At 46.9% G+C, this 57,671-nt stretch carries 55 protein-coding genes (1 of these 55 running past the window's edge); 36 read left to right on the plus strand and 19 right to left on the minus strand.

Annotation, left to right across the window (positions count from 1 at the left end; all coding sequences use genetic code 11):
- Nucleotides 1–164 precede the first annotated feature (164 nt).
- Nucleotides 165–1,646: an acetyl-CoA carboxylase biotin carboxylase subunit gene (gene accC / locus J3P40_RS16335; RefSeq protein ID WP_256007335.1), complete on the plus strand. Its 1,482-nt coding sequence runs from the start codon at nt 165–167 to the stop codon at nt 1,644–1,646.
- Between the two features lie 5 nt (nt 1,647–1,651).
- Nucleotides 1,652–2,239 carry a riboflavin synthase gene (locus tag J3P40_RS16340; RefSeq protein ID WP_256007336.1) on the plus strand — a complete coding sequence of 196 codons (588 nt, stop codon included), beginning with the start codon at nt 1,652–1,654 and terminating at the stop codon, nt 2,237–2,239.
- On the opposite strand, the gene J3P40_RS16345 is transcribed toward J3P40_RS16340, so the two are convergent.
- Together J3P40_RS16345 and J3P40_RS16350 are read right to left on the minus strand one after the other, a co-directional pair.
- Nucleotides 2,240–3,232: a tetratricopeptide repeat protein gene (locus J3P40_RS16345; RefSeq protein ID WP_256007337.1), complete on the minus strand. Its 993-nt coding sequence runs from the start codon at nt 3,230–3,232 to the stop codon at nt 2,240–2,242.
- 23 nt (nt 3,233–3,255) lie between these two features.
- Entirely contained in the window at nt 3,256–5,037 is a 1,782-nt protein-coding gene (locus J3P40_RS16350; RefSeq protein WP_256007338.1) for a sensor histidine kinase, read from the minus strand.
- A gap of 145 nt (nt 5,038–5,182) precedes the next feature.
- Here J3P40_RS16350 and J3P40_RS16355 point away from each other — a divergent pair, with 145 nt between their 5' ends.
- Both J3P40_RS16355 and J3P40_RS16360 read left to right on the plus strand, forming a co-directional pair.
- Nucleotides 5,183–5,770, plus strand: a complete 588-nt coding sequence (locus J3P40_RS16355) for a porin family protein (RefSeq protein ID WP_256007339.1) — start codon at nt 5,183–5,185, stop codon at nt 5,768–5,770.
- A 107-nt stretch (nt 5,771–5,877) separates the two neighbouring features.
- Entirely contained in the window at nt 5,878–6,165 is a 288-nt protein-coding gene (locus J3P40_RS16360) for a hypothetical protein (RefSeq protein WP_256007340.1), read from the plus strand.
- Here the strand turns inward: J3P40_RS16360 and J3P40_RS16365 are convergent.
- The 3 genes from J3P40_RS16365 to J3P40_RS16375 are packed head-to-tail and all read right to left on the minus strand — an operon-like array spanning nt 6,162 to nt 9,499.
- The gene (locus J3P40_RS16365) at nt 6,162–7,127 is read right to left on the minus strand and encodes a YihY/virulence factor BrkB family protein (RefSeq protein WP_256007341.1); all 966 of its coding nucleotides are present in this window, start codon (nt 7,125–7,127) and stop codon (nt 6,162–6,164) included. The genes J3P40_RS16360 and J3P40_RS16365 overlap by 4 nt on opposite strands.
- Before the next feature lie 43 nt (nt 7,128–7,170).
- Nucleotides 7,171–8,301, minus strand: a complete 1,131-nt coding sequence (gene hppD, locus J3P40_RS16370; RefSeq protein WP_256007342.1) for a 4-hydroxyphenylpyruvate dioxygenase — start codon at nt 8,299–8,301, stop codon at nt 7,171–7,173.
- A gap of 31 nt (nt 8,302–8,332) precedes the next feature.
- On the minus strand, nt 8,333–9,499 hold the full coding sequence (locus J3P40_RS16375) for a homogentisate 1,2-dioxygenase (RefSeq protein WP_256007343.1): 1,167 nt from the start codon (nt 9,497–9,499) through the stop codon (nt 8,333–8,335).
- A 374-nt stretch (nt 9,500–9,873) separates the two neighbouring features.
- On the opposite strand from J3P40_RS16375, the gene J3P40_RS16380 reads away from it, so the two are divergent.
- Nucleotides 9,874–10,869, plus strand: coding sequence for a fumarylacetoacetate hydrolase family protein (locus tag J3P40_RS16380; RefSeq protein ID WP_256007344.1), 996 nt, complete (start codon nt 9,874–9,876; stop codon nt 10,867–10,869).
- A gap of 18 nt (nt 10,870–10,887) precedes the next feature.
- Nucleotides 10,888–11,775 carry a flavin reductase family protein gene (locus J3P40_RS16385; RefSeq protein ID WP_256007345.1) on the plus strand — a complete coding sequence of 296 codons (888 nt, stop codon included), beginning with the start codon at nt 10,888–10,890 and terminating at the stop codon, nt 11,773–11,775.
- Between the two features lie 8 nt (nt 11,776–11,783).
- Here the strand turns inward: J3P40_RS16385 and J3P40_RS16390 are convergent, their stop codons facing one another.
- The 5 genes from J3P40_RS16390 to J3P40_RS16410 all read right to left on the minus strand — a co-directional run bounded on the left by J3P40_RS16390 (nt 11,784) and on the right by J3P40_RS16410 (nt 16,238).
- Nucleotides 11,784–12,326, minus strand: coding sequence for a C40 family peptidase (locus J3P40_RS16390; protein WP_256007346.1), 543 nt, complete (start codon nt 12,324–12,326; stop codon nt 11,784–11,786).
- 65 nt (nt 12,327–12,391) lie between these two features.
- The gene (locus tag J3P40_RS16395; protein WP_256007347.1) at nt 12,392–13,093 is read right to left on the minus strand and encodes an SDR family NAD(P)-dependent oxidoreductase; all 702 of its coding nucleotides are present in this window, start codon (nt 13,091–13,093) and stop codon (nt 12,392–12,394) included.
- A gap of 15 nt (nt 13,094–13,108) precedes the next feature.
- Nucleotides 13,109–14,896 carry an aromatic amino acid hydroxylase gene (locus tag J3P40_RS16400; RefSeq protein WP_256007348.1) on the minus strand — a complete coding sequence of 596 codons (1,788 nt, stop codon included), beginning with the start codon at nt 14,894–14,896 and terminating at the stop codon, nt 13,109–13,111.
- A gap of 89 nt (nt 14,897–14,985) precedes the next feature.
- Nucleotides 14,986–15,474, minus strand: coding sequence for a GtrA family protein (locus tag J3P40_RS16405; RefSeq protein WP_256007349.1), 489 nt, complete (start codon nt 15,472–15,474; stop codon nt 14,986–14,988).
- A 62-nt stretch (nt 15,475–15,536) separates the two neighbouring features.
- Complete coding sequence (locus J3P40_RS16410) at nt 15,537–16,238, minus strand: CAP domain-containing protein (RefSeq protein WP_256007350.1); 702 nt, start codon at nt 16,236–16,238, stop codon at nt 15,537–15,539.
- A gap of 312 nt (nt 16,239–16,550) precedes the next feature.
- Between J3P40_RS16410 and J3P40_RS16415 the strand changes: the two genes are divergently transcribed.
- From J3P40_RS16415 to ccsB, 6 genes are all read left to right on the plus strand, one after another.
- A complete protein-coding gene (locus tag J3P40_RS16415) occupies nt 16,551–17,159 on the plus strand; it encodes an RNA polymerase sigma factor (protein WP_256007351.1) in 609 nt (202 codons plus the stop codon).
- A 99-nt stretch (nt 17,160–17,258) separates the two neighbouring features.
- Entirely contained in the window at nt 17,259–18,488 is a 1,230-nt protein-coding gene (locus tag J3P40_RS16420; protein ID WP_256007352.1) for a FecR family protein, read from the plus strand.
- Between the two features lie 125 nt (nt 18,489–18,613).
- Complete coding sequence (locus tag J3P40_RS16425; protein ID WP_256007354.1) at nt 18,614–22,204, plus strand: SusC/RagA family TonB-linked outer membrane protein; 3,591 nt, start codon at nt 18,614–18,616, stop codon at nt 22,202–22,204.
- Nucleotides 22,205–22,219: 15 nt separating this feature from the next.
- On the plus strand, nt 22,220–23,545 hold the full coding sequence (locus J3P40_RS16430; protein WP_256007355.1) for a RagB/SusD family nutrient uptake outer membrane protein: 1,326 nt from the start codon (nt 22,220–22,222) through the stop codon (nt 23,543–23,545).
- Nucleotide 23,546: 1 nt separating this feature from the next.
- Nucleotides 23,547–24,800 (plus strand): TlpA family protein disulfide reductase, encoded by a 1,254-nt coding sequence (locus J3P40_RS16435; RefSeq protein WP_256007356.1) that lies wholly within the window; start codon nt 23,547–23,549, stop codon nt 24,798–24,800.
- A 126-nt stretch (nt 24,801–24,926) separates the two neighbouring features.
- The gene (ccsB, locus tag J3P40_RS16440) at nt 24,927–28,205 is read left to right on the plus strand and encodes a c-type cytochrome biogenesis protein CcsB (protein WP_256007357.1); all 3,279 of its coding nucleotides are present in this window, start codon (nt 24,927–24,929) and stop codon (nt 28,203–28,205) included.
- A 34-nt stretch (nt 28,206–28,239) separates the two neighbouring features.
- On the opposite strand, the gene J3P40_RS16445 is transcribed toward ccsB, so the two are convergent.
- Nucleotides 28,240–29,721: a glycine--tRNA ligase gene (locus tag J3P40_RS16445; protein ID WP_256007358.1), complete on the minus strand. Its 1,482-nt coding sequence runs from the start codon at nt 29,719–29,721 to the stop codon at nt 28,240–28,242.
- Between the two features lie 55 nt (nt 29,722–29,776).
- Here J3P40_RS16445 and J3P40_RS16450 point away from each other — a divergent pair, with 55 nt between their 5' ends.
- The 8 genes from J3P40_RS16450 (at nt 29,777) to J3P40_RS16485 (ending at nt 37,382) form a co-directional block, all read left to right on the plus strand.
- Nucleotides 29,777–30,487, plus strand: a complete 711-nt coding sequence (locus J3P40_RS16450) for an ATP-binding cassette domain-containing protein (RefSeq protein WP_256007517.1) — start codon at nt 29,777–29,779, stop codon at nt 30,485–30,487.
- 150 nt (nt 30,488–30,637) lie between these two features.
- Complete coding sequence (locus J3P40_RS16455) at nt 30,638–31,171, plus strand: hypothetical protein (protein ID WP_256007359.1); 534 nt, start codon at nt 30,638–30,640, stop codon at nt 31,169–31,171.
- 129 nt (nt 31,172–31,300) lie between these two features.
- The gene (locus J3P40_RS16460; RefSeq protein WP_256007360.1) at nt 31,301–32,275 is read left to right on the plus strand and encodes a c-type cytochrome; all 975 of its coding nucleotides are present in this window, start codon (nt 31,301–31,303) and stop codon (nt 32,273–32,275) included.
- 38 nt (nt 32,276–32,313) lie between these two features.
- The gene (gene gldF / locus J3P40_RS16465) at nt 32,314–33,042 is read left to right on the plus strand and encodes a gliding motility-associated ABC transporter permease subunit GldF (RefSeq protein WP_256007361.1); all 729 of its coding nucleotides are present in this window, start codon (nt 32,314–32,316) and stop codon (nt 33,040–33,042) included.
- Nucleotides 33,039–34,718 carry a gliding motility-associated ABC transporter substrate-binding protein GldG gene (gene gldG / locus J3P40_RS16470; protein ID WP_256007362.1) on the plus strand — a complete coding sequence of 560 codons (1,680 nt, stop codon included), beginning with the start codon at nt 33,039–33,041 and terminating at the stop codon, nt 34,716–34,718. Before gldF ends, gldG begins: the two co-directional genes overlap by 4 nt.
- Before the next feature lie 32 nt (nt 34,719–34,750).
- On the plus strand, nt 34,751–35,875 hold the full coding sequence (gene dnaN / locus J3P40_RS16475) for a DNA polymerase III subunit beta (RefSeq protein WP_256007363.1): 1,125 nt from the start codon (nt 34,751–34,753) through the stop codon (nt 35,873–35,875).
- 82 nt (nt 35,876–35,957) lie between these two features.
- Entirely contained in the window at nt 35,958–36,629 is a 672-nt protein-coding gene (locus J3P40_RS16480; protein WP_256007364.1) for a DUF4397 domain-containing protein, read from the plus strand.
- 75 nt (nt 36,630–36,704) lie between these two features.
- Nucleotides 36,705–37,382: a DedA family protein gene (locus J3P40_RS16485; protein ID WP_256007365.1), complete on the plus strand. Its 678-nt coding sequence runs from the start codon at nt 36,705–36,707 to the stop codon at nt 37,380–37,382.
- On the opposite strand, the gene J3P40_RS16490 is transcribed toward J3P40_RS16485, so the two are convergent.
- The 4 genes from J3P40_RS16490 to J3P40_RS16505 all read right to left on the minus strand — a co-directional run bounded on the left by J3P40_RS16490 (nt 37,379) and on the right by J3P40_RS16505 (nt 42,506).
- Nucleotides 37,379–38,170: a zinc dependent phospholipase C family protein gene (locus J3P40_RS16490; RefSeq protein WP_256007366.1), complete on the minus strand. Its 792-nt coding sequence runs from the start codon at nt 38,168–38,170 to the stop codon at nt 37,379–37,381. The two genes, J3P40_RS16485 and J3P40_RS16490, sit on opposite strands and share 4 nt — an antisense overlap.
- 68 nt (nt 38,171–38,238) lie before the next feature.
- Complete coding sequence (hscA, locus tag J3P40_RS16495; protein ID WP_256007367.1) at nt 38,239–40,095, minus strand: Fe-S protein assembly chaperone HscA; 1,857 nt, start codon at nt 40,093–40,095, stop codon at nt 38,239–38,241.
- A gap of 9 nt (nt 40,096–40,104) precedes the next feature.
- On the minus strand, nt 40,105–41,172 hold the full coding sequence (locus tag J3P40_RS16500; protein WP_256007368.1) for a DUF3810 domain-containing protein: 1,068 nt from the start codon (nt 41,170–41,172) through the stop codon (nt 40,105–40,107).
- Complete coding sequence (locus tag J3P40_RS16505; protein WP_256007518.1) at nt 41,172–42,506, minus strand: dihydroorotase; 1,335 nt, start codon at nt 42,504–42,506, stop codon at nt 41,172–41,174. Before J3P40_RS16505 ends, J3P40_RS16500 begins: the two co-directional genes overlap by 1 nt.
- 77 nt (nt 42,507–42,583) lie before the next feature.
- Here J3P40_RS16505 and J3P40_RS16510 point away from each other — a divergent pair, with 77 nt between their 5' ends.
- The 16 genes from J3P40_RS16510 to J3P40_RS16585 all read left to right on the plus strand — a co-directional run bounded on the left by J3P40_RS16510 (nt 42,584) and on the right by J3P40_RS16585 (nt 54,120).
- Nucleotides 42,584–43,906, plus strand: a complete 1,323-nt coding sequence (locus tag J3P40_RS16510) for a DEAD/DEAH box helicase (RefSeq protein WP_256007369.1) — start codon at nt 42,584–42,586, stop codon at nt 43,904–43,906.
- Between the two features lie 5 nt (nt 43,907–43,911).
- Nucleotides 43,912–44,187: a hypothetical protein gene (locus tag J3P40_RS16515; RefSeq protein ID WP_256007370.1), complete on the plus strand. Its 276-nt coding sequence runs from the start codon at nt 43,912–43,914 to the stop codon at nt 44,185–44,187.
- Nucleotides 44,187–44,522, plus strand: a complete 336-nt coding sequence (gene gldC, locus J3P40_RS16520) for a gliding motility protein GldC (RefSeq protein WP_256007371.1) — start codon at nt 44,187–44,189, stop codon at nt 44,520–44,522. Before J3P40_RS16515 ends, gldC begins: the two co-directional genes overlap by 1 nt.
- Nucleotides 44,523–44,527: 5 nt before the next feature.
- Entirely contained in the window at nt 44,528–44,938 is a 411-nt protein-coding gene (locus tag J3P40_RS16525; protein WP_256007372.1) for a hypothetical protein, read from the plus strand.
- The gene (locus tag J3P40_RS16530; RefSeq protein ID WP_256007373.1) at nt 44,931–45,584 is read left to right on the plus strand and encodes a heme exporter protein CcmB; all 654 of its coding nucleotides are present in this window, start codon (nt 44,931–44,933) and stop codon (nt 45,582–45,584) included. Before J3P40_RS16525 ends, J3P40_RS16530 begins: the two co-directional genes overlap by 8 nt.
- Before the next feature lie 20 nt (nt 45,585–45,604).
- A complete protein-coding gene (gene ccsA, locus J3P40_RS16535) occupies nt 45,605–46,273 on the plus strand; it encodes a cytochrome c biogenesis protein (RefSeq protein ID WP_256007374.1) in 669 nt (222 codons plus the stop codon).
- A complete protein-coding gene (locus tag J3P40_RS16540) occupies nt 46,263–46,430 on the plus strand; it encodes a CcmD family protein (RefSeq protein ID WP_256007375.1) in 168 nt (55 codons plus the stop codon). The genes ccsA (J3P40_RS16535) and J3P40_RS16540 overlap by 11 nt, the downstream gene beginning before the upstream one ends.
- 149 nt (nt 46,431–46,579) lie before the next feature.
- Nucleotides 46,580–48,001, plus strand: a complete 1,422-nt coding sequence (locus J3P40_RS16545; protein ID WP_256007376.1) for a Glu/Leu/Phe/Val family dehydrogenase — start codon at nt 46,580–46,582, stop codon at nt 47,999–48,001.
- A gap of 196 nt (nt 48,002–48,197) precedes the next feature.
- Nucleotides 48,198–48,608 carry a cytochrome c maturation protein CcmE domain-containing protein gene (locus J3P40_RS16550; RefSeq protein WP_256007377.1) on the plus strand — a complete coding sequence of 137 codons (411 nt, stop codon included), beginning with the start codon at nt 48,198–48,200 and terminating at the stop codon, nt 48,606–48,608.
- Nucleotides 48,608–51,079: a cytochrome c biogenesis protein CcsA gene (ccsA, locus tag J3P40_RS16555; protein WP_256007378.1), complete on the plus strand. Its 2,472-nt coding sequence runs from the start codon at nt 48,608–48,610 to the stop codon at nt 51,077–51,079. The genes J3P40_RS16550 and ccsA (J3P40_RS16555) overlap by 1 nt, the downstream gene beginning before the upstream one ends.
- On the plus strand, nt 51,076–51,837 hold the full coding sequence (locus tag J3P40_RS16560) for a Rossmann-like and DUF2520 domain-containing protein (protein WP_256007379.1): 762 nt from the start codon (nt 51,076–51,078) through the stop codon (nt 51,835–51,837). The genes ccsA (J3P40_RS16555) and J3P40_RS16560 overlap by 4 nt, the downstream gene beginning before the upstream one ends.
- A gap of 41 nt (nt 51,838–51,878) precedes the next feature.
- Nucleotides 51,879–52,211, plus strand: coding sequence for a 2Fe-2S iron-sulfur cluster-binding protein (locus J3P40_RS16565; RefSeq protein ID WP_256007380.1), 333 nt, complete (start codon nt 51,879–51,881; stop codon nt 52,209–52,211).
- Between the two features lie 17 nt (nt 52,212–52,228).
- The gene (iscX, locus tag J3P40_RS16570) at nt 52,229–52,471 is read left to right on the plus strand and encodes a Fe-S cluster assembly protein IscX (RefSeq protein WP_256007381.1); all 243 of its coding nucleotides are present in this window, start codon (nt 52,229–52,231) and stop codon (nt 52,469–52,471) included.
- Nucleotides 52,450–52,998: a KdsC family phosphatase gene (locus tag J3P40_RS16575; RefSeq protein WP_256007382.1), complete on the plus strand. Its 549-nt coding sequence runs from the start codon at nt 52,450–52,452 to the stop codon at nt 52,996–52,998. The genes iscX and J3P40_RS16575 overlap by 22 nt, the downstream gene beginning before the upstream one ends.
- Nucleotides 52,999–53,082: 84 nt before the next feature.
- Complete coding sequence (locus tag J3P40_RS16580; RefSeq protein ID WP_256007383.1) at nt 53,083–53,475, plus strand: DUF4890 domain-containing protein; 393 nt, start codon at nt 53,083–53,085, stop codon at nt 53,473–53,475.
- Nucleotides 53,476–53,550: 75 nt separating this feature from the next.
- Nucleotides 53,551–54,120, plus strand: a complete 570-nt coding sequence (locus tag J3P40_RS16585; protein WP_256007384.1) for a Maf family protein — start codon at nt 53,551–53,553, stop codon at nt 54,118–54,120.
- Here the strand turns inward: J3P40_RS16585 and J3P40_RS16590 are convergent, their stop codons facing one another.
- From J3P40_RS16590 to J3P40_RS16605, 4 genes are all read right to left on the minus strand, one after another.
- Nucleotides 54,121–55,029 carry a Ppx/GppA phosphatase family protein gene (locus tag J3P40_RS16590; protein ID WP_256007385.1) on the minus strand — a complete coding sequence of 303 codons (909 nt, stop codon included), beginning with the start codon at nt 55,027–55,029 and terminating at the stop codon, nt 54,121–54,123.
- A 51-nt stretch (nt 55,030–55,080) separates the two neighbouring features.
- Nucleotides 55,081–56,172 carry an AI-2E family transporter gene (locus tag J3P40_RS16595; RefSeq protein ID WP_256007386.1) on the minus strand — a complete coding sequence of 364 codons (1,092 nt, stop codon included), beginning with the start codon at nt 56,170–56,172 and terminating at the stop codon, nt 55,081–55,083.
- Between the two features lie 76 nt (nt 56,173–56,248).
- A complete protein-coding gene (gene dnaJ / locus J3P40_RS16600; RefSeq protein ID WP_256007387.1) occupies nt 56,249–57,409 on the minus strand; it encodes a molecular chaperone DnaJ in 1,161 nt (386 codons plus the stop codon).
- Nucleotides 57,410–57,412: 3 nt separating this feature from the next.
- Nucleotides 57,413–57,671, minus strand: the final stretch of a protein-coding gene (locus tag J3P40_RS16605) for a nucleotide exchange factor GrpE (RefSeq protein WP_256007388.1). The gene runs 359 nt beyond the window's last position; only the last 259 of its 618 coding nucleotides appear in the window; its start codon lies off the right edge, out of view; it ends in the stop codon at nt 57,413–57,415.

Below are 57,671 nucleotides of genomic sequence, written 5' to 3' on the forward strand. Positions count from 1 at the left end.
AACCCGACCATATTGTTAAATAAACACTAAGCTAAAATACACTTTTATTTTATAATCCCAATTTTAATATAATATCTGAAAGCGCATCAGGGCGCAGAGGCGGGTTACAGGGATTTAAAAAGTTATAATACATTTGTACCTGCCAGCTAAAAAGCAGTTTATACATGAAGAAATTACTTGTGGCCAACCGCGGCGAGATAGCCTTAAGGATCATGCGCTCTGCCCGCGAAATGGGAATTAAAACAGTGGCCGTTTATTCGGAGGCCGACCGAAAAGCATTGCACGTGCGTTATGCGGATGAAGCAGTTTGCATAGGACCGGCACCCTCCAACCAGTCGTATTTGCTGAGCGAGCTTATTATTGACGCATGCAGGCAGACCGGTGCGGAGGCTATTCATCCCGGATACGGTTTTCTTTCGGAGAATGCCTCTTTCGCCCGTATGGTGCGGGAAGCCGGATTGACCCTGATTGGCCCCACGCCGGAAGCCATGGAAATTATGGGCAACAAGCTTTCTGCGAAGGCTGCCGCGCTGCAGTACAATATTCCAATGGTGCCGGGCACAGCCGAGGCAATAACAGATATTGCCGAGGCAAAGCAACGTGCGCTGGAGGTTGGCTTCCCGATCCTCATCAAGGCTGCTGCGGGCGGTGGAGGAAAAGGAATGCGGATTGTAGAGCAGGTAAACGATTTCGAAAGCCAGATGCAGCTAGCAGTAAGCGAGGCGACATCTGCTTTTGGCGATGGTTCTGTTTTTATAGAACGTTATGTTTCATCGCCGCGGCACATTGAAATACAGGTCCTGGGCGATACACATGGCAATATTGTTCATCTTTTTGAACGGGAATGTTCAGTCCAGCGCAGGCACCAAAAAGTTGTGGAAGAAGCACCGTCCAGCATACTTACGGAGGAGGTCAGGGCAGAAATGGGACGCTGTGCGGTCGATGTCGCACGTTCGGTGAGCTACGTTGGTGCCGGAACCGTAGAGTTTATCCTGGATGAAAACCTTAACTTTTTCTTTTTGGAAATGAACACACGCCTGCAGGTAGAGCATCCGGTTACAGAACTGATCACGGGGCTCGACCTGGTAAAGGAGCAGATCCGGATAGCGAGGGGAGAGGTGTTGTCGTATAAACAGGAGGACCTTCATATCAATGGCCATGCCATTGAATTAAGGGTTTATGCAGAAGATCCGGACAACAATTTCCTGCCCGATATTGGTGTGCTCCAAACCTACCGTACGCCAAAGGGAAATGGTGTGCGGGTGGACGACGGATTTGAGCAGGGTATGGAAGTGCCTATTTATTATGATCCGATGATCGCTAAGCTGATTACCTGGGGGCACGACCGGAGCGAGGCTATGGATAGAATGATCAGGGCTATCGATGAATATGAGATTACCGGTATTAAAACTACGCTGGGATTTGGTAAGTTTGTGATGCGGCATGAAGCATTCCGGACCGGCGCTTTCGATACACATTTCGTGAGCAAATACTTTGAACCAGGCAGCCACTATGAGGATAAAGATGAGGCTATGATCGCGGCAGTCGCTGCCGTGCTTTTTTCAAACAAGCGGATCGCCCGCGTGGCCGCACAGGCTTCAGCGCCTCAGACCAATTGGAAAAGGAACCGCACACGTTATAACTGATTTACATGTTTACAGGAATTATAGAAACAACCGGTTCCATTACCGAGATACGAGAGGAAGGCACAAATATTCATTTTACCGTAAGTTCACCCATAAGCAGTGAGCTGAAGATTGATCAGAGTGTGGCTCATAACGGTGTATGCCTCACTGTAGTTGCAGTGGCGGCAGAAACGCATACGGTGACGGCTATTCACGAGACCTTACAAAAAACAAATTTGGGTAGCCTGCGTGTAGGCGGGGCGGTAAATCTGGAGCGCTGCATGCAGATGAACGGCCGGCTGGACGGGCATATCGTGCAGGGGCATGTGGATCAAACAGCCGTCTGCATAAAAAAAGCTGAACTGGAAGGAAGCTGGGAATACCGCTTTAAGTATGACTCGGCGCAGGGAAACGTAACCGTCGAGAAAGGATCCGTGTGCGTTAACGGCATCAGCTTAACGGTGGTCAATTCGGCGTCCGACGAGTTTTCTGTGTTTATTATTCCCTATACATACGCATATACCAATCTGCACGAAGTGGAAGAGGGCGACACGGTTAACATTGAGTTCGACATTATCGGGAAATATGTTGCCAGACTGATCAATAAAAGCTGATCAGCGTTTCAGCTCAGCGATCTTATTCTTGATGAAGTTGGCCTGCTTGGCCTTTTTCTTTTCATCTATGGTTTTAAGATAGCGCTCGTAATAGTCTATCGCATTCTTCTTGTCGCCCAGCTTCATTTCATACAGCAGAGCGATGTTGTACAGCAGGCTCCCGTCATTCTCGAAATCGAGCCCCCGTTTATAAGCTTTTGTAGCGGGCTCATTTTGCTGTATCTGCTCGTAAGAGTCGCCCAGCAACCCGTAATAACTTGCTGCGCGCGGAGAAACGCCGAGGTTGATCGCCTTTTCCAGGTAAGCGATGGCGCTCTTATAGTCTCTTATGCCCCGGTAGCTTCTGGCGAGATCGTAATAGAGCGCTTCCTTATCGCTGCTCATCGTTTCAGGAATCATTAGAAAATGTTTCACTGCATTCCTGTAGTCGAGTGTCAGATAATAAGCTTTGCCCAAGTGATCCAAAACCATAACGGTGCTGTCGCCTTCGCTCAGCAACACTTGCCCCGTTTTAATCACCTCTCGGTATTTCCGGTTCTCCAGGTCTACCGGCATCATCAATCTCCTCAGCCGCAGGTTTTCAGCGTCTGCGTTGAGCGCAGGCGCCAAGACTGCTGCCGCACGTTTAAAATCTTTGTTTTCCAGGTACAGCGCCGCCAGTTCGCTGGCAATATCCGCATCTACCGGATCCATTTTATGAGCCAGTTCAAGATAAGTTAGTCGGCGGCCAGTGGGCGAGCCCTTTTCGAGTTCTGAAAGCCGCTTATAAGGTAGGATACTGGTGCTGTCCGCTTTTGCTGCTGCCAGATAATAAGATCTGGCTTTGTTCATATAGCCCCTACTGGCGTGGTCTTCCGCAAGTTTTGTCAGCTCCGGGAAACCAGCGGAGTCAGACTTTACAACGGACTGAACGCTGTCTACAGCAAGCGTATCCTGACCCAGGACGAACTGTGCTGACATCAGCGTCATCAGAAATAATGCAATCTTTTTCATGTGTCGTACAAGTACCCCAAACTTCATTCCAGTTCTATAGCGCGGTCGTCTACGGGCAGATAGATATTAAAGGTAGAGCCCACACCCTGTTCGCTCTCTACCGTAAGCATGCCGTTATTCCGTTCCACAAAATCCTTACACACCACCAGGCCTAATCCGGTGCCCTTCTCGTTGGCAGTGCCGCGCGTTGATTGGTTCTCGCCCGTAAACAGTTTTTCAAGCACTTCTTTAGGCATACCCAGACCGTTGTCCGCTATGCTAAGCCGGATGAACGCTTCTTTAGTATAAACTGCCGTAATTTGAATCCGGCAACCGGATTGACAAAACTTAATGGCATTGTTCAGGATGTTTCTCACAACGATCTCCATCATGATAATGTCTGCATACACCGTTGCGCCCGGAAACACATCCTGTATGATTTCGATATTTTTTGATTTTGCAGAGGGCAAATGATAATTGACCTCGTTTACAACCAGGCTTTTCAGGTCAAAAAATTCATGGTTGATGCCATAACCTTTAAGCTGGCTTCTCGACCAATGTAAAATGTTCTCGAGGAGGTCGGTGGTATAAAGAATGTCTTTAGACAGGGCTGGCACGAGCGTTTTAAACTCCTCCATGCTGATCAGGTTGTTGGAGATCATTTTGAGTACTTCCGACAGGTTCACCAGCGGACCTCTCAGGTCGTGCGCAATGATCGAAAATATCCTGTCCTTCAACTGGTTCAGTCTTTGAAGTTCCTCCGCCTGCAGTCTCGAGCGGAGCGACTCTTCCCGTAATGAGGTAAGATCCTGCAACTTGATGATTGTTGCCTCGCTGCTCAACTGATTTTCGTTAAGATACCTGATGTCTGCCTCGATGGCATATAATCCGTTTGGTGTCTGAACGTTAAGCTCGATTTTCCCGGATTCCTTGCGGTTAAGATAGTCGAACAGTAAGGTCTGATCCGGCATCAGTGCCGATATCGGCGTACCGATGATCTTGCTGTTGTGATAGTCAGTGAGGTAAGTTTTAAAGCTTCGGTTATAATCGATTACACGGTTTCTATGGTCAAGCACCACAAAGCCATCCTGCATGAGGTCCAGCACCTTTTCACGGGCTACAGGCAGAATATCGAAGAGTTTAAACCTGTAGATGGCGAGCGAGATCATAAACACCGTTGCAATAAAGGCAAAGGGCGTAAGGTCCAGGTTTGGGACGGGGCGCAGACCGGTGAGATACGAAATATTGGCCGCCCAGGGTATCATGGCAGAGATGATGATCATATAGTTCTGCCGTCTGTAAATCGGGTCGGCCTGCCTGAACTTGATGATCAGCAGGTAACTGCCAATGGCCAGCAAAGCATAAAAATAGACTGTAAATAAGCGGTAAGCAATTGCAGGCTCTATCGCAACCATTGGAAAATCGCCGCTCGTATCCATGTACAGCCGCTCGTAGTGCAAATGGTGGTAATCGTTCGTCCATACAAGCAGGGTAGTTATCACCGACACACTGATCAGGAAGATCAGGTTTCGCTTCCGTTTATACCATGCCTCTTTGCCAGATAGATGCAGGCAGAACAAGAACCAGTTGAGCGGCAGGGCCGTAATACCAAGGTATTGTATGTTGATGTAAATGGTCGCCTGTTCAAGCGTGGGACTGGCGAGTTCGAAGCCGTAACCCAACGCCCAGATGGCATTTGCCAGCATCATAATGCCAAAGAACCTTACCGCGCCCCCTTCTTTTTTATAAACGTAATAAGAAAAAAATAACGTAACCGACCCGCATATGATCAGAATCGTGGAGTAAACGTTAAAACTAAATTCCATCTATTGCGCGCACACTAAGTACAAAAAAACTCGATTAATAAAACAATAACGCGGGTTTGAACATTATATGCCTAAATCTACATAATTTAGTTTTAAACTGAAAATGTTGTTAGTTTTACATTGTTTAAATAACTCTTAGTCATTTATGAAAAAAATACTACTTGTGGCACTGTTGACGGGTTTCAATCTTGCCGCATTCAGTCAGTTAATGCCTAGTTTTCAACTGGGCTTGAAAGCAGGTGCAAATTTATCAAAACTGAGTACCGAAAATACTTTCAGCAGCGATAACCGTGCGGGTTACTTCGCGGGTCTGTGGGCACGCGTCGGCGCGGCGGGAATCCATCTGCAGCCAGAGCTGTATCTAAGCGGTAAGAACACCACGCTTACTAATTCAGCAGGACAGGAAAACAAAGTGAAGTTTACCAGTATGGATGTGCCTATCCTTGTAGGTACCAAACTTGGCGCTGCCGGTGTCGGGCTGCGTTTTAACACCGGTCCCGTAATCTCCTTTATTCTGGACGACGAGCAGTCTTTCGGCGATGCGGCCTCGAGTGCTTTCTCGGGCGATTTTAAAGGTCAGAACATTGCATGGCAATTGGGGGCGGGACTGGACATTGGCAGCCTTGGTGTCGACCTGAGGTATGAAGCCGGTTTGTCTAAGCTGGGTGAAGATCAGTATGAGGGACAGAAATTGCGCTTGTTCACGTTCGGATTAGCTTATAAACTCTTTTAGTCCGGCATTTCTGTAAAATGTATAAAAAAGGGGCAGGCTGAAAAGTCTGCCCCTTTTTTTGGCGCCAAAATTGAGTATGTTACCTAGTCAACCTAATCAAAACTGTTATGAACATCAAAGAACTATTGCTAAAGCATCAGAACTTCGCTGAGCTCCTGAAACAATTCGCAATCAAGGCAGAGGACTTCAGGATCCGGGACGAAGATGTCCTGCTAAATGATCAGAATTTAGAACACCGGGAGATATTAAAAGAAGACATCTGTATTGAGGGAAAGAACGAGCAGGGAATCATTAGCTTCTTTGGGACACTTCACTGCAACCTTCTCAACAAATTGGCAGTTTTCGAAATGCAAGGCTTCGAACAGAAGTCGGGCCAGCAGATGTGTGCCAGTTAACGGTCCTTCAAAATCTCTTTAATTTCGTAGTTGAAAGCTCCTTTAATCGGGCGTATAGGCGTTTCTCTGTCGTCGCTCAGGATTTTTACATAACAGGCGCCAAAATAAAAGATGAACGACGAGTAGAATACAAACAGCATGATCAGAACAATCGACCCTGATGTTCCGTAAATATTCTCTATGCCGCTCAGAGGCAGCAGTATACGAAGCAGGTATTTTCCCAAACTGAACAAAACCGCGGTAAGCAGCCCTCCGCGCATGGCTGCGATCCAGGTTGGACGCCCGCTGGTCAGATAGCGGAACAGCACAGTAAACCAAATCATGACAATGCCGATGAAGGCCAGCTGATTGATTATCCATAATAAGACCCTGCCGAAGCTTGGCGCGGCGGTATTGATGTACTCGCCTATAAAAGTCTGAATGCTGTCGGTTACAAAGCCCAGCATAAACAGGATACCTGCCAGCAAGATGATCACCATAGATCTTCCTCTAAGCTTGATATTAAACCAGAAGCCGGACTTTGGTTTATTGCCTATAGACCAGATCTGATCCAGGGAATTCTTGATTACGGTAAATAGGGTGGTAGCCACGAACAGAAAAAACACGAAACTGATCAGGGTAGCATACCATTGATGGTCTATGCCACGTATGTTGCGCAGGGTTTCCCTGATTTGTACCGTACTGCTGTCGTCCAGCACGTTGGCTAAACGTTCAAATATCCGTGAAGCCAGTATCCTTCGGTCTATAAAGAATCCAAACAGCCGGATCAGGATTAAAAGAATAGGGGGGAGCGCAAAATTGGTAAAGAACGCCGTAGCACCTGCCAGTCGCAGCGGGTCGTTTTTGCTGAACAGCTTGAACGCCGCCTTCAGGCGATAATAGAGCAGTATAGCCCTCTTAACCGGATCAAATCTCATGGCTCGTACCTCACTATGGCCGAAAGTAATAAAAAAAGAGGACATCCGTGTCACGGATGCCCTCTCCAGTTTTCAAATAAATAAGAGGCTATAAGTTGCCCCTCAGCTCTTGTTCGCGTTCCAAGGCTTCAAAAAGCGCCTTGAAATTGCCTGCACCAAAAGACTGTGCCCCTTTTCGCTGAATAATCTCGAAAAATAAGGTCGGCCGGTCTTCTACGGGCTTTGTAAAGATCTGTAATAGATAACCTTCTTCGTCACGGTCTACCAGAATACCGAGTTCCTGTAACCGCGCGATTTCTTCGTCAATCACGCCAACGCGTTCCGGCATCATATTGTAATAGGCTTCTGGGGGTGCACTTAAAAACTCAACCCCCCGAGCTTTTAAGTCACGCACTGTAGCAAGGATATCCTTTGTAGCTACAGCAACATGTTGCACCCCTTCGCCTTCGTAAAATTCAAGATATTCTTCAATCTGGGATTTCTTTTTGCCTTCAGCAGGCTCGTTGATGGGGAATTTGGAATAGCCATTGCCATTGCTCATCACCTTGCTCATCAAAGCGGAGTATTCGGTGTTGATCTGTTTGTCGTCAAATGAAAGAATATTCACGAAGCCCATCACCTCCTCGTACCACCTGACTGTTTCGTTCATCCTGTTCCAGCCTACATTGCCTACGCAATGATCAATGTATAATAAGCCGGTTTCTGCCGGTGCGTAATCACTTTTCCAGGCTGTAAAACCAGGCATGAAAGGCCCGGTATAGTTTTTCCGTTCAATGAACATATGCACGGTTTCCCCGTAGGTATATATGCCCGACATGCGCAGCTCTCCGTGCTCATCCCTTTGGGTTACGGGCTCCAGATAGGGCTGCGCTCCTCTTTTCGTCGTCTCCTGAAAGGCACTGTAGGCGTCATCCACCCAAAGCGCAAGCACTTTAACCCCGTCGCCATGTTTCCTGACGTGTTCAGAAACAGGGTGGTCAGACTTGAGCGCGGTGGTCAGCACCAGCCTGATCTTGCCTTGCTGCAGCACATATGAGGCGCGGTCGCGCACGCCGGTTTCCGGTCCCGCGTAGGCGAGCGACTGAAACCCGAATGCTGTCTTATAGTAATGGGCCGCCTGTTTGGCGTTTCCAACATAAAATTCAATATAGTCTGTTCCATTGATCGGTAAAAAATCCTGCGCCTGTGCGATCTTTTCCGCAAATGTTTGTGTTGACATGGTTCGTTTTTTTATGATAATCAGTTCTGTTCTATTCTATATTTTCCTGCCAGCTCTTATGATAACCCTCATCCTCTATGGCCACTGCATGGTCGGTCAGCATCAGCGGCCTGAAGGGATCAATCATTACGGCGAGCTCTTCCGTGCTTTCTTTACCGATGGATTTCTCTACGGTTCCCGGATGCGGACCATGCGGTATTCCACCAGGGTGCAGGGTAATTTGCCCTTTTACCACACTTTTCCGGCTCATAAAATCACCGTCTACATAATACAGCACCTCATCACTGTCCACATTGCTGTGGTTGTAAGGTGCCGGAATGGAAAGTGGATGATAATCGTATTTCCGAGGTACAAACGAGCATATCACAAAGTTGTGTCCCTCGAAGGTTTGATGTACCGGGGGCGGCTGGTGCAGGCGCCCGGTAATCGGCTCAAAATCATGAATGGACAAGGCGTATGGATAATGATAGCCGTCCCAGCCCACAAAGTCGAAAGGATGCGTCCCGTATATGTATGGGTATATCAGTCCCTGTTTCTTGATAAGTACCTTAAAATCACCAAATTCGTCGAAGGTCTCCAGTTCCGAAGGCCTCCTGATGTCGCGCTCGCAAAACGGCGCGTGTTCCATCAATTGCCCATGCGCATTGCGATAGCGTTTCGGCGTGCGTATAGGACTGAAACTCTCCACGATGAACAACCTGTTCTGTTCCGTTTCAAATTCCATCTGGTAAATCGTGCCACGCGGGATAATCAGATAATCCCCATAACCAAAGCGCAGTTTGCCGAATCCCGTTTTCAGCACACCGCTGCCCTCATGGATGAATACCACCTCGTCGGCCTGACTGTTCTTATAAAAATAGTCGGTCATAGACTTTCGCGGCGCGGCCAGTGATATATGCAGATCGCTGTTGACCAGTACTGGTTTCCTGCTGTCCAGGTAATCATCTTCCGGTTTTATGTTAAAGCCGATCAGACTGGTATGGCGTAAGTGCTTCTCGCGGGCAATCTTCGGTTCCACCGAATAAGGTTCGCCCAGCGACTTCACAATCGTGGGTGGATGGCAATGGTAAACCAGGGAATAGAGGCTTGAAAAGCCCTCTGTAGATACCAGTTCCTCTGCATACAGGTTGCCGTCTGGTTTGCGAAAAACCGTATGGCGTTTCGCAGGTATATTTCCTAATGTATGATAAACAGGCATAGCTTTAGGTTAGAAAAATTAAACAGAATAATATAATAACGGTTAAAACGTATTTTCGTTTCAAAGGCCCGCGCGACCGCGCAGCAGCATAAAAGGGGAACTACAGAGAATACTGCGCAAAGATGATCTTAGAGAGCATCGCATAGCGGAAAGCCGCCAGCGTTTCGCGGGCTAACTGGTTTTGTGCTATGCTGTTAGTTCTCATCATATCGTTTTCGTCTGCTAAAGTAAGTAATTCCGTAAACAAACAACAAGTACAGCACCGATTTTCTCCCTGAAATATTTTTACAACCACCTTTGTGCTATTTTTAACTAGCTTTGGAGCAACTAATTTTTTGAAGCAATCAGGCTTCTTCAATAAACGGACTGAAGATATGAAACTGGTATCCTACAAAACGGAAGACAGGGAACACCTCGGTGTTTTTGTAAACGGGCACATCTATAACCTCAATTCATGCGATAAACAAATACCCGACAACATGAACGCCTTTCTTGAAGGAGGCGAGGTGCTGATGGAACGGGCCAAAAAGGTCGATCAACAGATTAAAGGCGGCGGCATTGAGCCCAAAGAGGAAGCTTTTTATGAATTGCTGGCCCCAGTGCCCCATCCGGCATCGTGCCGCGACGGATATGCATTCCGGCAGCATGTGGCTGCCGCCCGGCGCAACCGTAAGGTTGAGATGATTGCCGAATTTGATCAGTACCCGATATTTTACTTCACCAATCACAATGCCATTCAGGGCCCGGGCGAAATTGCTTGTATGCCCGACCACTTCCAGAAACTCGACTTCGAACTTGAGGTGGCGGTAGTCATCGGAAAAAAGGGGCGCAATATTACCGCTGCTGAAGCCGACAGCTATATAGCGGGTTATATGATTATGAACGACATGAGCGCCCGTACCCTGCAGATGGAAGAGATGCTGCTCAATCTAGGTCCGGCCAAGGGCAAGGACTTTTCAACAGTGATAGGGCCATGGCTGGTCACGCCCGATGAGCTTGAGCCCTACAAGGTGGCCGCAAAAGCCGGACATACCGGGAATAATTACGACCTTAAAATGACCTGTACGGTAAATGGTATCCAGGTCTCGGCCGGCAACATGGCCGATATGGACTGGACCTTTGCCGAGATCATTGAACGCTGTGCCTATGGCGTGGATATCCTGCCCGGAGATGTGATCGGGTCGGGCACCGTTGGCACAGGCTGTTTCCTGGAACTTAATGGCACCGGACTGCTCAACGATCCGCAATATCCTGTACAATGGCTGCAGGACGGCGATATTGTCGAAATTGAGATTACCGGACTGGGACGTCTGAGCAACACCATAAAGGCCGTTGACACCGACTTTTCTATCCTTGCATTAAAGAAATAAACCATCCTTAATTCGTCCATGCTAACCATCGACACGACCACGCTCGCTCCGGCTCAGCTGCAGAATTATTTGCAATACGCCATTGCACCAAGGCCTATCTGCTTTGTTTCTACCGTCGACAGCTCGGGGGCGATCAACCTGAGCCCCTTCAGCTTTTTTAATATGTTCAGCAGCAATCCGCCGCTTTGTATTTTCTCTCCGGCACGCCGGGTGCGCGACAATACGACCAAGCATTCGCTGGAGAACGTTCTTGAGGTCGGAGAATGTGTTATCAATATCGTTAACTATAGCATGGTGCAGCAAATGAGCCTGGCCAGCACAGAGTATGCGAAAGGCGTAAACGAGTTCGAAAAGTCGGGTTTTACCATGCTGTCTTCCCAGCTCGTAAAGCCGCCCCGCGTGGCAGAGGCGCCCGTACAAATGGAGTGCGTCATCCGTGAGGTAATAGGGCTGGGCGAAAACCCTGGCGCAGGCAATCTCGTCCTGGCTGAAGTGAAGCTGATCCATATTAATGAGGGCATAATCGATGCAGAGGGTAAGATAGATCAGGAAAAAATAGATCTTGTTGCGCGTTTGGGGGGCGACTGGTATTGCCGTGTCACTGCCGATAATCTTTTTAAAGTGGCCAAACCCCTCACCACGCTGGGTATTGGTGTAGATGCACTTCCCAGATCGGCGCGCTTTTCGTCGGTGCTGACCGGCAATGATCTGGGTATGCTGGGTAACCTGGAGCAGTTGCCTGCCGATGAGGAGCTTAGTGAAATTTCCCTCAATGATGAGGTAAAAGACATTCTGGATGCCACCATAGGTGATGTAGCCACACGTGAGCGTGAACTTCATGAGCTTGCAAAACGTTGGATCAGCGAAGGCCGGGTCGCCGATGCGCTTAAGCTTGTCCTGTTATAAACCGGAGACTAAAGGATACTTACGATCTTGAGAAAACGCTTCCGGTAAAAACCTTCGTTTAAACTGGATATGGTAACGCCTTTCCGGGAACCCGAAGAGGAATGGATAAATTTAATCTCGTCGCCGTTAACCGCGTAAACAATACCCACATGCCCCGGCGTGCGAGACCTGCTGTTGGTTCCGGTAAACACAATCACATCGCCAATGCTCGCATCTTCCAGCTTTTTGGACGAACCGCTGCTCGCAAAGGCGCGAGAGGAGCGGGGCACCTTGAAACCAAAGTTACTGAACACATAATTCACAAAACCGGAGCAGTCGAACCCGCGGCTTGGGCTGCTCGAAGCACTCCGGTACCGCACACCGATCATCGTTTTGGCGAAATCAAGCAACCGGGATGGCATATCCGGCTCGGCTGCTTTTACAGGTTGCTCCGGCAATTGTTTGCTGAGTTTCTGTACCATCTCCTGATAAGAAGAGGGGATGGTCGTTTGCGAACGCACAACCACGCTACAGAGCAGCAGGAAACTAAATAGAAAGGTGGTTTGTTTCATATCTTAGTCAGCCTAAAGATATTCAAAAAAGACCCAGACCCCTAAAAATGTTGATAACTTACTGATTACGGGGTTGTTACTGCAACAGGGAGTGTTTTTCCGTTGAAAAACTTATGTCCCGTCCGTGCAAAATCTGCAACATACTTGCCCATTTCGAACGCCATAACGGGAGATTCGTAACCCGGAAAGGCCGCCTCCAGCATCTCGGTTTGCGCCGAACCTAATGCCAGACAGTTTATCTTGATGCCTGTTTCAGCCAGCTCCTGGGCAAGGCATTCTGTAAGCGTATGCAGGGCTGATTTGGTGGCAGAATAGGCGGCAAGACCCGGGAATTTCACGCTGCCCTGAAAGCCTCCCATACTCCCGATATTGACAATGTGGCCACCGGGTCCCATCAAGGGCAACACATGTTGAATCATATTAAAATGCCCCATCACATTGCTGTCAAACATCTGGTATAGCTCTGCCGGTGAGGTTTCTAAAAAGGGCTTGTTTACAAGCGCGCCGGCATTATTGATCAAAATGTCTACCTGCCCCAAACGCTCCTTTAAAAACGGAACCAGCGCAGCATAATCGTCGTTTACAATATCGAATTCGACCGGAAACAGCGTGCAGTCCGGATTAATGCCTTTGGCAATTTCTAGAAGCTTACGGAGCTTATCGGCCGAGCGTGCGATGCATACAACCTTATTCTGGCTATTCAAGGTCAGCTCCAGGGCTGCTTCAAAGCCTATCCCGCTGCTTGCACCTGTTAATATAATATTCATGATTAGGGCTAAAAATTAATCTTCTTCTTCGTTAATGAGTTGCGTTACAGGATTTTTAATCACATGCAAACCGTCGTTGATCAGCTTGCTTAGTTCCGGTTCGGCCGCGGCCTTCAGTTCCAGGTATATACGTACTTCTTTCTCCAGGTCAGGATTTATCTGCTTGTGGTACAGAATCTCCATGATCTCCAGGGCTGCCAGCCAGTCGTCACGGAACTGTGCTTTCAGCTCAGCAAACAAGTCTGCCAAGGCCTCATAGCCTTCCCCTTGCTCCCGTATACGGCGCACCTGCGTATATATGTTGTGTAATTGAAGCGTCTTTTCGTCGTAAACCACTTTATGCGTCTGCTTGCCGCTCACATATGTGATTTCCTCATAAGCTTCTTTGTCGGCCGCCCCGTTAAACACGGATACAATACGAGCACCAACAGCCATATCATATAGCCCCCAATCCGGCTGGAACAAAATATTGCCGTTGCTTTCCTTCACCGTGCAATCCTTGAACGTGATCAGTACCGTTTTGCCCGCATCACGGAGCAGGTCTAACACAAGCCCTTGTACCCGGATACCACTTTCAAATTCCAGGGAAGCCACACCGTTTCGTTCAATCCCCAAGGCGCGCAATTCCGTGTCATCCATGTCTTCCAGCGGCTTTTCCGAGCCTTTAAGTCGCCCCACCGGCGACGAAAAACCATCTTTATGATAATGCTTACCATGACTCTCAAGCTGTTTGCCCCGCAGGGCAAGTGCCGATGGTCCGTGGGTTTTAATAAAGGTGAGCTGGTCATCAGTATCCAGCCCCATATCCGAAAACACACCCGTTACCTGCAGCCCTGAACTATACACGGCGGTAGCCGGATTTTTGCAGGCAATGGCTTTCATGATCCCCTCGCTTCCACCTCTGCGAAAAGCCATGGTGTCAGCAAAAGCCTCCAGCACATCAATCAGGTTCTGGAAAGTTGGCGTAACAAAAAGTTGCGGTTGCGGCTTGGTAATGTCGTACGTGTAGTTTACCGTATCCAGGTTGTACCAGAGTTTCTTTACCTCCGGTTTCATGCACGATGCACTCTCGCCAATAGACGATAAGAGTCCCGCACCATATATTTTAGGGTCTTCCAAGGTACCGATCAGGCCGTATTCTACGGTCCACCAATGCAGGCGTCCCAACAGGGCCATTTCCGAAGGCTCACCCATATTTTCACTGATATGTGCCAACTGCTGCTCTGCCTTCGCAATTTCATGCTCCGGTGCATCCGTTGCTTCTTTTAATATGGAAAGGTGCCGGATGGCTTCATACAATTCAAAGTCCTTGGCCGAAAACATCGCTTTTGCACCAATGGACCCGAAATAACTCAGGTAATTGTTATAGTCTGTATCTGCGATGATCGGCGCGTGACCGGCCGATTCGTGAATAATGTCAGGAGCCGGTGTATATTCGATATGATTAATCTGCCTGATGTCGGCCGCAATAACCAGCACACGGTAAGCCTGGTATTCCATAAAGGCCGCGGGAGGTATAAAACCGTCGACAGTTACAGCGCCCCAGCCAATTTTGCCCAGGTTGTCGTTCATCGTCTGCAGATCGGGGATATATTCTATACTTAATCCCGCACGCTGCAGTCCTTTAATGTACGGGTAGTAGGCCACATGCTTCAGGTAGCTGTAATTTTGCCGCATTACATAACGCCATACAGCCTGATCTACCGGTGTATACTTTTCATAATGCTGATCTACAATATATTGTCTCAGGTGCTTAGGCAACCGGGCTACCTGCGGATTGTTAAAGTCATTGAAATCGTTCATCTCGCTGTCTTACTGATGTGCGACTAATATAATCCAATATGCGCTTACCAACCAAATCGGCACCCGGTAATGACGCTTAGGTGATGAGCCTAATCGCGGCGCACCCTGAACGTAAAATGCTTTTGCAGGAAGTAGCTGCAAAGCGACAGCGTTATCGTAATCAGCGCTTGGGCAACGGAAGGATAGAAATGAAGTCCCTCCACAAGATATTTCAGAATGGCATAATTCAACCCGAAATTAACGCAGAGTACCACCGCATAGCGAAACATCTGTATGCGCCCCTTCAGGTTCGATTCGGTAAAGATCAGGTACTTATTAAGAATAAAGCCCACAAGGAAAGCAGCAAAAGTGCTTATGACCAGCGCCATGGAGTGCGCAGTAATCAGCTCCGGCAAAAAAGGAAAATCAACTTGAATATCCTCCTGGCGCAGAATCCAGTTGTACGCGATATAATAAGAGACGATGCCGCATACCGCCGTGGTGCCGCCCGATACGATATACCGGAAAGTGTGTATGGGCAGCCATCTGGCAAAGGGTGGATGAAAGAAATCTATGAGTTTTAATAAGGCCTTGCGCATATTGTGGTTAAGACCACAAAGTTATCAGAACCTTTTATATTGCCATGATGGTGATTAAAATTTTACCTGGGCAGGGCAACAAAATCCATTACAGCGCAATAGCGGTAGCCTTTATGAGGCTGGATGCTTACGCCCACGAAGTTAAATTTATAGCCGGTGTCCAGTATCAGTTTCCGGTGACCAAGGTCGGGCACATTCTTGTCGAGCACCAGCATACATGCATTTCCAAGTCCGGTAGCAAAGCCGAACGACAGATTCTCGCCCATAGATTTTTTAGGATACATCTGGCTGATCCGGTCTTTCGCAGACCGGCCGTCGCGCGATTTATGCTCGGCATAGTTGTACTTGTTCATGTCCTTAGCATGTTGTCTGGCCACCCAGCTCAACGCCTCATCCGGCCATAGCACGGGCAGATCTTTAATACCTTCAAGGTCTTTCTGCAGGCTTTTATAATATTTATCGCTTTTTGTTATTTTAAGATCGTTGTAATTGCTGTACTGCCGCATCTGCCGGTTATGACTTTCCATAAATTCCTCAAAAAACGTATTAAGGAAACGCGGACCGTCCATCCGGATCAAATTGGTATACATGATAAAGTCGCGCTCCTCGGGCGTAAGATATTTAGCGGCACCAGCAGTGTTGGCCCGGCTCAGTTCCTCTTTGGTCCAACCGTTCGCACCTGATTGGCTCAGTTCACCGGAGCCTGCAGACCTGAAACCAAAAGCCGGCGCAATAACCAGGAAAAGTATGATCAGCTTCTTCATAAAAAAGCTATTACAAATAAAAGGCCATATTCGCGTTGTACAAACGATAGTCAAGTTTATATCAGGCTTTCATTTCAATAGTGTGCTCATAAGCTCTTAATAGGGTCTTAATAGGGTGGTAATAGGGTCGGCGAGCTTAATCATACTTGATAAGCAGCTTGTCCGAACCACGTACGCACCTTTTTAAAGTGAAACACTGGCCGATGGTGAACCAGACCGAATAGCCTAAGATTAAGGAAGAATAAAGAATGTGCCGCCTGATGCAAGATAAAGAAAACATTTCTACATTTACGAATGGGATAAGTTTTTCTGATGCAGGGGACAGAATTTGAAGATTTCAACGAAAAAGCACTGCTGACCCGCCTAAAGGCTGGCGATAAGCAGGCCTTTGAAAGCTTATACCATCGCTACAAGCACCGCATAGCCGGAAACCTGCTCAGGTTGCTTAAGTCGGAAGAACTTGCAGAAGAAATATTGCAGGATATGTTTGTCCGTTTGTGGGACCGACGCTCGTCCATAGACCCCGAACAGTCTTTCCGATCCTATCTTTTCAGGGTGGCGGAAAACAAGGTGATGGACTACTACCGGAGGATGGCTCGGGATAAAAAAATGCGCGAAAAACTGACCGCTGCGGTCTCAGAACTTTATTCTCATATAGAGGAAGATATATTCAGCAAGGAAAACAGTCGCATGCTTCAGGAGGCAATAGATCAGCTCCCGCCGCAGCGTAAACAGGTGTTCATCTTGTGTAAAATGGAGGGCAAGTCGTACAAGGAAGTAGCGGAACTGTTGTCTATTTCACCTTCCACGATCAACGATCATTTGTATAAAGCCAACCTGTTTCTTAAAGCTTATTTCCGGTCAGATTCCGGTATGGCAAAGCTGGTATTGCTCAGCGCGATGTTTACCGGGATTTCCTGATGGTTCCTGGCGACAAGCGATCGCGCGGCTTTCATTTTCTTTTTCTTTTTGGAGCAGGTAGTTTTTATCGGTTAAGCGTATTAGCCATTAAAAAGCAAATTGAAAACAGAGGAAAATAAAAGCGAACTGTATAGAAAATACCTTGAAGACCGCTGTTCGCCAGAAGAACTGGCTGAGCTGATCGAACTTTTTGGTAGCCCCGAAGACCAGGCCTGGCTTCGCAAGAAGGTTAACGCTGAAATCAATCGACCAGATGTTTTGTTGAACCGGCCGGAGGCCGTAAACCGGATTGTTGCTGGAAGCGACCGGCGTATTTCGGTGCATTTGGCTGAACGCAAATCTGTGATCAGGTCGCTGCGGATATGGGGATCGATTGCTGCAGCGATCGTGGTGATGATCCTGTCGTTTGGTTTGTATACCTATCTGGGCCGTCGACCGGTTTCCGATACTGGCAGACCTGTAGTAAGCCTGGGCAATGACATCCGCCCGGGAGGCAATAAGGCCGTGCTTACGCTGGCCGGTGGGAAACAGGTGGTGCTGACCGGTCTGGATAACGGCGAAGTATTGAAACAGGCTGGTTTGAAGGTGCTGAAACAGGCAGATGGACAGCTCAACTATGTGGTTGATACCCTGTCTCAGCATAGCAGCGCTGAGGTGGTGTACCATATGATCTCTACGCCAAGAGGCGGACAGTACCAGGTTAGTTTGCCCGATGGCAGTCGCGTTTGGTTAAATGCCGGATCGGCCATCAGGTTTCCGACAAACCTCGCCAGAGCGAGCCGCAGAAAGGTGGAAATTACCGGGGAAGCTTATTTTGAAGTCGCCCACGACCAAAAAAGACCTTTTATCGTGTCGCTGGATGGCATGGCCGGGCGGGCCTTGCAGGAGATCGAGGTGCTGGGTACCCATTTCAACGTGAACGCTTACCCCGACGAACCGGCATGGAAAACCACTTTGCTGGAAGGTAGTGTGCGTGTGTCGGTTTTGGCGGCGGGCGGTGGTGCAGCAAAGCGCACAGCGGTGCTTAAACCAGGCGAGCAGTCGGCCTTAACGGGCAGCGGATTAAAAATAAAGCAGGTTAACCCCGAGCAGTTTATCGCCTGGAAAAACAATAAGTTCATCTTCGACGGCGATAACATCGAGAGCATTACGAGGCAGTTGTCCCGCTGGTACGACGTGGAGTTTGTGTTCCGCGGAAAAGTGTCGGAGGAAAACTTCGGCGGAAAAATATCCCGGTTCAGAAACCTGTCGGAAGTACTCGATCTGGTAGAACTGACCGGTCTTGTTCATTTTAAGATAGAGGGAAGGAGGGTGATCGTTATGCCGTAAATTTTACCCAGCAGCTGGCGATCCTGAATATAACCGGAGGTACGGCAATACCCCCGGTCGGTATTCGGATAAGCCATTGAACTTGATGTTTAGCAACCATCCAATTAATCCAAACAACCAAATTTATGAAATTTTATACGTTAATGATCCATTCGGTATGGTGGTATTTGTGCCATGCTGATAAAAGAAAATTGTTAATGCGACTAAACCTGACCATTTTAATACTGACATCATTTTTTCTCCAGGCCGGACTTGGCGCCACGGCGCAGATGATCAACCTGACTGAACGAAATATTTCCCTGCCTGTTTTGCTCGATAAGATCAGTCAGCAGAGTGGTTACGATTTCTTTTACACCAATGAGATGCTTGGAACGAACCGTAAGGTATCCGTTAGCTTTAAAAATGCGGATATCCATGAGGTGTTGTCTGAAGTTTTCAAAGGTTATCAGTTAAAATATACGATAAAGCATAAAACGGTGGTCATCCAGCGTGATATGACTATAATGCCTGCGGCCGATGCGCAGCAGGGCATACGGGTAACGGGCAAGGTGGTCGACCGCAACGGAAACGGTATACCCGGTGCGGGAATTACGGAAAAGGGCACTGACAACCGCACGGTCACAGAAAGTGGCGGACGATTTTCGCTCGTGGTGGAAAAGAATGCTACGCTGGTGATCACCTATGTAGGTTACAGCACGCAGGAACGTACCCTGGGCGGTACAGATACAGAACTGGTAATCACCTTACAGGAAAGTGCGAGTGATCTGGAAGAGGTAGGGGTGATCAGTACAGGTTATCAGAAAATCCAGAAGTACCAGCTTACGGGCGCTGCGAGTTCAATTTCCCAGAAAACATACGACCAGCGGGTTGCTGTGAGCGGCAACTTCCTGGAAAGTCTGGAAGGAAAAATACCCGGCTTGGTGTATAATGGTCAGTCGGGCAACCTGTCCATCCGGGGCGTGTCTACTTTTAACGCAGTTAAAAAGCCCTTGATCGTGGTAGATGGTTTTCCTACTGAGATCGACATCAACACGATCAACCCCAACGATATTGTGTCGGTGAACGTGCTCCGCGATGCGGTGGCTGCATCGATATATGGCGCGCGGGCTTCGAACGGGGTCATTGTTATCGAGACTAAGCGCGGTATGCAGGGCAAACCGGTGTTCAGCTTCCGGAGTACATATGCTGTACAGGATAAGCCGGATTTTGATTATCTGAAGATAGGGGATGGGCTTACATACGCTAAGGTGCAGTACGATTTCCTGCAGTTGCAAGGCATCCCAGAGTTTATTTTTGACCTGATAGGATGGCCGGTGAACCCGGTGCAGCAGGTGGTGTTCGACCGGCAAAGCAATGAAATTACAGATGCACAGGCACAGGCCCAACTGGCGCAGATAGGTGCTTACAATAACCTGAACGAGTACAACGATCTTTTCTACCGTGCGAGGCAGACCCATCAAATCGACTTTGATGTAAGCGGAGGCAGCGATAAGTCGACCTACCTGCTCGGCCTGAACTATATTGGGGAAAGTCCGAATGAACGCAGGTCTAAGTATCAGCGCCTGATCCTGAACTCGGCCAATACTTATAACTTTTCAGATGTTTTTAAGCTCGATTATCGAGGCTCATATACACGTACAGCTACCGAACGCGGTTCGATCCCGACCTTTAACGATGCTTTGCCTTACGAGCGACTGGCCGATGATAACGGCCATCCGCTGCCTGTGGTTAATGCACCTGGGGGACAATTCTACGGTGCCATCAATAAGACCCGTAACGACGCCTTGATTGCGCAGGGCTTGTACGACCAGCGTTATTTTCCTTACGGGGAACTGAATGCCAATACTTTTTCGGGAAAACGTGATGCGGTGCGTTTCCAGGGCCGCTTAAATGCCAGGATAACAGACTGGCTTAATGTTGATCTGGGTGGCGCTTATGAGCATGAATCATCAAAAGAAGATCAGTTGCGGACGGAGGAATCGTACCAGGTGCGGAGTTTGCTGAATGGCAAAGCTTTGAAAGACCCGTCTACCGGTCAGCCCCTTTTTACCGACCTTCCGCAGGGCGCGTTCCTGACCAAGATCAATACCCGTAACTGGGGCTATACAGTAAGAGGGCAGCTTAATTTTGATTATAATACCAAGGACCAGGTGCATGATCTTTCGGGTATTATGGGTGTAGAGCAGCGCCGTCAGGCGGTTTCGGGCGATAAGAGTACGGCGTTCGGATATGACGGACAGTCGCTCACCATTAAACCGGTGAACCTGCAGGCGCTGGCCTCGAGCACGGCGCCGGCATTCCCTGAGGCTGGCAATGTGAGCCCTTCTTTTGTAACGTCAGAATATTTTGCCGAGTCGTTTGACGACAGGCGGTTCTTTTCTGCTTATGGCGAAGGTACGTACATGTATCAGCAGAAATATATTGCCACGGGAAGTATCCGGTTCGACCGCTCTAACCTTTTCGGCACATCACCGGAGTACCGTAACAAGCCGTTTTGGTCGGCCGGACTAGGCTGGCGGCTCAACAAGGAAACCTTTCTAACGGATGCGGCATGGGTAAATGAACTTAAACTGCGTGCTTCGTATGGCTTTAACGGCAACGTGCCTACGAGCAACAACGGACCTTTCCTGATATTGCAATCAGGTTTGAACAGCAGACTGAACACCGCGGAGATCTATAACGACATTCTTTCGCCAGAAAATCAGTCGATACGCTGGGAAAGCACCAAGAATTATAACGTGGGACTGGATTTTGCTTTGTTTAACAACCGCCTGGCGGGTACGGCTGATTATTATTATAAGGATGCCAATGACGTTTTCGGGCAGTTCTCGTCGGACCCGACCACCGGGTTCAACGGTTATACGGCCAACACGGCGAGCATACTTAACAGAGGTGTTGAGCTTGGTCTGAACAGCCTTAATATTCAAGGTCCGCGCTTCAGCTGGCGTACCGGTCTCACGGCCACGCTCAATCACAACAAGGTAACAGAAGTGATGCCTAGCGATATTTCTTCAACGTATTATATCGTTAACGCCGTTTCGGTTCAAAAGAGCTATCCGATGGATGCACTGTTTAGCTATCGGTATAAAGGCCTGAACGCGCTTGGTCAGCCCGTGGTGTACGACCGGAACAATGCTGAGGTGATCATGACCATGAATCCGGAGGTGGATGTAACGATGAACGACCTGGTGTACAGCGGAACCACTACGCCGAAGTATGTACTGGGTTTAAACAACCAGTTCAGCCTGCGGAATTTCGACCTGTCCTTTTTGTTCATGTACTATGGCGGTCACGTAATGCGGGTGGAGCAGCCGAACCCTGATGACATTAATTTTGAACGTATTCTGCAGGGTTCAGATAACTACTGGAAGCAGCCTGGCGATGAATTGCATACCGATGTGCCGGGGCTGCCGGAATATGGTTCGGAAGGCGATTTTGACGCGTATTCGCGTGCTGGCTACATTTATGCAGATCGTTATGTGCGAAAGGCCGATCATATCCGGCTCCGGGATGTGGTGCTTACCTATAATTTCAGGCAGAAGGTTTTTGAACGGCTGGGGCTCAGCAATACGCAGTTGCGCTTTCAGGGACAAAACCTCTGGAATTATACGTTCAGCGGCAACGATATCGATCCTGATGCCATGGAAAGAAGATCTGGCATCCGTACACTCAGGCTGCAACCTTTCTACAGCTTTTCTTTATATGCGAACTTTTAATTCTAAGACATGAAAATGAAACGATATATGGTCCCGGTTATCCTGCTTGCAGCGATGTTCAGTTCCTGCGAAAGGTTTTTGGACGTGAAGCCAAAAGGGGTAGTACTGCCGGAGAAACTGGCCGATTATGAGGCGATGTTCAATTCGCCTACGCTTACCGAAACTTTTCCAGGTATCCTGATAAACTGTACGGACGACCTGCAAGGTTTGTACAGCAAAAATGACCGGGGAAGCTCAGCAAACATGTACTTCTGGAGATCCCAGCTGGAACCAAATACGGAGGTTAGTCCGCCGGTATGGGGGCAACTGTACCGCGCCATCTACAATTGCAATGTGGTGATCAACTACATTGGCGAGACCAGCGCGGCCGAACAGAAAAAAAATGAGGTGCTTGCCGAGGCGCTGGCCATCAGGGCCGAGTGTTATTTTACGCTGCTGACGGTATTTGCGAAGGCTTACGATCCGGGGGCGGCAGCAACTGCGCCGGGCCTGCCTTTGGTGACAAGTACTGATGTAACCAACTCGACGCCTTCTCGGGCCACTTTACAGGCAACGTTCGACGAGGTGGTCGCCCTTCTGAAGAAGGCATCGGAGCACTTGCCCCTGAGCAGTAAAAGTAAAGTCAGGATAAATCGCTACGGTGCTTATGCTTTACTGGCCAGGGTGTACCTGTATATGGGCGATTACAACAACGCTTTGCTTTATGCCGATAAGGCTTTAGCTGTCCCTCATGTGTTGCTGGACCTGAACGAGGTGCCCGACAGGGAGTCGATGCCCATCGCTGAGCTGAATCCGGAATCGCTGTGGGTGCGGTTCTCAGAAAACTGGGTGGTGCCGGGCTATATGATCTACTCGGACGACCTGCTGAGTTACCTGGATGAGAATGATCTGCGGCTCGACTATTTGACCCGCGACGCCACACCTGAGGAGCGGACATTACCGAATGGAAATGTGAGCTTCGGCATAGGCTTTCCGGAGGTTTATCTGACCAAAGCGGAGTCACTGGCCAGAACAGGGAACAGATCGGAGGCCATGACTATAGTGAATATGCTTCGCGCTAAGCGCATAAAGACGGCTGCATATACCGACCTTTCTGCGAGTTCGGATGAGGACGCCTTGCAAAAGGTGCTGGCCGAGCGTAGAAGGGAGCTGGCCTTTAGCGGCTTGCGATGGATGGATATGAAGCGGCTCGACAGGGAGGGACGTATGCCCGAGGTTCGCCGGCAGGACATCGAAACGGGGGAAGTTTTGGGCAGCCTGCCGCCTAAGAGCCCGAATTATGTATTTGAGATACCAAGCCGGGTGTTGTTGTTTAATCCTGGTATGACTAAAAACCATTAAGATGATGTATAAGAAAATAATTACCGCGTTTGTCCTGTTGCTGTGGTGCGCAGGAAGTATAGCGCAAACTAAAAAGCCTGTGATCGGCGACGACCTTTTTGCCCGGAAATTTGATTTGCTGACGAAGTACTTTGGTGTAAAGGGGCAGGGGCTGGACTATAGCGTATATAATTTCTCGCCCCAGGATTTCCTGAACAGGCTTCAGCAAATGAGAGAGGCTGGTTACACGAATGCGGCGGTGCTGAGTTCTTTCACTGGGAACCAGTTGGAGCGTGCTGCGACAGATGCTTATTGTGCCATGCTGCTTCGCGATTATCAGGCGAATTATGGTCTGGATTCTGCCAGGGATGCCGCCTTCTTCACGCTTTTACAGCAGGAGGACAGGAGCGGCGATTATGAGAAAAAAGTAGAGCAGGCCGAGCGTGCGAGATTTATCCTGAGGATGTCGGCGGCCGACAGCTCCAGAATTGCGCAACTGCTAAATAAGCCCATAGACATGAACAATGCAGAACTGTTCAGACGGTCGCTGCCGCACCGGCGGGCGCTCGACAATAAGATCCAGAATCTGCTCTTTAGGGAGTATCAGAAGGAACTGATGGCCGGCGAGGAAGAGGGTCTCTTAAAAATGACGGTGGTGAAGCGTTTGGTTACCGATCCGTTCATTCGCGATTATTATGCTTACCAGGTGATGGAGGAGGCCCTCAACCGGGATAAGGACAGTTTAGCGCTGCAGAAGATTTATAATACGATCTTACCTGAGGTAAAAGAACCTTATTACCGGGAGTATATGAAAAGCGGACTGAACAATGCGCTGATGTATGTGGCGGGCAAGCCTGCCCCGCTGTTCACGTATAAGGATGTTGACGGTAAGCCGGTTTCGCTTAAAGATCTGAAAGGAAAATATGTGTATATTGATGTATGGGCAACCTGGTGCGGTCCCTGTAAAGCGGAGATCCCATACCTCACTAAAATCGAAGAGCGTTTTGAGGGTAAGAACATTCATTTCGTGAGCATCTCGGTGGATAAGATGAGCAGCCATGCGGCATGGAAATCGTATGTCAACGACAATAAGCTTCAGGGTATACAGGTGATCGCTGACAATAATATCGAATCTGATTTCATTAAGAAATTCAGCATCAGTTATATTCCGAGGTTCCTTTTGATCGATCCTAAGGGTAACATTGTGGAGACAAACGCCAGAAGGCCTTCCGATCCGGCGCTGGTAAAGCAACTTGAGGAGCTGGTTAGTGACTGATTTGTGACAAGTTGTGTCATTTCTAGGGCATTTGTGACAGTTAGCACCTGAACAGGGTGCTAACTGTTTTTAGATGTGTACCTTTGCGGTTTGAACCGAAGGGTTGGATAATACCGAATATAAGAAATGATTAAAAAACTGAGCTCTATCCTGTTCTCTACCCGCACTATGGGGTTGATGTTACTTTTGTATGCATTCTCTATGGCGATGGCCACTTTTGTGGAAAATGATTATGGCACGCCTGTAGCTAAAGCGCTGATCTATGACTGCTGGTGGTTTGAACTGATCATGGTCGTACTGGTGCTCAACTTTATCGGGAACATTGGAAGGTATCGCCTGTACGAGCGTAAAAAGCTGCCTTTACTGGTGTTTCACCTGGCTTTCGTGATCATTTTTATTGGCGGGGCAGTTACGCGTTATATTAGTTTCGAGGGCTCTATGGCCATTCGGGAAGGGGAATCAAGTGATGAGGTTATTTCGGACAAAACATTTTTTAAGGTGCAGATCGGTAACGACAACGATGCGCTGGCCTATAAAGATTTGCCGGTAACGTTGCTGTCTGACCGTGTGCCGTTTTATCTGAAGCCTTTCAAAAATGATTTCGAAGAGGAGTATGATTTCAAAGGCGAACGGGTTAAGCTGAAGGTGGTGGGTTTTTATCCACGCGCACAGGATTCCCTGGTGAGGGATGCTTCGGGGGTTCCTACTTTGCACCTGGTGGTACTGGAACAGGGTCAGCGTGTGAACAAGTATATCTCTTCGGGAACGGTACAGCTGATCCAGAATCTGCTTATTGGTTTCAATAACGACACCCCTGGCGCCATTAACATCAGCGAGCGGGATGGGAAATTTCAGATTTCCTCACCTTATGATGGTGATTATATGATCATGACCACACAGGAGCGTAAGCCTGTAACGGGTCAAAATGTGGTTCAGGAATTCAATCTGAGGAGTTTGTATACGTTTGGTAGCCTGGCATTTGTGGTGCCTCAGCCTGCAGAGCGTGGTAAAGTCATGTATTTTGAGGGCGATAAGAAGACACATGAAAACGATCCTGATCTGATCAAGCTTGAAGTTAAGACCGGTTCAGTTACTGATACCATATCTTTTTACGGTGGTAAGGGCATGACGAATTTTCAGCATCAATCGCAGATAGGCAATCTACGTTTTTCACTGGGTTATGGGTCCAAGGTTTATAAAACGCCTTTTTCGCTCAAGCTGGCCGATTTTAAGATGGAAAAATATCCGGGAAGTGAAAGTCCCTCGTCGTATTCGTCGGATGTAATTATACAGGACAATGGTACCGAAACGCCTTTCAAGATTTATATGAACCATGTACTTGACCATTCGGGGTACCGTTTCTTCCAGTCGAGTTTTTATCCTGATGAACAAGGGACTATTCTTTCGGTGAATCACGATGCCTGGGGAACTAACATTACTTATCTGGGTTATACGCTGCTGTTTCTTGGTATGTTCCTGACCTTATTCTGGAGAGGTACGCATTTCCACAAACTTCATGAGCAGCTTAAAAGCATGTCGAGGACAACGAAGATCTTTATACTGTTTGCCGGCTTGCTGGCAGCTACGCAAACAAGCTATGCTCAGAAAATTGACATGCATGGCAAGGATGGCGGCAGCCATATACACGAACCCGGGCATGATCACGACCATGACCATGAATCAGGACATGCAGAAGGGCCAAGTCAGGCTCAGCGTGCTGAAAACCAGCAGGTGCTTACTATGGAGTCGGTCGACGCCAAGTCGTTTGCCGCCGGCGTAAAAATAGATGAGGCGCATGCCGAAAGGTTTGGGCGGCTGCTTGTTCAGAACATTGACGGTAGGATTGAACCGGTGAATACCCTTGCTCTCGAGATCTTGCGTAAGGTGCATGGGAAAGACCGTTTCCATAACCTGAATGCCAACCAGTTTCTGCTGTCGGTTTCTACAAATCCGTATGTATGGCTTAACGTTCCTGTGGTAAAAGTTGGCAATAAAGGTGGAAAGGATGTCTTAAAAACGCTCAAGGCAGATGAAAGCGGTTACACAACGATGGTAAACATGCTCAGGCTGGAAGCTGATGGTTCGGCAGAGTTTATTCTGGCAGATGATTACAGGACAGCTTTTGCAAAGAAGCCGGCCGATCAGGGCACATATGATAAGTTTGTGTTGGAGCTTAATGATAAACTGTATGCGATGCAACAATTGCTGGAGGGGCACTATCTGAGGGTCTTACCGGTAGCGGGCGATAAAAATAACAGCTGGGTGGCTATGCCTTTTAATCCGGTTGGTGATGAGAAGCTTACCAATCCTGTAGCGATGTACTTTTCGAGTGTGCTGGCCGCTCAGCAGTCGGCCGACTGGAGCGGGGTTGATGCTAAATTGAATCATATCTCGGATTTGCAGCAGAAGCATGGTAAAGATGTTGTGCCATCGGCCGCAAAAGTGGAATGGGAGATCCGGTACAATTCCTGGAATCTTTTTCTTAAGGTGATGATCGTATATGCGGTGTTGGGCGCCCTTATTCTTACGCTGGCTTTTGTACGTCTTTTTAAGCAGAACAAGACGCTGGACCGTATGGTGAATGTGCTGCTTGTGTTAATTGCTACCGCTGCCGCACTTCAGGCAATGGGTTTAGGTGTACGTTGGTATATTTCGGGCCACGAACCCTGGAGCAATGGTTATGAGGCGGTATTGTTTATCAGCTGGATCGGTGTTTTATCGGGTATGCTGATGTACCGTAACAGTAATGCCTTTATTCCGGCTGCTGGCTGCTTAATAGCCGTGATTTTGATGGGATTTGCCCATGGCGGTTCCCAGATGAATCCACAGATTACACCCCTGGTTCCGGTATTGAAATCTTACTGGCTTATGATCCATGTGGCCATCATTACTTCGAGTTACGGATTTTTCGGACTAAGCGCTCTACTGGGTACCGTGGTGCTGGTTCTGTTTACCATTAACAACGACAAGATTGCCGGGAAGGTAAGATCGTCGGTAGCCGAATTAACGATCGTTAACGAAATGTCGCTCACAATAGGCATTTTCCTGCTAACGGTAGGCACCTTTCTGGGAGGTATATGGGCTAATGAAAGCTGGGGGCGGTACTGGAGCTGGGACCCGAAAGAGACCTGGGCTTTTATTTCTGTTATCGTTTACGCCTTTGTGCTGCATGTGCGCCTGATTCCAAATATGAGAGGCAAGTATCTGTTTAACCTGTTGTCGCTGGTTAGCTTCTCGACCATCATTATGACTTATTTCGGTGTAAACTATTACCTCACAGGCCTGCATTCTTACGCGCAGGGCGATCCGGTTCCGGTTCCCGCTTGGGTGTATGTTACCTTAGGGGTTGTTTTTGTGCTGGCAGTCGTGTCTTACAACAGATATAGCAAAAGAAAAGCCGCTTAATTAATTAAGCGGCTCTCGTAATATCCTGCCTGGATTATCTTAACAGATTTTTCCAGTTGGTTTTCGCATCGATAATTTCATGCAGGTGGCTGATCTCAATCCGCTGCTGCTCCATGGTATCCCGGTGGCGGATGGTAACGGTATTGTCTTCCAGTGTCTGGTGATCGATAGTTAGGCAGAAAGGCGTGCCGATGGCGTCCTGACGGCGATAGCGCTTACCTATAGCGTCTTTCTCTTCGTAAATACAATTGAAGTCGAACTTAAGGCTGTTCATGATTTCGCGTGCTTTCTCTGGCAAGCCGTCTTTTTTAGTGAGCGGGAAAATCGCAACTTTATAAGGAGCCAGGCAGGGGTGTAACCTGAGCACAGTGCGGCTATCTTTCTTGTCGCCCTCGCTTAGATCTTCTTCATCATAAGCATTGATCATGGTGAGCAGGAACATGCGATCTAAACCGATGGACGTTTCAATAACATATGGGATATAATTACCATATGGCTTGCCTTCCTCGTTCAGGTCGTTATCGAAGTACTGCATCTTTTTACCTGAGTATTCCTGGTGCTGCGACAAGTCGAAGTCGGTACGGCTATGAATACCTTCGACTTCCTTGAAGCCAAAGGGGAATTCAAATTCGATATCCGTAGCCGCGTTGGCATAATGCGCCAGTTTGACGTGGTCGTGATAGCGGTACTTTTCGGGTGAGGTGCCTAAAGCCTGATGCCACTTAAGACGGGCTTCTTTCCAATAGGCAAACCATTTCTGGTCTTCGCCTGGGCGTACAAAGAACTGCATTTCCATTTGTTCGAACTCACGCATACGCATAATAAACTGACGCGCGATCACTTCGTTGCGGAACGCCTTACCGATCTGTGCAATACCGAACGGTATTTTCAAACGCCCGGTTTTCTGAACGTTAAGGAAGTTAACAAAAATGCCCTGTGCGGTTTCAGGTCTGAGGTAGACCTGGTCTGAATCTTCCGACATGGCGCCAAACTGTGTGCTGAACATCAGGTTAAACTGACGGACCTCAGTCCAGTTGCGGGTGCCGCTTACCGGGCAGGCTATCTCGTGTTCTTCAATCAGGGTTTTTAGCAACGGCAGATTTTCCGCTTTAAGTGCGTCGTCCATATCGGCCTGCAGCTTAGCGGCTTTTTCTGTCTTACCGTCTTTTTCGTAGCGCGCTATTTTATCTTCCAGCAGCTGGTCGGCACGATAGCGCTTCTTGGAATCCTTGTTGTCGATCATCGGATCGTTAAAACCATCGACGTGGCCGCTCGCTTTCCACACTTTAGGATGCATGAAGATGGCGGCATCGATTCCAACGATATTCTCGTGCATTTGCACCATGGCTTTCCACCAGTACGTCTTGATGTTATTCTTCAACTCAGCGCCCAGTTGCCCGTAGTCATACACAGCGCTTAAACCGTCATATATTTCACTGCTCTGGAATACGAAACCATATTCTTTGGCATGGGATATTACATTCTTAAATTGCTCGTCGTTAGTCTGTTTTGCCATAATGGTGCAAACTTATAGAAAATATTTAATTTTGGTTCACCTAAAGTCGGCACAGTTGAGCATTAAAGTCAAGGATTTAAGTAAGCATTACGGAAGCCATATAGCGGTAGACAGGATCAGTTTTGAGGCAGCTCCAGGCAGGATACTCGGCTTTTTAGGCCCGAACGGCGCGGGTAAGTCGACCACCATGCGGATGCTTACCTGTTATTTGCAGCCAAGTGCAGGTTCCGCCTCGGTAGGCGGTTATGATACCCGTTTGCAAGGCATGGAAGTAAAAAGGATAGTCGGTTACCTGCCGGAAAATACACCGCTGTATACTGATATGTATGTGAAGGAGTTTCTGCATTTCGTTGCGGATACTTACGGATTAAAACAGGCCAGCCAGAAGGTTTCGGCTATTATACACCGGGTTGGGTTGACTGCCGAGCAGCATAAAAAGATTTATATGTTATCGAAAGGTTACCGACAGCGGGTAGGCCTTGCGCAAGCCCTGATTCACGATCCCAAAGTATTAATTCTGGACGAGCCGACATCCGGACTGGATCCCAATCAGCTTACTGAAATCAGGTCGCTGATAAAAGTACTTGGCGAAAAGAAAACGGTTGTTCTTTCTACGCACATTATGCAAGAGGTAGAGGCGCTGTGCGATGACGTTATTATTATACACCAGGGACGGGTTGTTGCAAACAGTAGTCTCGCTGATCTTAAAAATGCACATCCCTCATCTTCGCTCGAAGACATCTTTAGAAAATTGACTATTTTATGATAATGGTCAAAACGATGGTTTTTGATCAGATACCTAAACGTTTATAAGCGACTTTACATTTTTTGTCGAGAAGTTTGCTTCTGCAAAGTAACTATGGCCAACTTTTTGCATCTCATGTTAAAAATGATTTAACATTTAAATTAAACAAGCATGAAAAAGCTATTTTTATTGACTGCAATTGCAGGTGTATTTGCGTTCTCTGGTGTAAAAGCACAAGATCCAGCGATGTCAGGACCTAAGTTGGGTGTTGGTGTTGAATTTGGTTTTCCAATGGGCGATTTTGGTGATGTGTCTGATTTTGGTGTGGGTGGATCTTTATTGTATCAGCACCCGATTGCCAACAAACTGAACTTTACGGCAAATGCAGGCTACCTGAGCTTTACTGGTAAAGAGGTAACGGTTGCTGGGGTGACTTTTAAACCAGATGCTTCAGGGTTTATCCCGGTTAAGGCTGGTCTGAGATATTTTCTGGCGGAGAACATTTTCGTTAACGGAGAACTAGGTGCGGTTTTCGGCACCCAGGATGGCGCTGGTACCGCGTTTGCATACTCGCCAGGTATAGGTGTTGAGTTTCCGGTTGCTGACAAATCAACTTTGGAATTGTCTGGTCGTTATGAGGGATGGTCTAACGATGGAACATTGTCATTTGTAGGCCTAAGACTGGCCTGGAACTTTGGCCTCTAAGATCTGCAATCTTTAGGTTAACAATTTTTGAGCGGGGTCTTCAGTTGAGGGCCCCGTTTCTTTTTATTGTCTTTGTAATTTAAATGTCAGAATATCGTATATTTGGCCACCATTTAAATTACGCCAATAATGAAAAAGTTATTTAGGGTTCTCGCTTATGTTCTGGCTCTCGCGCTCGTGCTCGTTGGCTGCTTGCTTTGTTATGTTAAATTTGCTTTGCCCAATGTGGGTGAGGCCATAGATCTGAAGGTTGATTCCAGTCCTGAACGGATTGAAAGAGGCCGTTATCTTGCCAATCATGTTACCTTGTGTGTGGACTGCCACTCGCAACGCGACTGGTCTAAGTTTGCCGGTCCGCCTGTGTTAACTTCGCTGGGAAAAGGCGGAGAGAAGTTTGACCACAGCATAGGTTTTCCCGGGTCGGTTTATTCGCCCAATATTACGCCCTTTAACCTGAAGGACTGGACAGATGGAGAGCTCTACAGGGTGATTACCACGGGTGTGACCAAAGAGGGCCGGGCACTGATGAATATCATGCCTTATCCTGCATATGGCAGGATGGACAGGGAAGACATCTATGCAATCATAGCTTATTTGAGAACACTTCCCGCTCAGTCGTCTACTGTTCCGGAAAGGAAACTGGATTTTCCGTTGAACTTTATTGTGAACACCATTCCATCCGAGGCTGTACATCAGAACCGTCCTGCTGAATCAGATACGCCGAAATACGGTGCGTATCTGGTAAGCGCGGCGGCCTGCGTGGATTGTCACACTAAACAGGACAAGGGTGCTAATGTCGAAGGAATGGAGTTTGCCGGAGGAAGGGATTTCGTCATGCCAACCGGCACAGTGTCTTCATCTAACATTACATCAGACCGGGCCACCGGAATTGGCAATTGGACCAAAGCACAGTTCATCGCACGCTTCAAATCCCACTCGCCTTCGAATGTGTCGTCGGACGTAGGGAAGGGGGGCTTTCAGACCGTAATGCCATGGGTAATGTATGCAGGAATGAGGGAGTCGGACCTGGGGGCGATGTATGTCTACCTGAAAACAGTTAAGCCGATCGGTAACCGTGTAACCCGCTTTACCGAGAAAAAATAACGGATTTTTTCTAACTTCGGCAGCATTAACAAAGATGCATGCGCGCAGTTTTTAAACGGGAATTATTCAGTTTACTCCACTCGCTGATGGCTTATATCACCATCGGCGTGTTTCTGCTTGCCCTGGGGTTGTTGCTGTGGCTTTTTCCAGATACATCCATATTGGAATATGGATATGCAGAGCTAACAGGCTTTTTCAGCCTTTCGCCGTTTTTGCTTATGTTTCTTGCTCCGGCGCTAACGATGCGTTCCTTCGCGGAGGAACGAAAGGAGGGAACGTATATCTTGCTGGCTACGCGTCCGCTCACCGACTGGCAGATCATTTTTGGGAAATATCTGGCCTGCTTTGTGCTTTTGCTTTTTGCGCTTGTACCGACATTGGTTTACTTTTATTCTGTTCACCGTCTGGCAATGCCGGAAGGAAATATAGATACTGGTGCTGTAATCGGATCCTATTTCGGGTTGATCCTTCTTGGCGCGTCTTTTATTGCCGTGGGTGTGTTTGCATCGGCAATGACCAAGAACCAGGCGATAGCTTTTGCTGTGTCAGTTTTTATATGTTTTATTGCTTATTCCGGACTTCAGGCTGTGAGTGCTGTCTTTGCACTGCGTCATATGGAAAATCTGTTGCTCAGCCTGAGTGTTAACACGCATTTCGAATCGATGTCGAGAGGTGTGCTGGATACGCGGGATGTGGTCTATTTCTTAAGCTTTATCCTGTTTTTTCTGGGGGGTACCAGGGTGTTACTGGAGGGGCGTAAGTGGTGAACAGATGGTTTAACAGATGGGGTAGATGGCTTATGCTGTCTCTGGTAATTCTTGTGGCTAATGTGGTCTCAAGTTTTGTGTACGCGCGATTCGATCTTACGGAGGAGAAAAGATATACGCTTAGTCAGCAAACCCGGTCGCTCGTCGAAAATATAGATAAGCCCGTAGTGATAACGGTTTTTCTGGACGGGGATCTGCCTTCTGCTTTTAAACGTCTTAGAAATAGTACGAAGGATTTGCTTAAAGACTATCAGGCGTACGGTGGAAGCAGCGTGCAGATCAATTTCGTTGATCCGATAGCCGATCTTACGGTAGCCATGCAGGATTCGGTCATCAACAGCTTGTATGAAGCGGGTATTGAGCCCACTACCCTTAATATTAAGAATGATGCGGGATTTGCACAGAAGACCATTTTTCCGATGGCCCTGATTGAGGCGAATGGCCGACAGATTCCTCTCAAACTGCTTCAAAACCAGGATGCCGTTGGTGGTTATGAGCATAACATCAATAGTTCGATTGAGAATCTCGAATATGCATTCACCTCAGCAATCGAGAAAGTTTTGAGCGACGGTCAACTCAGAATTGGGTTTACGGAAGGAAATGGCGAACTGAGCGACGCCATGCTCGGCGACGCAATGGAGAGCTTATCGGCTCATCTGGAGGTTGGCAGAGTAGATCTGAACACCATCACAAAAGCTGGTCTGGATAAACTCAGTGCTCTTATTGTCGCTAAGCCGCAACAGGAATTTACGGAGGCCCAAAAATATAAATTGAATTATTTTGTGATGAGGGGGGGCAGGGTAGTCTGGTGTATCGATCAGGTGGGTGCCGAACTGGATAGCATGGGAAGGGGGAATGAGCAACTTGCTTTTAACAGGAAGCTGAACCTCGACGACATGCTCTTTTTATATGGTGCACGGGTGAACTATAATTTAATTGCTGATGCCAATTGTGCTGAAATACCGTTAAGCATGGGCGGGAGGGAAGCGGGAATTCAATTGGCGCCCTGGGTATATTATCCGCTTCTTATACCTGATACGGCGAGCAGCCTGGTCAGGAATATCGATGCCGTCAGAGCCGAATTCGCAAGTACTGTGGATACGATAGGTGTGAAAGGTATAACTAAACGTACCCTGCTTTGGAGTTCTGCCTTCAATAAAGTATATGATACGCCGCGATTGTTGTCGCTGCAGTCGGTGGCTGAGCAGCCTGACCCTAAAGATTATTTTAGTGTTCCGAAGCGTGTCGCAGTTCTGCTGGAAGGATCTTTCCCCTCTGTTTTTGCCCACCGTCAGGTACCTTCAGGTATTCGTGAAACGTATGTCGTGCCTGAACGCAGTAAGGCGACTAAAATGATTGTTATTGGGGATGGGGATATCTTTAAAAATCAGGTAAGCAGCAGGGACGGATCTGTTTTTCCTTTAGGATTTGACAGATTTACTGGCCGAAATTTTGGCAATAAAGTGCTTTTGTTAAATATTGTAGATTACCTTACGAGTGATAATGATCTCTTCTCGCTCCGCAATAAGAATGTCAAAATGAGATTGCTTGACAGGGCAAGGCTTCAAAGCGAGAAAATATTGTGGCAGGCCTTAAATATTGGTCTTCCATTACTGATGTTGATATCATTTGCGATTTTTCAACATTACTTGCGTAAGTACAGGTATGCGAGGTAATTTTTATATTTTTGAGACAGACTAAAACAACCATGAGATTCATTGTATCAACATCTACGTTATTAAAACATCTGCAAACGGTGAATGGTGCTTCGAGCACCAGTACGGTTTTGCCAATACTTGAAAACTTTCTGTTTGAAATAAAGGATGGTAATTTAACAATTTCGGCTACCGACCTGCAGACGAGTATGACAACCTCCCTGGCTGTGGAATCTAAGGAGGAAGGTAAGGTGGCAGTTCCTTCCAGGATACTGCTTGATACACTTAAGACGCTTCCTGACCAGCCGATCTCTTTTAACATTGATGACAACTCATTTTCTATTGAAATAAGTGCCGGTGATGGAAAGTATAAATTGAGCGGTGAGAATGGCGATGATTTTCCGAAGATACCGGTTGTTGAAAATGCCTCGTCAGTGAATCTGCCGGCGTCAGTACTTACTGAGGCGATTACAAAGACCATTTTTGCTGTAAGCAACGATGAATTGAGACCGGCCATGACGGGCGTTTACTGCCAGTTATCTGATCAAAATATCACTTTTGTGGCTACCGATGCGCACAAGCTTGTCAGATATCGCCGGAAGGACGGCAAAGCTGATAAGACGTCAGCATTTATTCTGCCTAAGAAAGCGCTTACCTTACTGAAAGCGGCGCTTCCGTCCAGCGATGTGAATGTTTCCGTGGATTATAATGCAACAAGTGCGTTTTTTAAGTTTGAAAATATTAATCTGGTATGTCGTTTAATTGATGAGCGCTATCCGGATTATGAGGCAGTCATTCCTGCTAATAACCCAAATAAACTGGTTATAGACCGTTCCCTGTTTTTAAATACGCTGCGTCGTGTTGTGATATTTGCGAATAAGACAACGCATCAGGTAAGGTTAAAAATAAACGGCAGTGAGTTAAATATATCTTCGGAAGATCTGGATTTCGCAAATGAAGCCCATGAAAGGCTTAGCTGTCAGTATGATGGTGAAGATATGGAAATTGGATTTAATGCCAGATTCCTGATAGAAATGTTAAGTAACTTGAGCGGCGATGAAGTGACCCTGGAGCTGTCTACGCCGAACCGCGCTGGGTTGCTTATTCCTCAAACCAATGACGAAAACGAGGATGTGTTGATGCTGGTAATGCCGGTGATGCTGAATAACTATGGTTAATTTATGTTAAAGAATACGTAATGGCTTGGTTTTTGACCGAGCCATTGTTATGTTTGGTAAACACTTTAATTAACAAATCAACATGAAAAGATTATATTTTTTGAGCCTGTTTAGCCTTGTGTTGCTCATGGGTTCTTGTATCAAAGAAGATCCGCCGGAACCTGTTGGCGAGGCAAAAGTGAGGTTTTTAAATGCTGCTTTGGGCTCTGCGCCTCAGGATATGTACATTAATGGCGGTAAAGTAGCGAATTCTGTAGCTCTTGAATATGGTACTTATTCACCATTTACTACAATTCTTTCAGGAGGAAACTTGTATGAGCTTTCATCTGACGGAAAAACAGCTAGCGCAAGCATAGCATACAGCGGTGTTATTGGTGGCAGTTACACCGTTGTTTTTTTTCAGCTCCTTAAGTCCCAAAGCGACGAATACAGGGCCGGAGTACTGGTGAACGATACAGAGCCGGTTGCGGGAAAAGCTAAGGTGAGATTTGCGCATCTCAACCGTTATCTGGAGCGTCACGTGAAAATACTTGACGAAAACAATCAGGTTTTGACAGAGGGCAATGGTTTGGAATTTGCACAGACCTCAAAGTATTTTGTTGTGGAACCGGGAATGAGGTTTACTGCAACTGCAACAGACGTTACCGATTCACCTGTAATTGATCTGGATTTGCAAGCAGGAAAAAATTATACGGTTTGGCTGGACGGCGAGACGGGTATGCAATTGCGAAGTCATAAAGTGATCGATAATTAGATTTTCGTGATCTGAAAATAAAAATATCATGGTTATTGCCATGATATTTTTATTTTTGGGCTTAATTTATTCGTCTTGGAAGTATTTAATTGGTTAGTAGATTTCCTGTTGCATATCGATACGCATCTGGAAGAAATCGTCAGAAATTATCAGCATTGGACGTACGCTATTCTGTTCCTTATTATTTTTGCTGAAACCGGTTTTGTAGTTACACCGTTCCTTCCGGGAGACTCGCTGTTATTTGCGATGGGAGCCCTTATTGCAGGAGGAAATACAGGCTTAAGCATCTGGGTTATGATGCTGCTGCTTATTGCTGCTGCGATACTAGGCAACACTTTAAATTACAAACTCGGTGGATTACTCGGAATTAAAGTTTTTAAAGAAAAGAATCGCATACTGAAGCTGGAGTACTATAATCAATCGCACCTTTTCTTTGAGAAGCACGGCGGAAAAGCCATCATCTTTAGCCGCTTCTTGCCGATTTTTAGAACTATAGCACCCTTTGTTGCGGGCGTTGCAAAGATGCCTTTCGCCAGATTTACGTTTTTCAACATTATAGGAGGAGTGGCCTGGATCGTAAGCTTGCTCATGGCTGGCTATCTGCTTGGTCAGATACCCGTAGTGAAAAAGAACTTCGATCTGGTTATCGTTGTAATTGCCGTCGTGACCTTCTTCCCTGCTATTTTTGCTGCCATAAAGGCTAAGCTTAAAAAGAAGCCGGCTACGGACAACGCAGATATTCCGGTTAGTTAAAAGTTATTTAGCGTCGGCTGACCTGCATCTACCCATGCGGAATACCAGAAACTTCCGATAGAGAGCATGGAAGCTCGCATTTGCAGCTCCACCATGTGGTTCATCTCTAGCTCATAGGCTTTGGCATAGGCTTTTGAATATTGCTTTAGCAGCTTGTTGTTTCTTTTGGAAAAACCGTATTTTTTATGTGCAGGAAAACTCGCGCTTACCTTTGCTTCACTGGACAGGACACATGCAAGAAGTGAATGTGAGTGGGCAATGACACGCCAGGCTTCCGTTAATGGATTTTCAATATATTTCGCTCTTCCAACCATGAAATTATAATTGCCTGCGAAAAGTTCCGGCAGCCTGCTTTCCCAGAAGGCATGAATGCCGACCTGATTGGTGAGTTGGCCGTCGTGATTGCTGCTGGTGTGCAATGGTACGTGTGCGTCTGCAACATAGTGGCCCAGATAAGCAGAATAGGTGAGTATCTTCATCGAATCACGTTCTTTAAAAGCATCCACCAGTTTATAATAGCTTTTTTCGATCTGCCAGGGTAAAATGCCCTGCTTATGTAAGGTAGATTGCCCGTATCGCGTAATGGCATCATTCCATTTGCGCGGTATACTGTCGATGTTTTTCTCGTATAGTTCCACGTCAAGATAATGCCTTGGCGCCTCTGCCGTATCAGCGTATCGCCTTTTATCGGCATCTACGGCATGATCGGAGAGGTAGGATACATTGTTTTTATAAAAGCGGAGCATTCCTGACGGAAGCGTATATATCGCCTTTCTGTTAATTTCCATATGGGCAAAAAACCCCCAGGAACTGCACAGCATGACAGTAACGACGGCTGTCGCCCAGATGACAAATCTCATTCTATACTTTTGCCCTTCATGGCTGAAGATACAGCTATATCCATCACACGTTCGGCAAATGGGCGGGTAAATTCATTGAGCTCATCTGCTTTCTTAAGAATATCGTCTTTCTGACCCTGACCTAAAGCCGTTTTTAATGAGAGGATATGGCTTCTTGTATCGGCGATCTCTTCAGGTGAAAGATATTCGCCGTGCTTTTCTAAAAACCGTTCAGCCGTATAAACAAGTTGTTCTCCTTCGCTTCTTGCTTCTATGAGCATACGCTGGGTGACGTCTGCTTCGGCATGGGTAATGCTATCGATCAGCATTTGTTCCACCGTTTCGTCTGTAAGACCATAACTCGGCTTGATGTCAACCTCCTGCTTTACACCCGAACGAAGTTCGATGGCTTGAACCGTTAAGATCCCGTCGGCATTGAGCAGAAAATTAATATCAACTTTCGGTAAACCTGCAGGCATAGCGGGTATCCCTTTCAAATCAAATTCAGCCAGTTTACGGTTTTCGTTTACCAGATCACGTTCACCCTGAAAAACCGATATCTTCATGTTTACCTGTCCGTCAACGGACGTCGTGTACTGCCGGCCAGCTTTGGTGGGTACTTTCGAGTTTCGTGGGATGATCACATCCATAAGTCCGCCAACCGTTTCTATGCCAAGAGACAGCGGCGTAACATCAAGTAAGAGGATATCAGACCGGTTACCCGCCAGAATGTCTGCCTGTATGGCTGCCCCGAGCGCAACCACCTCATCGGGGTTTAGCTGATCGTGCGGTTTCTTTTTGAAAAAGCTCTCCACTTCTTGTCTTACATAAGGCATACGGGTAGATCCTCCAACCAAAACAACCTCATCAATATTTTCAATTTCCCGTTTCGCATCAGCAAGCGCATGTTTGCATGAGGTTATCGTTTCAGCAACTTTATCCGCAATCAGGTCTTCAAAGGTTTGTTTGTCAAGCGTACACCAGATATCTCCCAATTGCTCATTAAAAAGATTTTGTGTAGAAAGCGCCTTTTTAGCGGCTTCAGCCTTGAGTCGAAGCGACTGCATAAGCGCGGTATCCGTTGCGACAACTTCGCTATTTAGTTGATTCTTTTCGATCCAGTAATGTACGATAGCACGGTCAAAGTCGTCTCCCCCAAGGTAAGTATTCCCATTGGTGGCAAGAACTTCAAATATGCCGTTTTGGATAGACAGTATAGAAACGTCGAATGTTCCTCCGCCGAGGTCATATACAGCGATAGTTTTCTGTTCGCTGGGGTCCAGGCCAAGTCCATACGCCAGGCTAGCCGCTGTTGGTTCGTTAACAATTCTCAAAACATCAAGGCCCGCAAGCTTACCGGCATCCCGGGTGGCTTGACGCTGACTGTCGTTAAAATACGCAGGAACAGTGATCACTGCCCGGTTCACGGGAGTCTTTAGTGCATGCTCTGCTCTTGCCTTAAGTTCCTTGAGTATTTGAGCAGAAAGCTCTACTGGGGTGTAAAATTTGTCGCCCGCCTTGATCCTGACCATGGAGTCAGTTTCATCGTCAATTATTTTGTAGGAAAAAGTATCCTGATGGTCAACAACATCCCGATAAGCTCTTCCCAACAACCGCTTAACTGAAAATATCGTATTCGCAGGGTCGGAGACGAGAAATTCTTTAGCCTCATTTCCGACCAGTGCTTCCCCATTTTCATTGAAATGGACAACTGACGGTACCAGTACACCCTTCCCGGTATCATTGATCACCTGGGGTTTTTTTTCGGGGTTGATGAAGGCTACCAGACTGTTGGTTGTTCCCAGATCAATTCCAACGATAATCTCTTCCTGCTGTATAGAGCCTGTTGCCAGGTTAATGGATATCTTTGCCATAGGGCAAATTTACAAATCTTTTTTATGGATATTGTAAAGCCAAAGTACTATATCCTGGTAGCTGTCGGTGCCTTTTTTTTGGTTGTTCAGCTTAAGAAAGCGGTCGAACGCGACATCCATATAAGCAAACATCCCGCTGTTGTACTGACGCCAAAAGTTACGGTCTTTCTCGAGATTTTTGATGGTTTTCGGGTTTATTGTCTGATAGATTTTTTCATAGTCTTCAGGCGATTTGATCCTGATTTCAAACAGGATGCTTTTGAGCATAGCGTATGCAGCCGAGTAGCGAAAATTATCATCCGTGCTGTTGACCGCTGCGAGGTAACCAACCAGGTTGGCTTCGTCTTCTCGGCCTATGCCCAATTGGTGAGCGATTTCATGGCAGGTTACGAAGGGTAGAGATACTGACGGCAGGCGCATGTTTACATTAGCCTCTCCAGAAAGCGGATTGTAATAGCCTTCAATCCCCGCCCGCGTAATCAGGTAACTGTTCAGCACGGGCTTCACCGAAGGCTGGTTGTATCGAAAGAGCGGATATTGATTTTCCAGTCTCCGGTAGGCTGCACTAGCGATGTCGCGAAGTTCATTGATATTGTAGCGCCTGTTTTCGACGTGATCCAGACTATTCAGCCTCCCGATAAAAAACGATCCGAGTTGCACAAGCTGCGCGGTTGTGTATTTGTCGTTGGTGATGCCTAATTGCTTGTGTATCTGGGGGCGCGAATAGTTTAGTCCCCACAATAGCTTAAATAGGAGATAAAGTATTAACAAGAAGCTGGCAGTCTGTATAAAGAGCAACTTAAACTCAGGGCGACCTACGCCACCAGACTTTAATCGGATACAAAAGCGGACTAGCTGCCGGATAATATAAATAACGAGTGATACATACAACAAATCGCCGATAGCGAATGGTAGCATACTGCTGATCGTACGCTGGAGAATTGCAGTAAGCTGATAAAGGCCACGTGAATACAGCACCTCAACCGTAATATCGCTATAGCCCAATATATATACGATAATAGACGCCAGCATCAGCCAGAGAAGCTTTCTTAAGGCGGGGCTGGCGGCGACATACATTACCTGTTGAAGTTTAATCGCTTTCCGGTTTGGTTGGTCATAAACTTACCCTTATGGTATGCGAGTACGCCGGATACCAAAGTGTGCGTAATCTCCGATTGAAAGATCTGCCCCTCGAAAGGCGACCAACCGCACTTGTAAAGCACGTTTGCACGCGTCACCTTGACCGGGTCATTCAAATTTACGAGCACCAAATCTGCCCAATAGCCCTCACGGATATAGCCGCGCCTGTCAATGTTAAAGCATGTTGCCACATTGTGTGCGGTCTTTTCTGCGATCTGTGCCAGACTAATTCTTCCCTGATGATACATTTCCAGTAAGGCTGAGAGCGCATGCTGAACCAATGGGCCGCCGGAAGGAGCCTGTAAGTAAGGTTGCTCTTTTTCTGCAATAGTATGTGGGGCATGGTCTGTAGCAATCACATCGATATAACCATCAAGGACACCTTGCAAAATACCTTTTTTATCGGATTCCGTTTTAACGGCCGGATTCCATTTGATCCAGTTGCCTTTAGTTGCATAGTCACGGTCGTCAAACCACAGGTGATGTATACAGGCCTCTGCTGTAATCTTCTTAGCTGCAAGGCCAACGGAATTGTCGAACAGGCCAACCTCCCTGGCCGTTGAAATATGAAGAATATGAAGCCTCGTGTTATATTTTTTTGCAAGTTCTACAGCTAATGAAGACGATTTATAGCAAGCCTCTGCGCTTCGGATAAGCGGATGCATATCGATTGAAATGTTCTCGCCATAGTCCGCTTTGAACCGGGCCATATTAGCTCTGATAGTCGCCTCATCTTCGCAGTGGGTGGCCACGAGCATCGGTGCGTGTTTAAATATATTCTCTAACACGGTTTCATTGTCCACAAGCATATTACCCGTAGACGATCCCATGAACACTTTAATGCCGCATACATTCGCAGGGTCTGTTTTAAGTACTTCTTCCAGATTGTCGTTCGAAGCACCCATAAAGAAGGAATAGTTTGCCAGTGACACTTCTGACGCGATAGCATATTTATCGGCAAGCAGTGATTGGGTCAAGGTATTAGGTACGGTGTTGGGCATTTCCATGTAGGATGTAATCCCTCCGGCAACTGCAGCCATACTTTCTGTAAAGATGTCAGCTTTATGAGTTAGCCCCGGCTCCCTGAAATGCACCTGATCGTCAATCATCCCGGGGAAAAGATATAAGCCATCAGCGTTGATTTCCTGGTCTGCCTGTTCCCCTATGGAACTTGCGATCTTGTGTATAAAACCGTCGCGAATTAATACATCTGCAACAATGATCTGGCCTTCATTTACAATTGAAGCCCCTTTTATCAGGATGGTGTTCATGCTGTCAAACTTAGAAAATAAGCTGAGGTTTTCAAAGGGCATGAGGCAGCCGGTAAAAAAATGCCTAAGTTTGCAGAATGCCTAAAGAATTTGAAGAATTCAACCTGAACAGACAAATATTGAATGCCGTAGCTGATGCCGGGTTTACCACCGCAACGCCCATTCAGGAAAAGGCAATTGCACCTGTACTATCGGGTCAGGACCTCTTCGGAATAGCTGAAACAGGGACCGGGAAAACAGCGGCGTACCTGCTGCCTATGATCATGAAACTTAAATATGCACAGGGTGATGCGCCGAGAGCCTTAGTTCTGGCTCCAACGCGTGAGCTGGCCATGCAGATTACCGAACATACCAGGCTTTTCGCAAAGTATACCGACCTCCGGACAGTGGTGTTATACGGGGGGCTGGGGCCAAAAACCCAGATTGAACAGCTTGGTAAAGGCGTAGATATTCTGGTTTCGACGCCAGGCCGTTTTCTGGACTTATACCTGGCAGGGCATATCAATCCGCAGTACCTGAAGTTCCTTGTGCTGGACGAGGCGGATAAAATGATGGATATGGGCTTTATCGGTTCGATACATCGCATACTTGAGGTTGTACCCCGCAAGCGGCAAAACCTGCTTTTCTCTGCAACCATGAGTGATCTGGTCCAGAAGATAGCTGGGGATTTTTTGAAGCATCCCACAATTGTTGAAGTTGCCCAGCAGGCCACGCCGGCGTCGACCGTTACACAGGTCTTGTACGAGGTGCCTAATTTCAAGACGAAGATCAACCTGCTTCGTTATCTGATGGAAGATGATGAGGATTTTAAACGGGTGATCATTTTTTGTAAGACGAAAACGGTGGCCGACAATATTTTCAGCTTTATCGAACGGCGGTTTGGCGCTGAGGCTGTGCGCGTGATCCACGCGAACAAAGGGCAAAACACACGTATCAATTCAATCAATGATTTCAAGGAGGGGAACATCAGGGTGCTGGTTGCTACCGATGTTGCGGCCAGGGGGATTGATGTTTCAGAGGTGAGCCATGTGATCAACTTCGATGTGCCTATCATTATCGAAGATTATGTGCACCGTATCGGTCGCACAGGAAGGGCTTTCGCCAAAGGCGATGCGCTGACCTTCTGTACGCCTGCCGAAAAATATTACATTGAAAAAATACAGAAACTGATCAGGCAGCAAATTCCTCTTGTACCTTTGCCCCAAGGCCTGTTTATTGAAGAAACCCCGTATGAGGAGAAGCAGGCTATGGCCAGAGCTATAGATGATCAGAAGCGTAAGGAGAATCCAGATTTTAAAGGAGCCTTCCACGAAAAGAAGAATGCTGCAGCCATTGCTGCCGCTGCCCGCAAGAAATCGTCAAAGGTTCCGCCCTGGAAGAAGAAGAAATTTAAAAAATAGGTTGCATGAAAGTCAGGCTCACCCCGTTAAACATCGTCACTGCGCTCTGCCTTGTAACGGCGGGCTGGCTGTTGCTGAAGGGCGGAGAACAGCAGTCGGAGCATATAGATATTTCGTGGACGATAGCGGCGCTGGCAATTCTGTCGGCCTTCGTCTCGTTTCTGTCCGACCAGGCCTTCAGAAAGTTTGTTCCTTCGCTTAGAAAGCTCTGGCTGCTGGAAGGCGTACTCATCCTATTTGTAATTATTGTTGTATTTATTGTAAAAGCTAGTATAAGTTAATGAAACAAGCAGAAATTAAGATTACAGTTGAGTTGGACGACAACAACGTTCCGGAAAATATCCTATGGGAATCGACAGATGCACAGACCCAGGAAAAGGTTGCCGTTAAATCGATGATGCTGGCCCTGTGGGACCACAATTACAAGAACTCCATGCGCATTGACCTTTGGACCAAAGATATGCCTGTAGATGAAATGAAGCGTTTTTTTTATGAGACCTTGCAAACTATGGGCGATAGCTTTCTGAAAGCAACGGGAGAAAAGCTAATCATTGAGGATTTGCGCGACTATTGTGCGCATTTCGCGGACAAAATGGGTATCAACACCAGAGGGTAAAAGCAATGAGAACGCAGGCAATTATCGGATCAGCATTGATGGCGGCGGGTGGCATGAGTCCGCTTATGCGTATTCCAATTACAGGCAACTGGAATTACTTTGACATCGACATGCGGTTGGCCGTAATCTTCTATATTTTCGTTGCGCTCGGATTTGCCGGCGCGTTTTTGGCGAAGCCGTTTTTAGTCCGCTTCGCGGGAGTTGCGGCAATCATCCTGGCGCTGATCACGCTTGCGGGAATTTATTTTCAAGCTCAGGACTCGTTCAGCTTTCTTCACTTTAAAAAGCTGGTGAACCTGGCCGCGGGCATGGTAAAATACAAATGGGGCTGGTACATCATTTTTGCCGGGGCTTTTGTGCTTGCAACAGTGAGACGGCGAAAAGTGCCCACCAGTCAGGTTACAACCGGTGCTTAAAGAGATAAAATATCTGATTATGAAGGAGGCGCTGCTGGAATGGCGCTCCAGATATGCCCTCAATGGAGTATTGCTGTATGTCGTATCTACCGTATTTGTCTGCTTTCTCTCCTTTGTCAGACCAGCGCCGCTCACCTGGAACGCGCTTTTTTGGATTATTATGCTTTTCGCATCTATTAACGCTATCTCTAAAAGCTTCCTGCAGGAAAGCAGGGGGCGGCAATTGTACATCTACACTATGGCCAGTCCTCTTGCGCTTATTATATCAAAAACGTTGTACAATGTTTTGCTGATGTCGGCACTTACCGTCATAGCCTTATTGTTTTATATGCTTGTGTTTGACTATGTGCCTCGTGATCTTGGACTCTATCTCCTGGCAGCATTGCTGGGCAGCATGAGTTTCTCTACCATCTTCACAATGATATCGGCCATTGCCTCCAAAGCCGGCAATGGTGGTATGCTCATGGCGATACTTAGTTTTCCCGTCGTTATTCCGGTTATCGTTTTGCTGATCAAGCTTACGAAGAACGCAATAGATGGGCTCGATCGCAGTGTGAGCACGGATGAGATCGGTCTGTTAATGATCATCAATGGCTTAGTCTGCGCTGTTACTTTGTTGTTATTTCCTTACCTTTGGCGCGACTGAAAAGAATATTCGCAGAATATATGACTAGCAATTGGTGGAAAATATTAGGTGCCGTACTCGTCGTCTACTCAACGGTCGGCGGTTTATTATCTGACGTTCCGCAACTGCCGATTTTGCACGAAAGTATCAGAAACCTCTATTTTCACGTTCCTATGTGGTTTGGTATGATTGTACTTTTCAGTATTTCCGTCTTCCACAGCGTGAAGTATCTGAGGACAAACAACTCAGTTGACGATATTAAAGCGGTCGAAGCTGTCAATGTAGGCGTAGTGTACGGTGTTCTGGGGATTGTGACGGGCGCTATCTGGGCCAGGTTTACCTGGGGTCAGGCATGGAGTTTTGATGTCAAACAAAATTTCGCAGCTATCGCCTTGTTATTGTATTTCGCTTACCTGGTGTTGCGCAATGCGATTGATGAAGAACAGAAGCGTGCAAAAATTGCTTCAGTCTATAACGTCTTTGCGTTTCCCATTATGGTCGTGCTTTTGTTTGTACTGCCGCGTCTCTCTGATTCATTGCACCCTGGAAATGGAGGCAACCCCGGGTTTAATGCCTATGACCTTGACAGCAGGATGCGATTGATCTTTTATCCTGCCTGCGTGGGTTGGATACTAATTGGCTGCTGGATTTACAGCATTCTTTACCGGCTCCGTCTTTTGGAGAAAAAAAACCTTCAGTATGATAAATAACCTATGTTTCACACTTTCAGAAAGTGTATATGCTTCAGGCAAGATCTATGTTGTTGTAGCCTGCATTGTGCTTATTCTGGCAGGATTACTGCTTTATCTGTTTTCCATAGAAAAAAGATTAAAAAAAATCGAGCGGAATTCTTCGTTAAAAAGTTGACCAAAAGCGCCTGTAGGCTGTGTTTTTGATGTTTTTCCGGCCTAGTGTTTCAGTTACACTAAGTGTTTTGATACTTGTTTTAATCGTTTTTTTTTAGGCAATTTTGCACGCATACCGAATAGGAACTTATTTCAAATTCATAAAAAACAATGGCTAATACAGCAAACGAAACCAATTTTTTTGCAGACGTATGCAAGAACTTTGACAGTGCAGCACAATTTACCTCGCATCCGGAAGGATTGTTAAACCAAATTAAGGCTTGTAACAGCGTGTACCGTTTCCAGTTCCCAATCCGCAGGGGCAACGGTTTCGAGGTTATCGACGCCTGGCGCGTAGAGCATTCACAGCACATGAACCCAACAAAAGGAGGGATCCGCTACAGCGATATGGTGAATGAGGATGAAGTGATGGCTCTTGCGGCTCTAATGACCTATAAGTGCGCGATCGTTAATGTTCCCTTTGGTGGTGCGAAGGGTGGCATTGCTATAAACACCAAGAATTATACTGTTGCCGAACTCGAAACGATAACAAGACGCTATACTACCGAACTAATCAAGAAGAACTTTATCGGGCCTGGTATTGATGTCCCAGCGCCTGACTATGGCTCTGGAGAACGTGAAATGAGCTGGATTGCCGATACGTATATGACCATGCACCCGGGTCAGTTGGACGCCCTAGGTTGCGTGACAGGGAAGCCGATAGCATTGCACGGTATCCGGGGGCGTAAGGAAGCTACCGGAAGGGGTGTTGCCTATGCGGTAAGGGAGTGCGTTAACGTTGCTGAAGACATGGAGAAGATCGGTTTAACCGCTGGGCTGGGCAACAAGCGAGTCATCGTCCAAGGTTTGGGAAATGTGGGGTACCATTCAGCGAAATTTCTTGCAGAATTTGGGGCGACCATAGTAGGGATATGCGAATTTGAGGGTGCTATTTACAATGCAAATGGCTTGAATATTGACGAAGTATTCGCTCATCGCAAGAATACAGGATCAATCCTGGGTTTCCCTGGGGCAACTGATTTCAAGAATTCCATGGAAGGACTCGAACAGCCATGCGATATACTGGTTCCTGCAGCACTCGAAAATCAGATAACCGAGACAAATATCAGAAATATTAAAGCCAAAATTATCGCAGAAGGGGCTAACGGGCCGACGACTCCGGAGGCTGAAGCCATATTCACAGAGATGGGTGGAATAATCATCCCGGACATGTATTGCAATGCGGGTGGTGTTACTGTTTCCTATTTTGAATGGTTAAAGAATCTCTCGCACGTGGCTTTTGGTCGTATGGAGAACCGTTATGCCGAAAATTCAAATGCTAACCTCATCAATACACTCGAAAGTTTAACTGGCAAGCAAATTCCAGCGGAACACAGGGTCATGATTGTGAAGGGTGCTTCGGAACTGGAACTTGTAAACTCCGGCCTGGAAGATACCATGATCCACTCGTACCATGAGATCAGGGAGAATCTGATCACAAAGCCGGGCGTACAGACCCTTAGAACTGCTGCCTTTGTTGGCGCTATCGACAAAATTGCCGTGTCTTATATGAGCCTGGGTATCTGGCCATAATCTGCACGCATCAAATATACTGCAAACGCCTGAAGAGAAAACCTTCAGGCGTTTCTTTTGTAGGGTGGTGAGATATTTCATTCTTTGTCAGAGAACTATCAATATATGACTGCAGCGGGCAATTGGATCCTTGCAATGTATCCGGGGCACTTATATTTTTTATCTTTGTATGGGTTCTATAAACTTTTAGTACAACATGAGGAAAAGTGCCATTATTGGTTTAATAACGATAGCAATCTGTGTGGGTTTTCTTGTTAGTCTGAATGCAGATACCAGTACCTATTCTACGTTTACAGAAGCTGCCAAAGATTCCAGAGAGTTTCATGTTATGGGATATTGGGAAAAAAGCAGAGGCACCTATTACGATGCACGGAAAGATGCCAATCACTTTGCTTTTTACATGAGAGATGAAAAGGGTAAAATAAACAAAGTGGTATATAAAGGAACCAAACCGCAAGACTTTGAACGCTCCGAAAAGCTTGTTCTAATTGGCGAGATGAAGGAAGGCACATTTTACGCTTCAAAAATATTGATGAAATGTCCATCTAAATATAACGACGACCTTGTCGAGGTTAAGCAGGATGGTACAGTAGAGAAAAGTAATTAATGGATTTACAATTTATTGGAGAAAACCTCCTTCCCGGTAAAATCGGCCAGTTTTTTATTGTGCTTGCCTTTGGTGCCGCTTTGCTTTCCTCCATCGCTTATTGTTTTGCCACGCGTAGTAAGGATTCTGGCGATCACTCATGGACTGTAATCGGCCGGGTTTCCTTTATGATCAACTGGGTAAGTGTTATCGGTATCGGTATCACCTTGTTCTATCTTATCCTGAACCATAACAATGAGTATTATTATGTGTATTCCCATTCTTCAAAAGAATTGCCGGTATACTATATCGTATCTGCATTTTGGGAAGGGCAGGAGGGCAGTTTTTGGTTATGGGCCTTCTGGCAGTCGCTCCTCGGAGTTATACTGATCCGGAAAGCAAGGTCCTGGGAAAATGGAGTCATGATGGTGGTTGCTCTGTCGCAGGTATTTCTATGTTCCATGCTTCTGGGCGTTGACATATTCGGTGAAAGAATAGGCAGCTCACCTTTTATACTGTTAAGAGAAGCGGTAAACCTTCGTGAAATGGCTCCAGTAGTGTTCGCTGACACGGAGAATTATAAGAACTACCTTAAGTTTATCACAGATGGACGTGGTCTGAACCCTCTGTTGCAAAATTATTGGATGGTTATACATCCGCCCACCTTATTCCTGGGGTTTGCAAGCATGGTAGTGCCTTTTTCTTATGCGATAGCCGCGCTTTGGCAAAAGAGATATACCGAATGGATAAAGCCAGCTATGCCCTGGGCGCTTTTTGCTGTGATGATATTAGGTGCGGGTATTATCATGGGATCCTTTTGGGCCTATGAAGCGCTCAACTTTGGCGGTTTCTGGGCTTGGGACCCGGTAGAGAATGCATCATTGATTCCATGGCTTACGCTGATTGCCGGTGTTCATGTCATGATTGTTTTTAAAAATACCGGTCACGCCTATTTCACCGCGATTGCATTGGTATTGCTGAGCTTTGTGCTTGTGTTATATGCTTCGTTTTTAACAAGAAGCGGTATTTTGGGAGATACCTCGGTACACTCATTCACCGATCTCGGAATGTTTGGTCACCTGATTCTTTACAACCTGCTGTTTCTCCTTATTCCCGCGGGACTTCTTGTGGTCAGATGGAAAGAGCTTCCGATTACCAATAAAGACGAGGAGACTTATTCTCGGGAATTCTGGATGTTTATTGGCGCACTTGTTATTACCGTCGCCTGTATCCAGGTGATTTTTACGACTTCGGTACCGATTTTTAACGCGGCATTCGGTACCAACTTCGCCCCGCCTATCGATGCTGTAAAATACTACAATCAGCGACAGGCTCCCTTTGCGGTGCTCATCACCCTGATATCCGGTTTTTCCCAGTTCATGAGATATAAGCGGACGGATGCACGCAGGTTTTTCAGCGGGCTTATCGCCTCTCTGGTGTTCTCAGCGATTGTGACGGCTGCGTTCGTATACATAGCTGGCATCTACAACAACTTCATGTACATTCTATTAGCATTCAGCTGCATTTTTGCCATATTGTCTAATGGTACAATACTCCGACAGGTCTTTGGTGGAAAGCGCAAGCTAGCTGGCGCAGCTGTCGCGCATATCGGGTTTGCAATGCTTCTGTTGGGAGCACTTGTTGCTGCGGCTACCAATAAGCCTATTTCTCTAAACGCATCTAACTTCATTCCTGTGAAGGATTTCGAGAAGGTGGAGAAACCGGGAGAAAACATTGTCTTGTATAAAAATGAGCCTAAAAAGATGGGTAAGTATACGGTGACATATGTTAGCGATACTGTTATTGCACCTAATACATTTTATAAGTTAAACTTTAAGGTCTATGATGAGCGTACCGGTGAGCTGAAGGAAGACTTCGATCTTAACCCGCAAATCCAAGCCAATGAGAAAATGGGTTTGATTCCATCGCCAGACACGAAGCACTATCTTACCTATGATATTTATACGCATGTAACGAGTGCCCCTGCGGAACAGGAAGAACATGCCGACCATGAAGGACGCAGCGAGGAAGATAATTATAAGGCACCGCGGATTGTAAATGTTAATATTGGTGACACCATACACACAGCAAGTGGAGTGATCACCGTAAAGGGAGTAAACAGCAGTCCGGAAGCTAAGGATTTAAAACTCGCTGCAGGAGATTTGGCTGTGGGCCTTCCGCTAGAGGTAGATGTGAACGGGCGCGTGTATAAGGCCGAACCTATCTACTTGATTAAAGGCAACAATATATTCGATTTTGCACGTAATATTGATGATCTTGGATTGAGGTTCCGTTTTACCAAAATACTTCCAGAAGAAGGAAAGATGGAGCTGCAGATATTCGAAAAGCCGCAACAGGCTAAAGACTGGGTGGTTTTCAAATCAATAGAGTTCCCGTTTATAAACCTTTACTGGCTGGGAACGATCATCATGGTTGTGGGATTTATGATCTCTATATTCAGACGGCAAAAGGAGGTTGGCACTGTCCGATGAGAGTGGTGTGTATAGGATCAGGGAACGTTGCTACTCACTTGGCAAGGGCCTTCAAGACTGCAGGCAATGAAATAGTCCAGGTATGGAGCAGGAGCGCCAGTCATGCTTCTGAGTTGGCATGTATTGTAGGCGCCGAAGTGCTTGAAAATCTTGATGAAGTTGAAGATGCCGCAGACCTGTATCTAATAGCAGTTAAAGATGATGCCATCCCTGAAGTAGCCGAAACACTTGTCGGCGTACAAGGCGTTGTGGTTCATACTTCGGGCGCTACGAATGTCGACATATTGGCAGGGCACGCCCGATATGGTGTTTTTTATCCTCTGCAAACATTCTCAATACAAAAAGAAGTAGACTTTGCTGAAGTACCATTATGTGTGGAAGCCGCGGATGAGGAAACTTTGCGTTTTTTGAGTGGTTTGGGCGCGGAGTTTGGCAGTCAGGTATATCATATCGATTCTGAGAAAAGGAGGGCACTTCATTTGGCAGCAGCGTTCGCATGTAATTTTGTAAATCACCTCTACAGGTTGAGTCATACGATTCTTGAAAAACATCAAATGAGTTTTGATATGATCAGGCCGCTTATCAGAGAAACCGCACATAAAGTGCAGGCTGATTTACCAGAAAACGTGCAGACTGGTCCGGCGGTACGTAATGATAAGCGATCGATGGATGCCCATCTGGAGATGCTGAGTAGCGACCCACAACTGTCTAATATTTACCAGATTTTGAGCAATAGCATTAAAAAAACGCAACATTAGTTATTAATGCAGTTTTTGCTCCGTATTTTTGATAACAAATTATGAGTATTTATAAACTAAAAATAAACTTTGAAGAGGCAGGGAAGGAGCCGGTAGAGCTGCCCATAGCAGGTGGGGAGTCTGTGCTTGATGCCTGTCTGGATAACGGAATAGAACTCCAGCATAATTGCGGAGGCGTATGCGGATGCAGCACCTGTCATGTCTATGTGCTCCGGGGTATGGATAATATCCAGGAAATATCTGACAAAGAAGAGGACTTCATTGACCGCGCCGTTCGGCCCAGAATTACCTCTCGGTTGGGTTGCCAGTGTGTCGTTATAGATGGAGACATTGAGGTCACTATACCTGACCAATCAGAATTTTTAGGCCATTAACATTAGCACCATATATTATGCAGGAGAAATTTGCTTTACCTATCTACTGGAACGACTACGAAGACATCGCTCAGGAATTGTACGAAAAGTTCGGTGACGAATTCAATGAGGCGAAAATTTACCGTGTGAGGTTTACCGAATTGCTTGACTGGGTACTAGAACTTCCGAATTTTAAAGGCACAAGGGAAGAGAGTAACGAAGGGCATCTGGAACAAATTCAATCAGCCTGGGTGTATGAATGGAGAGACAATCAGGACTGATGTTTCTGCAAAAACTCGATGCGATCAAGACGCTGATCTTTGATGTAGACGGTGTACTCACAAACGGTGATATCATCGCTTCCGAAACGGGGGAATATTTACGTACTTTTAACATCAAAGATGGCTACGCATTACAGCTTGCCGTAAAACGCGGTTTCCTGATTGCCGTGATATCTGGCGGATACGGTGCAGCGATGAGACGACGCTTTGATGGTTTGGGTATACAAGAGATATTTCTAGGCGTGTCCGACAAAGTATCTGTATTAAAGGATATCATCTCGAGACATCATTTATCTGCCGCTGAAATATTGTATATGGGAGATGATATTCCAGATTATCAGGTCATGCAAATGGTTGGTCTTCCTGTATGTCCGGCCGACGCAGCCGTGGAAATAAAGGCTATCTCTCAATATATTTCCCCCTGTAATGGCGGGAAAGCAGCAGTTCGCGACGTCGTTGAAAAGGTAATGCGGGTGCAAAACAAATGGTTTGATGAAAACCCTTCCGCAAACGATTCCGCGAAATAAAGAAGATTGTAACAATTAAGTTGCTCAATGACGTTAAACTAACATAGCAGCAACGGCTCTAACTGCTACAAACATTAAAACGACATGAAAAAATTATTAGTGATCTGTGGACTGTTATTCGCGGTAGTAGCGTCCTCACAAGCTCAGGAAGGCCAACGCCGTGGCCGCATGGGGGGTACACCGGAAGAGCGGGCAAAAAGACAAACAGAGATGTTGTCTGAGCGATTGAAACTTTCAGATGAGCAAAAGGCAAAAGTTAACGCGTTGTATCTGGAACAAGGAAAGAAAATGGTAAAATTACGCGACTCATTGGGAGACAATCGTGAAGGTTTTATGGGTGTAATGATGAAAGCAAATGAAGAAACAAACAAAAAAATCACTGCCGTATTAACCGATGATCAGAAAAAGTCATTTACTGCATTGCAGGAGGAGCGGAGAGAGGCTATTCGGAAACGTCAGCAAGAGAATCAACGTTAGAAATTATTTGAATAACGAATAAAAAACAAAGCGGCTTAAGCCGCTTTTGTTATTTTTGCGATATACCCAAAGCGAATGTATAAGCAGACACTCCCCATTATATTGGCCTCTAAGTCGCCACGAAGGCAAGAACTCATGAAAGCTATGGATCTTGAATTTAAGGTTGAGATCAGAGAAGTAGATGAAAGCTATCCCGCGGGCTTGGCCCCTGCTGAAATTGCTGTTTTCATTTCTGAAAAGAAGGCCATGGCTTTCCCAGAGCAAACTGCGGATCATATCGTGATCACCGCAGACACCATCGTAGCTTCAAAGGGACAGATTCTTGGCAAGCCTGCAGATTCAACTGACGCTGTGAGGATGTTGAAGCAGTTATCCGGAGAAGTACACCATGTATTTACGGGAGTAACCATCAGTTACCGAGGTAATATTCTGTCATTTTACGATGAGACTGAAGTAGTATTCAGGGAACTTACGGATGAACAGATCAATTATTACGTTGAACAATATAATCCGCTCGATAAGGCGGGGTCGTACGGTATCCAGGACTGGATAGGGATGGTAGGGGTGGAGCGCATCAGCGGATCTTATACCAACGTGATGGGCTTGCCCACTGAAAAGCTTTACCAGACGCTGCTTGCCATCTGATCAGTTACCGTCAATCATAGTATAGAGCATACCCATTTTCATATCATAGGCCGAGAGGTAAAAACGGTCAGGCTTAACCATGTCAATCACATAATTGGTCAATATTGTAGCCATAACGATCATGTCTACCCTCAATGGAATGATTTCCTTTGTGTTGGCCCGCTCCTGGTGGGTCGATGTCATTAGCCACTGAGATACTGATCTGAATCGACCCATATCTAATTCCTTCGCTGCCGCTGGACTGGTATCCTCGGGATATAGCAAAGCAGCAAAGGTTTCAAAAGCTCCTGCAGATCCAATCATCAGCCTCGGTCGGTGTTCTTCGCATGCCTTCTCCAAGTCAGAAGTCACAGATTCAATGTGACGGAGTATGGCGAGGTGGTCGTCGGCACTTATAGGATCCGATCGAAAAAAGGCCTGTTGCAATCGTGCAGCGCCGATATCATAACTATTTTTCCAAAGTATTTTCTGATTATTGCCAATAATAAATTCAGTGCTACCGCCTCCAATATCTATAGTGAGCGCAGTAGCGTCTATTATACCTGTAGCTCTTACGCCTGCATATATAAGTTCTGCTTCTATCAAGCCGCTGATGACTTCCAGATGTATTCCAGCCTTGGCGGCTGCTTCGGACACGAATTGCTGCCCGTTCAGGGCATTACGTATCGCAGAAGTTGCGACGGCACGGACTTTAACAATCCCATAGCTATCCATTAGCTCACGAAAACAAACGAGTGTATCTATGCCTTGCGTAAAAGCTTCGCCTGTAATAATATTTTCGTTGATCCGGTTTCGGCCGAGTTGCACGGCTACCGTCTCTTTATGAAGGATACGCATCAGGCCAGCATCAACCGCTGCGATAATCAGATGAAAAGTATTTGTGCCAAGGTCTATAACTGCAACGATCATTTAAAGTGATTTTATGAAGCAAATATAGTTCATGGCTTCAAGACCACCGCCCTAGCTCTTACCGAAAGCAGACTTGACCCTGTCGATGATTCCGGCTTTCTTCTTTCTTTCCGTCTGGGTGCCAATCAAAAACCCGTAGGGCTTAAGGTCGGGTACATGGTCGCATACGATCTTGACGATTCCGAGCAGCGGAATGGCCAGGATCATTCCTGGAATGCCCCAAAGAGTTTCACCCAGTACAATTACCAGTATCGTAAACAATGGGTTGATGTTTACCTGCTCGCCCACAATCAGTGGTTCCAGAATATAGGTCTGGATAAACTGTACCAGGGCATAAACAATGATAACTCCGAGTATCATCTTCGAGTCACCGCCCTGGGCAATCACCGCAAGGAGAGTAACAGATGTGCCTGTTAAATTTCCTACAAACGGGACAATTTCGAGTATACCACACAAAACCGCGAAAAATATAGCGCTTTCCACACCAACAACGCTAAAACCAATGCCGTACATCACCCAAAGAACCGCAATCATAGCACCCAACCCACTCAAATACTGTTGAGCCACTTTGCCGGCCTTATGCACGACTCCATCGGCTTTTGTTCTGTCCTCGCCAGGTACCAGCTTCACAATAAACTTCTTAATGTGAGAGCGGTATAATAGGAAAAGGAACATGTAGACCAATACTAGTACCGTATTTACAAGTATACCCATTACTGTACTCGCAAACCCGGCCATCACGCCGCCTGCAGATCCTCCTGAACCTTTTGCCTGCTGCTTGAGCATATCCTTTTGTTCATTCCGGCTTATACCTACTTGCTCCTGTACCCATCCCTGCAGCTTTGAGAACATCTGTGTGACCCGCTCTTTCATCGCGTCAATATTCTCGGCCAGGCCGTTCAGTTGCCAGGCAAGCAGTCCCGCTACTAACGCAATAGCCAATACGAATAGCAAAATGCACCAAAAAGAAGCTAGCCCTCTTCCCATGCCTTTGCTTTCCAGCCACGTGCAAAATCGGATAAAAAGCATAGAGAATACAGCTGCAAGCGCAACGGGAATCAGAAATTCGGCAGCAAAGTAGAGTCCTGCGAAAGTCAGGAATAAGAAAGCTAATACGTATACACCCCGCTGAAGTTTTTCCATGTAGTTTTAAATGAAAACAACCACTGTAGGCGGAAAGTTTGTATAAAAAAAGGCCGCTGTTAAGCGGCCTGATTCATTATTCGAAGTATTCCTTCATCTTTTCGAAGAAACTCTTATCATTCTTGCCGGGCTGTGGCTTAAAGTTTGGTGAATCTCGCAAGCGCTCTAAAATCGCCCGCTCCTCAGAATTCAAGGCCTTCGGCGTCCAGATATTGACATGAATGATTTCATCGCCGCGATGGTAAGAGTTTACCTCAGGAATACCCTTGCCTTTCAAGCGGAGCAGTTTACCACTCTGTGTCCCAGGTTCAATCTTGATTTTAGCTTTTCCGTCAATGGTAGGCACTTCAACACTGGCACCTAACGCTGCATCAACAATCGACAGGTGAAGATCGTACACAATATTATTTCCTTCACGCTTCAGAAATTCATGCGGTATTTCCTCAATCAGGATGATCAGATCGCCAGGTATCCCACCCTGAGGCGCAGCATTACCTTTTCCGCTCATGCTTAATTGCATACCGTCGCTAACACCGGCAGGAATGTTAATAGAGATCGTTTCTTCGCCTCTAACCGTTCCGTCGCCGTGGCAAGAAGTACATTTTGCCGTAATTTGCTGACCGCTACCGTTGCATGTAGGGCAGGTAGATGTTGTCTGCATTTGACCCAGTATGGTATTGGTCACCCTCCGCACCGCCCCGCTTCCGCCGCAGGTTTTACAGGTGCTTACAGAAGAGCGGTCTTTTGCTCCGGTGCCATCACAGGTTTTACAGCTAACCTGTTTGTTTACCTTAATCTTTTTTTCTGTGCCATTGGCCACCTCTTCGAGGGTCAGCTTAACTTTAATGCGTAGATTGCTGCCTTTTGCAACTCTTCTGCCACCGCGCGATTGCTGACCACCGCCAAAGAAACTTTCAAACGGACTTCCCCCACCACCAAAAATATCGCCGAACTGGCTGAAAATATCTTCCATGTTCATGCCACCGCCGCCGTATCCTCCGCCTGCGGCACCGCCTACACCGGCATGGCCAAACTGGTCATAACGCTGCTTCTTTTCAGGATTGCTAAGCACCTCGTAGGCCTCAGCAGCCTCCTTGAAGTTATCCTCAGCCACCTTATCCCCCGGATTTTTATCCGGATGATATTTTATCGCCAGTTTGCGATAAGCTTTTTTTATTTCATCAGCCGATGCACTCCTGCCAACACCAAGTACATCATAATAATCTCTCTTGCTCATATCTTAACTACCCACTACAACTTTTGCAAAGCGGATAACCTTATCGTTTAAAGTATACCCCTTCTCCAGCTCATCTATAACCTTGCCTTTCATTTCTTCGTTAGGGGCAGGTATTTTAGTTATAGCCTCATGATTATCCGTATCAAAGGTCTCGTTGATGCTAACCATTTCCTTCAAACCTTTCTGTCCAAGCACACTTTTCAACTTCGTGTGTACAAGGGCCAGGCCTTCCCGGATCGAACTGATGTCAGCGGCTGTTTCC

The sequence above is a fragment of the Pedobacter deserti genome (assembly GCF_024436415.1).
Taxonomy (GTDB): Bacteria; Bacteroidota; Bacteroidia; order Sphingobacteriales; family Sphingobacteriaceae; genus Pedobacter; species Pedobacter faecalis.

Excerpts from the sequence above, each read along its gene's own strand:
- J3P40_RS16340 (WP_256007336.1), top strand. The coding sequence starts at position 1,652 with ATGTTTACAGGAATTATAGAAACAACCGGTTCCATTACCGAGATACGA.
- hppD (WP_256007342.1), bottom strand. The coding sequence starts at position 8,301 with ATGTCAACACAAACATTTGCGGAAAAGATCGCACAGGCGCAGGATTTT.
- J3P40_RS16430 (WP_256007355.1), top strand. The coding sequence starts at position 22,220 with ATGAAACGATATATGGTCCCGGTTATCCTGCTTGCAGCGATGTTCAGT.
- J3P40_RS16415 (WP_256007351.1), top strand. The coding sequence starts at position 16,551 with ATGCAGGGGACAGAATTTGAAGATTTCAACGAAAAAGCACTGCTGACC.
- J3P40_RS16425 (WP_256007354.1), top strand. The coding sequence starts at position 18,614 with ATGAAATTTTATACGTTAATGATCCATTCGGTATGGTGGTATTTGTGC.
- ccsA (WP_256007374.1), top strand. The coding sequence starts at position 45,605 with ATGACTAGCAATTGGTGGAAAATATTAGGTGCCGTACTCGTCGTCTAC.
- J3P40_RS16500 (WP_256007368.1), bottom strand. The coding sequence starts at position 41,172 with ATGTATGTCGCCGCCAGCCCCGCCTTAAGAAAGCTTCTCTGGCTGATG.
- J3P40_RS16590 (WP_256007385.1), bottom strand. The coding sequence starts at position 55,029 with ATGATCGTTGCAGTTATAGACCTTGGCACAAATACTTTTCATCTGATT.
- J3P40_RS16490 (WP_256007366.1), bottom strand. The coding sequence starts at position 38,170 with ATGGAAATTAACAGAAAGGCGATATATACGCTTCCGTCAGGAATGCTC.
- ccsA (WP_256007378.1), top strand. The coding sequence starts at position 48,608 with ATGGATTTACAATTTATTGGAGAAAACCTCCTTCCCGGTAAAATCGGC.
- J3P40_RS16455 (WP_256007359.1), top strand. The coding sequence starts at position 30,638 with ATGAAAAAGCTATTTTTATTGACTGCAATTGCAGGTGTATTTGCGTTC.
- J3P40_RS16385 (WP_256007345.1), top strand. The coding sequence starts at position 10,888 with ATGCTAACCATCGACACGACCACGCTCGCTCCGGCTCAGCTGCAGAAT.
- J3P40_RS16380 (WP_256007344.1), top strand. The coding sequence starts at position 9,874 with ATGAAACTGGTATCCTACAAAACGGAAGACAGGGAACACCTCGGTGTT.
- J3P40_RS16480 (WP_256007364.1), top strand. The coding sequence starts at position 35,958 with ATGAAAAGATTATATTTTTTGAGCCTGTTTAGCCTTGTGTTGCTCATG.
- J3P40_RS16405 (WP_256007349.1), bottom strand. The coding sequence starts at position 15,474 with ATGCGCAAGGCCTTATTAAAACTCATAGATTTCTTTCATCCACCCTTT.
- J3P40_RS16410 (WP_256007350.1), bottom strand. The coding sequence starts at position 16,238 with ATGAAGAAGCTGATCATACTTTTCCTGGTTATTGCGCCGGCTTTTGGT.
- J3P40_RS16510 (WP_256007369.1), top strand. The coding sequence starts at position 42,584 with ATGCCTAAAGAATTTGAAGAATTCAACCTGAACAGACAAATATTGAAT.
- J3P40_RS16565 (WP_256007380.1), top strand. The coding sequence starts at position 51,879 with ATGAGTATTTATAAACTAAAAATAAACTTTGAAGAGGCAGGGAAGGAG.
- J3P40_RS16515 (WP_256007370.1), top strand. The coding sequence starts at position 43,912 with ATGAAAGTCAGGCTCACCCCGTTAAACATCGTCACTGCGCTCTGCCTT.
- J3P40_RS16360 (WP_256007340.1), top strand. The coding sequence starts at position 5,878 with ATGAACATCAAAGAACTATTGCTAAAGCATCAGAACTTCGCTGAGCTC.
- J3P40_RS16460 (WP_256007360.1), top strand. The coding sequence starts at position 31,301 with ATGAAAAAGTTATTTAGGGTTCTCGCTTATGTTCTGGCTCTCGCGCTC.
- J3P40_RS16350 (WP_256007338.1), bottom strand. The coding sequence starts at position 5,037 with ATGGAATTTAGTTTTAACGTTTACTCCACGATTCTGATCATATGCGGG.
- dnaJ (WP_256007387.1), bottom strand. The coding sequence starts at position 57,409 with ATGAGCAAGAGAGATTATTATGATGTACTTGGTGTTGGCAGGAGTGCA.
- J3P40_RS16365 (WP_256007341.1), bottom strand. The coding sequence starts at position 7,127 with ATGTCCTCTTTTTTTATTACTTTCGGCCATAGTGAGGTACGAGCCATG.
- ccsB (WP_256007357.1), top strand. The coding sequence starts at position 24,927 with ATGATTAAAAAACTGAGCTCTATCCTGTTCTCTACCCGCACTATGGGG.
- J3P40_RS16550 (WP_256007377.1), top strand. The coding sequence starts at position 48,198 with ATGAGGAAAAGTGCCATTATTGGTTTAATAACGATAGCAATCTGTGTG.
- J3P40_RS16390 (WP_256007346.1), bottom strand. The coding sequence starts at position 12,326 with ATGAAACAAACCACCTTTCTATTTAGTTTCCTGCTGCTCTGTAGCGTG.
- hscA (WP_256007367.1), bottom strand. The coding sequence starts at position 40,095 with ATGGCAAAGATATCCATTAACCTGGCAACAGGCTCTATACAGCAGGAA.
- J3P40_RS16400 (WP_256007348.1), bottom strand. The coding sequence starts at position 14,896 with ATGAACGATTTCAATGACTTTAACAATCCGCAGGTAGCCCGGTTGCCT.
- J3P40_RS16575 (WP_256007382.1), top strand. The coding sequence starts at position 52,450 with ATGGAGAGACAATCAGGACTGATGTTTCTGCAAAAACTCGATGCGATC.
- J3P40_RS16585 (WP_256007384.1), top strand. The coding sequence starts at position 53,551 with ATGTATAAGCAGACACTCCCCATTATATTGGCCTCTAAGTCGCCACGA.
- J3P40_RS16395 (WP_256007347.1), bottom strand. The coding sequence starts at position 13,093 with ATGAATATTATATTAACAGGTGCAAGCAGCGGGATAGGCTTTGAAGCA.
- J3P40_RS16540 (WP_256007375.1), top strand. The coding sequence starts at position 46,263 with ATGATAAATAACCTATGTTTCACACTTTCAGAAAGTGTATATGCTTCA.
- J3P40_RS16580 (WP_256007383.1), top strand. The coding sequence starts at position 53,083 with ATGAAAAAATTATTAGTGATCTGTGGACTGTTATTCGCGGTAGTAGCG.
- J3P40_RS16445 (WP_256007358.1), bottom strand. The coding sequence starts at position 29,721 with ATGGCAAAACAGACTAACGACGAGCAATTTAAGAATGTAATATCCCAT.
- dnaN (WP_256007363.1), top strand. The coding sequence starts at position 34,751 with ATGAGATTCATTGTATCAACATCTACGTTATTAAAACATCTGCAAACG.
- iscX (WP_256007381.1), top strand. The coding sequence starts at position 52,229 with ATGCAGGAGAAATTTGCTTTACCTATCTACTGGAACGACTACGAAGAC.
- J3P40_RS16560 (WP_256007379.1), top strand. The coding sequence starts at position 51,076 with ATGAGAGTGGTGTGTATAGGATCAGGGAACGTTGCTACTCACTTGGCA.
- J3P40_RS16345 (WP_256007337.1), bottom strand. The coding sequence starts at position 3,232 with ATGAAAAAGATTGCATTATTTCTGATGACGCTGATGTCAGCACAGTTC.
- J3P40_RS16545 (WP_256007376.1), top strand. The coding sequence starts at position 46,580 with ATGGCTAATACAGCAAACGAAACCAATTTTTTTGCAGACGTATGCAAG.
- gldF (WP_256007361.1), top strand. The coding sequence starts at position 32,314 with ATGCGCGCAGTTTTTAAACGGGAATTATTCAGTTTACTCCACTCGCTG.
- J3P40_RS16525 (WP_256007372.1), top strand. The coding sequence starts at position 44,528 with ATGAGAACGCAGGCAATTATCGGATCAGCATTGATGGCGGCGGGTGGC.
- gldC (WP_256007371.1), top strand. The coding sequence starts at position 44,187 with ATGAAACAAGCAGAAATTAAGATTACAGTTGAGTTGGACGACAACAAC.
- J3P40_RS16375 (WP_256007343.1), bottom strand. The coding sequence starts at position 9,499 with ATGCCTGTTTATCATACATTAGGAAATATACCTGCGAAACGCCATACG.
- accC (WP_256007335.1), top strand. The coding sequence starts at position 165 with ATGAAGAAATTACTTGTGGCCAACCGCGGCGAGATAGCCTTAAGGATC.
- J3P40_RS16505 (WP_256007518.1), bottom strand. The coding sequence starts at position 42,506 with ATGAACACCATCCTGATAAAAGGGGCTTCAATTGTAAATGAAGGCCAG.
- J3P40_RS16435 (WP_256007356.1), top strand. The coding sequence starts at position 23,547 with ATGATGTATAAGAAAATAATTACCGCGTTTGTCCTGTTGCTGTGGTGC.
- J3P40_RS16355 (WP_256007339.1), top strand. The coding sequence starts at position 5,183 with ATGAAAAAAATACTACTTGTGGCACTGTTGACGGGTTTCAATCTTGCC.
- J3P40_RS16595 (WP_256007386.1), bottom strand. The coding sequence starts at position 56,172 with ATGGAAAAACTTCAGCGGGGTGTATACGTATTAGCTTTCTTATTCCTG.